The sequence below is a fragment of the Microbacterium sp. NPDC019599 genome, from assembly GCF_040632175.1.
In the GTDB taxonomy this organism is placed as follows: domain Bacteria; phylum Actinomycetota; class Actinomycetes; order Actinomycetales; family Microbacteriaceae; genus Microbacterium.
Window position 1 is genome coordinate 172406 of record NZ_JBEYBL010000007.1, and the last position, 57671, is coordinate 230076.

The window sequence follows — 57671 nt, forward strand, 5'->3', positions numbered from 1 at the left end:
GGCCACGCCGCCCAGCAGCGCGCCCCCGAGTGTCACGACGGCGGCGCCGACAGCGGTCAGGATGCCGGTCGTCGTCGCGGTCTCGGACGTCACGGGGATGCGCGGGAAGCTGTCGAGGGCCGCGAGGATGTCCCACTGGCTGCCCGCGATCGCCGTGATGACGGCGACGAGGATCGCGATGACGACCGCCCACAGCCAGACCGCCAGGCCCTGCTTGAGTCCGCTGAAGCGCGCCATGCGCCCCGCGACGTAGCCGCCGGCGAAGTACGAGATGAACAGGACGAGCCCGAGCGCGACCGCGCCGATGATCGTGGCCACGCCCATGTTCTGGGCCGCGGCGTTCGCGGCATCCTCTGCGGTCTGCGGCGCCGAGAGCCCGATCGCACCGCCGATGGCGGCGATGAGGGCGGTGAGCAGGACGGCGAGGCCCGTGGCGGTGAGCCATCCGAAGAATGCGGAGCCGAACTTGATGCCGCCGAAGCGCTCCTCTTCGCGCGCGAGCACCTCGTCCCGGATCTTCGTGCTGGCCGTCGTCGCCGCCACAGGGCGGGTCACGTCGGCGTCGACCGGGCGAGCGGTGTTGTACGGGGTCTCGGCGTCGTACGGGCGCGCCGCCTCGCTGCGGAAGGCGGGGTCGAAGGGGCGTGCGGACCTGTCTGCATCCATGCCCGAACGGTACGAGTCGAGGCCGATCATCAGCACAGGGGTTGTCGAGCCGAGGTCGCAGTCGTAACATGCCGGGCTCGACTGCCGGACGCCTGGTGCGCGCGGCGCCTCAGTCCAGTGCCGCGAAGGCGCGGGCGGGGTCGGCGCGAAGCACTCGGCGGATGCCGAGCGACCCCGCGAGCATTCCCACGACGACCGCCAGCCCGAGCAGCACCACCGCCTGGGTCGGGCTCACCGCGACGTCGATCGGGAACAGGGGCACCAGCACGATCCCGAGCACGAGCCCGACGCCGGCGCCGAGCACCGCCGTGACGACTCCCTCCGCCAGCACGATCACGACCAGGCGGCCGCTCGATACGCCCAGAGCCTTGAAGACCGTCACATCCCGCTGCCGATCGAGGCTCGACAGATAGGCCAGCAGGCCCACGATCGCAGCGGCCACGATCCACAGCACGAGTTCGAGCACGCCGAGGGCGCCCGTGACGACTGCGAGGGGTCGTCGCAGGTCGTCCCCGATCTGGTCGGGATCCTGCGCGATGAGACCGTCCGGCAGGTCGTCCGGGGATCCGGCGACGACGACCGCGCTCGCGAGTGCCTCGCCCCCGTAGGCGGTGCGCTGGGCATCTTCGAGCGTGAGCAGGATGCCGGGAGTCCCCCCGTACATCGTGAAGCCCTGCATGATCCCGACCACTGTGAACACGTCGCCCGCGAGTGTGATCCGATCGCCCATCCGCGCACCCGTGCGCTCGTCGACAGCGGTCTCGCCCGTCGCGGCCGGTGCCCGCCCCTCCTGCAGGACGGGCTCGACGACACCGCCGGGCTCGTAGGCGATGACGCTCACATCGGTGAACCCGTCGCCGATGCCCTCGACCGCATGGCGGAAGATCGCCACCGGGGTCGCGTCGTCCACGTCGTCGTGTGCGCGGAGGTCGTCGGCGACGGACGCAGCGATCGGCGAGTTCGAGGTGAAGGGACCCGCGGTGTCGCCCGGAACGACCCACACGTCCCCGCCGAAGAAGGCGATCGTGCGCTCGGTCTCCGCGAGGAAGCTCTCACGCAGCGCACCCAGCAGCAGGGTCACGGCGAGGACGAGCGCCGTCGCGATCACGCCCGCGACGAGGCGCCGCCAGCGCCACTGCATGTCGCGCGCGAGGAGCAGGAGCATCAGGGTTCGGCCTGCTCGACCGGGATATCGGCCGGCTCGGGGCGTCCCCGACGGCGCGTCACGACGGCGAACGCCAGTGGAGCGACGACGACGCACCCGAGGATCGTCAGGCTGGCGGGGATCCGCACATCGATGAGTCCGACGATTCCGGCGACGGCGATCGCGAGCCCTGCGGCCTCGGCCATCAGTCCGACGCCGCGACTGCGCGGGTAGCGGATGCCGCTCACCATGAGCCACGCGACGAGGGTGACCCCCACCGCGGTGAACCAGGCAGGCAGCGCCAGCAGCCCGAGGCTCAGGGCCGTGACCGCCGCCAGGGGCGACGGCATCCCGAGGAAGGACGGCTCGCGGTTGCGACCCGCGTCGAAGTCGGCGAGGCGCACGAGCATCGCGGTGACGTAGGCGAGCACCGAGACGCCGAGGGCGGCCGCCTCCCAGCCGGACGAGTGGCGCGCCGCGAGTCCGCCGACGGCAAGCGCGGTCGCCACGCCGAAGGTGGCGACGTCGGCGAGCGAGTCGAGGTGCTGTCCGAGCGGTGTTCCGCCGCGCGCGCGGGCGACGGCGCCGTCGCACACGTCGAGCACGACGCCGGTCAGCACGAGCAGCGCGACGATGCGAAGCGTGGCAGTCTCGCCTGCGGCATCCGGCGCCCAGGGCGTGAGGATGACGACGCCGATCGCTGCGGCGCCGCACAGGGCGTTGCCGATCGTGACGGCGTCCGCCAGGCCGGGCCGCGGCATCCCGAACAGCTTCATGATCGTGGAACCGCGGCGATCGCGGTGCTCCCGGCGCGCACTCTGACGCCGACGGTGACGAGGGGGACGACTCCCGCCGGGAGGGTGACGTCGACGCGTGACCCGAAGCGGATCAACCCGATGCGGGCGCCCCGCTCCACCCGGGCCCCGGCTCTCTTGTAGGGGACGATCCGGCGCGCGACGGCGCCGGAGTACTGGACGAGATCGAGTGCCCCATGCTCGGTCTCGAGGCGCCACGCGAGGCGCTCGTTTCGATGCGCCTCGCTTCCGAACGCTGCGCGATGCGCGCCGCGCCGGTAATCCTGCGCGAGGATGTCGGCATCGACAGGAGAGCGCGTGACGTGGACGTCGCGCAGGCTCAGGTACGTCGAGACGAGCCAGCGCCCGTCGTCCTGCTGCGCGACGTCGCGGATGAGGCCGTCGGCCGCCGCGAGGAAGCCGGCTCCCTCGGGCTCGCGCTCGGGGTCGCGGAAGAAGGAGAGCGCCGCGGCCGCGGCGATCGCCGCGACGAGCCGAAGCCAGACTGCGGGCATGACGAGCGGGATGATCCACAGTGCGAGCACCCAAGCGGGGGTGCCTCGGGCCGGCAGGACCGACATCAGGCGGCCCGGGCGGACGAGGGGTCCACGAGGCGGTCGGCGACCTCGAGGAACCGGTCGTCGTGCGTCGCGACGACGACGACCCGACCGGGGCGCACGAACTCCCGCAGCAGCTTCACGGCAGTACGGGCGTTCGGCGCGTCCAGGTGTGCGGTGGGCTCGTCCGCCAGCAGCAGCGCAGGCTCGCGGACGAGGGCGCGGGCGAACGCGACTCGCTGCTGCTGGCCGCCGGAGAGGCGCCCCGGACGGAACGACGCGCGATCGTCGAGCCCGACCTGACCGAGTGCCGCCAGCGCACGCGATCGAGCCGTTCGGGCAGGCGTCCCGGTGAGCACGAGCGGCGCCGAGACGTTCTCGACTGCGGACAGGCTCGCGATGAGGTTGAACGACTGGAACACCATGCCCGCCGTGCGACGGCGATGCTCGAGCAGATCACGGCCGGACAGCCCGGTGATGATCGTCGAACCGAAAGAGACCGAGCCCTTCGTGGGCGAGAGGAGTCCGGCGAGCACGCAGAGCAGAGTCGTCTTCCCGCCGCCGCTCGGCGCCTTCACGACGACGAGCTCGCCATCGCGGGCGGAGAACGTCAGGCCGTCGAGCGGTCGCACGGGCTGACCGGCATCGTGATATTCCACGGTCAGGTCGTCCACGACGAGTTCGGCCATCGGCTTCACGCCCCCCAGTAGGCGATTCCCCCAGCAGGCCCGGGCACCTACTCTGGTGCCAGTCAAGCTAGCACCGCGCTATGGCGCCGACAATGGGCGAGGGGGCGGCGGATGACAGGCGGATCCTCAACGCTGTCGAAGGCCTTCCGAGCCGCTCACCGGACGGTTCTCGGATGGGCGATGCGCCTCACGCGCGGTCCGGGCGCGGACTCGCTTCTCGACCGGCTCCCGCCTGCCTCGCGCGTACCGCTCCTCCGCGACGACCTCGACCCCGTCGCCGAGCTGGGCGAGCTGCGCGAGCGATCGCCGATCAGCCCGCTCGCTCTGCCTCTCGGTCTGCGCGGCTGGCTCGTGACGGGGTATCGCGAGGCGCGTGCCGTGCTCGCCGACGCGGACTCCTTCAGCAGCGACTTCCGCAATCTCGTCGGTCGTGGCGGCCTGCGCGCCGACCAGGATCCCGGCGGGCTCGGAATGCTCGATCCCCCGGATCACACCCGCTTGCGGCACCTCGTCGGACCCGAGTTCACCGTGCGTCGGCTCGCCCGGCTGACGGCGTTCGTCGAGCAGATCACCGGGGAGCGCCTCGACGCGATGGATGCCGCTGCACAGGGGGCGACAGCATCCATCGATCTCGTCTCCACCTTCGCCGTGCCGATTCCCGCCCTCACGATCAGCGCCCTGCTCGGAATCGCGCCCGAGGACCGCGACGAGTTCATGGCCCACTGCGGTGTGCGCTTCGACATCACGGGCGGGGTCGGCGAGTCGCTCGGCGCCGTCACGGCATCGCTCGACTACCTGCGCGGGATCGTGGCGGCCCAGCGCCGGTCGCCGGGCGACGGCCTGCTGGGGCGCATCATCGCTGAGCACGGTGACGAGGTGACGGATGCCGAGCTCGCCGGACTCGCCGACGGTGTGCTCACCGGAGGGTTCGAGTCCACGGCGAGCACACTCGCGCTGAGCGCCATCGTCCTGTCGCGCGACGAGGCCGCTCGCCGTGTCATCCGAGAAGGGGATGCTGTCGCCGTCGACGATCTCGTCGACGAGCTTCTGCGCCACCTCTCCGTCGTCCAGGTCGCGTTCCCACGGTTCGCCCGCACGCAAGTGGAACTGGGGGGAGTCACGATCGAGAAGGGAGACGTCGTGGTGTGCTCCCTGAGCGGCGCGAACCGCGACCCCCTGCTCGGATCCGGGCTGGACAGGCTGCGGCTCACGAAGGCCGAAGCGACCCACCTCGCGTTCGGCCACGGCGTCCACCGCTGCGTCGGCGCCGAGCTCGCCCGGCTCGAGTTGCGGGTCGCCCTGCCGGCGCTGTTCCGTCGATTCCCGGACCTCGAGGTGGCGACGGCGGAGCCCGCGTTCCGCGAGCTGTCGATCGTGTTCGGCGTCGACGAGCTCCCCGTGACGCTGAGGCCGACCGCGTGAGTCCGGCCGCACTCGGTCCGGCGATCGGCGCGGCCTTCGGCATCGCGATCAGCCCCGTGTCGATCGCGACGGTCATCCTGCTCCTCCTGTCGCCGCGGGCTGGGCGGGCGAGCCTGGGGTTCGTGGTCGGGTGGGCCTCCGGCATCGCGGCGGCCGCCACGGTCGGCGCGCTTCTGTCCGGGGTGGAGGCGGCGGGTCGGCGGCACGTCGTGTTGGGTGTCTTCGAGGTCGTCGTCGGGTTCCTGCTACTGGTCTCTGCGTGCGTCGCCTGGCTGCGCGGACGGCGGGCGGCGGGCCGGCGACCGGCGTTGCTCCGGCTCATCGATCGGTCGACGTTTCCCGCCGCGTTCGTCGTGGGGATCGTCATGGCGATCAACCCGCCGAACCTCCTGCTTGCGCTCGCGGGAGGCGGTGCGATCGGCAGCGGCGGCCTCACCATGGCCGTGATCGTCCTGGCGATAGCCGTGTTCACGGTGGTCGCGGCATCCACGGTCCTCATCCCGGTGCTCGCCTACTTCGTCGCGGCCGAGAGGATGCGGCAGCCGCTCGATGCGCTTCGCGGTTGGCTGGCGCGGCACGATTCGGTGATCGTCACGACGGTGCTGCTCGTGTTCGGGATGCTGTTGACCGCTCATGGAGTCGCCACGCTGTGGGCGGGGTGATGGGTGGCCGACGGGCCCTGCGTCCGGGAACCTCCGGGCGGACGCGCGTCAGGAGTGGGTTCGCATCCAGGTTATGATTGCTGGGTGTGTCCGTCGCTTCGGTGTCGGACGCCTGGAGACGTCGCATAGTCAGGCCTAGTGCACCACCCTGCTAAGGTGGAGTCCCCTTACGGGGACCGAGGGTTCAAATCCCTCCGTCTCCGCTGAAAAACCCCCGGTAAAGCGGGGGTTTTCACTTTCTGGACGCGCTGCTCGAGGCGGCCGGATTCATGCAGTTTCGCCGCCAGGTGTCCCCCAGGTGTCCCCCGCCTGATTTCCGGCCTCTGCTTCAGCGTTCGCGAGACGTGTGACGTGGGCCCGGCGCTGCCCTTCGCCGAGGATGTGGCTATAGATCGTCAAGACAGTCCGGGGGTCGTCGCCCAGGTACTCCGCGACTTCGTGCACGGGCGTCCCGAGGCGCAGCCAGGTTGAGGCGGCATAGTGGCGCAGAGCGTGCCGGTGGAATCCGAGCGGGAACTTGCGGACCACGCCGGCCTTGAGCTGGTGACCGTACTTGTTTGTGAAGACGTAGTCATCTCGATCCTTGTCAGCCGCGTGCTGAGTGAAGATCGCGACTGCTCGCGGCGATAGCGGTGGCGACCGCGGCTCCGCGGGCCTTCAGTCCGTCTGTGTCGTTGATGAACCGGTTGCCCCAGCTCGTCAGCGATGAGGCGCTGAAGCCGTTGACCATGTCGAGGTATTCCACGCCACTCCCGTTTCCGGACCACGACCAGCCGAGCATGCCGACGCCTGTGGAGCGTGTGTAGCTGAGGATCGTGTCCTCGTCGGGGTCGCCGTCGGAGTGGTGGTCGCCGAACTCTCCGACCATAAGGGCGAGGCCGCGGCTGCGGAACGAGTCGATGTAGGAGCGCACTTCGGCCCCTGTGTCGAAGACTCCGTACATGTGGACGCTGAACACGACATTACTGTCGGCCGCGGCGACGGCCGACGCATTGTCGCGCATGGTGAACGACCAGTCCTGGCCCCAGTTGGGAGCGTCCACCACGAGCGTGTGGGTGAGGCCCGCGTTCCGAAGCGTCTGGATAGCCGCGATGGTGTCGTTCTTCCAGTTCTGGTAGCCGGTATTGCCGAACGGCTCGTTGCCGATGTTGATCATGACGTACTTCTCCTGGCCTATGAGGGCCGAGGAAATGCTGGTCCAGTACGCCGCCGCCGAAGCGAGCGAACGGGCGCTGCCGTCTTCGCCGTAGCCCGTCGTGTCGTGATTCTCGAGGATGCAGACCAGGCTGTTCTGCTTGCAAAGCGCGATGATGTTCGCAACCTCGGACGCCGTGTTGGTGGTGTAGCGTCCTCCACTCAACACGACGCGCACGGTATTCGCCCCGGCCGCTCGGATTGCGGGGATGGATGACGTCTGAGATGGGTACCACGCATGCGCGTGGTTGATGCCTTGGGGTACGAACTCGTTTCCGTTCGCATCGAGGATGCGCCCTCCGCTGACAGTGAACCCTGAAGTCGCAGCATTGGCCGCTGTGGGGATGGACAGCGCGGCCATGAAAGCCACGATCAGAATTGCGAGCAGTCGTCTCATCGGTTCCTCTCGTGCGGGCACGACGTCATCGCCGTCGCCCGTCGCCGCGGGACAACGTCGTCGCCCTGGCTGAGCCGAGGCGGGAATCGCTTGGTGGATTCCCCCGCACGATCACTCAAGCTAAAGCGCTTAAGTGTAGAATTCACCGTAATGGCTCCCCTACCGGAACGGAAGGGGGCGCCCGGACCTCGGGCGCTCGATTGCTAAAGCCCGCTCCACCTTCAGGCAGCTAGCGGAAGTGAGTCGGCGTGGACGCTGCCCTTGTCGAGCGGTTGGACCGTGCGCGACGCACCTGTGATGAGTCGTCAAGAGGTCTCGCGAACCACCAGATGTGCATCGGTCTCCGGTCCGATCGTTGGGGGAGCTGAGGCCCTCGCGGCGCTGAGCGCGAGGTCGGCGAGGTAACGCCCCAATCCAGCGCTGTCTATTCGCACGCTGGAGAGGGAGGGCACGAGGAGCTGGGCCAGTGGCGTGTCATCGTGGCCGACGATCGCGAGGTCCTCGGGCACGCGGACGCCCGCGCGCAATGCCGCGCCGAGAACGAGAGCTGCGATGTCGTCGTTATATGCGACGACGCCGTCGACCCCGGCGGCGAGCCATTCCGACACCTTGGCCGTCGCGTTCGACACGCTCACAGCGTCCTCGGCCCGAAGAGCGGCATGGGGCCGGTTCCGGAGCGTCTCCACGGTCAGTCGGCGACGCTGGGCAACGAGGTCCGCAATACGCGGATCTGGCGAACTCGCAAACGCGAGCCGTGCGCGCCCGCGTTCGAGGAGGTGCTCGACCTGCAGACGCGGGCCCTCGGTGAAGCCAAGTTCGTCCGCTGAGCTGGCCGCGCCGGCCGGGGTGGGTGGAATGACGTGCTGCACGCCGCTCGCGCGGATCTCCTCGAGCCGCCGCGCATCGAACGGGGTCATGCCGAGAACCACGTCGGGCCGTAGCGTCTCCCACAGCGGTCGCGCCTGTCCACCGGGATGAGGCGTCATCGTCACTAGCGAATAGCCGGCCTCGTCCAGGGCCAGTGACAGCTCGTCGAGGTGACTGCGCATGCTGTACTCGAGAGGCCAGTCGGGGAGCACCAGCAGGATGATTCGGCTCCGACCGCTCGCCAGCGCTTGGGCTGCTGAATTGGCGCGGTAGCCGAGCCGCTTGGCCTCGGCCAGAACTCGTTCGCGCGTGGCTTCGGGGATCGTCTGTCCCGGCGTGTCATTGAGTACGAATCCGACCGTCGCACGGGAGAGACCGAGTGAGCGTGCGACGTCGGCTGCCGTGACCCGCTTCACTGTCGTTCCCGCCATCCGATCCCCCCCCTTCGCACTTGCGCGCGCTAGTAACCATACCGTAGCATCCTGTTCGATTGCTAGCACGCGCTAGCTCGTAGACGATGGAGTCCCACATGACACCCAGCAACGACGAACCGCTCGTCACTCCGCTGCCCGCTTCCATCCCAGCGCCGCCTGTGGACGCTGTGTTGGTCGACGAACTCGCCGCGCCTCCCTCTGACCTGCCCAAGGTGACCTCTCGCTACATCTGGTTCATGGTGTTGGCGCAGTTCGGCGTCTTCATGGCCTTCATCACTCCTTTGGCGATCTCGCTCACCATCCGTGTCAACGCTCTCGCGGCGGGCCACCCGGAGTACCTCGGATACATCACCGGCGCAGGAGCCCTGTTCGTGATGCTCTCCTCGCCCTTCATGGGCATCTGGAGCGACCGCACACGCACTCGCATGGGCCGCCGCCGACCGTTCATGATCGGCGGGATGCTCGTCGGTGTCGTCTCGCTGATCGTGATGGCTCTCGCCCCGAACGTGCTCATCCTCGGTTTCGGGTGGATCCTCGCGCAGTGGGGCTGGGGCACCACGCTCAGCAACCTGCAGATCTCGACCGCCGACCGCCTGCCGGAGTCGCAGCGCGGGAAGGTTGCCGGCCTGACCAGTTTCGCGACCCAGATCGCGCCCGTCTTCGGAGTGATCATGGCGCAGTTCTTCACCGGCGACCCGCTTCTGCTGTTCCTCCTTCCCGGCGCCGTCGGGGTTCTGTTCGTCCTGCTCTTCGTGACTCTGGTTCACGAGGACGACAGCCGAAGCCTTCCGAAGGATCCGATCACGGTGGGTCAACTCCTCGCGAAGTACGTATACAACCCGCGGAAGCAGCCGGACTTCTCGTGGAACTGGCTCGGCAGGTTCCTCTTCTACACCGGCATCACCCTCAACACGACCTATACCGCCTTCTTCTTCGCCGACCGGCTGGGCATCAGCGTGGAATCCGTCGCAGGGATCATCGCTTCAGTCAGCCTTGGGGGCATTCTCGCTGTCACGCTGGGCGCGATCGGCGGCGGGTTCATGTCCGACCGGCTCCACCGGCGTCGCGTCTTCGTGCTCCTCGGCGGTCTGATCATGGCGGTCGGGATGCTGCTTCAGGCGTTCGCCCCGGACCTCACCCTCCTGATCACGGGCTCGCTCGTGACGTCCCTCGGGCTCGGGCTGTTCGCCGCCGTCGACCAGGCTCTTCTGCTCGACGTACTCCCGGAGCGCGAGACCGACGCCGGTCGCTACATGGGCATCACCGGGTTCGCGACGTCCATCCCGCAGTCGCTCGCGCCGCTGGCCGCTTCGGGAATCCTCCTCATCGGGGTGACCGGTGATGAGCGGAACTACACGCTGCTCTTCATCGTCGCCGCCGTCTCGGTGGTGCTCGCCGGACTCGCCGTGCTCCGCATCCGCGCCGTCCGCTGACCATCCCGCCCCCGTCACCCGCCGTCTCCCACACACTCGAAGGACCTCAATGAGCATCACTGTGACCGCGATTCGGTTCGAACATCACCACACCGCTCTCGGCATCGGCGAATCTTCGCCTCGAATGAGCTGGGTGACGGAAGCGGCGCACCGCGAGTGGCGTCAGACCGGGTTCGAGATCGAGGAGCGGAGTGGGGATCGCATCTCGGTCGACAGTGCCGAGTCGGTGCTGGTGAGCTGGCCGTTCGCGCCGCTGCGCTCTCGGGAACGGCGTGAGCTGCGTGTACGCGTGCAGGGCGCGGACGGTGTGTTCAGCGACTGGAGCGAATGGGCGGTCGTGGAAGCAGGGCTGCTCGAGGCCGCGGACTGGCAGGGGCGCATGGTGGGCACGGCGGAGACGGAGGGAGGCTTGCCGCGTGTGCGGGGACGCTTCGCTCTCCGCGACATCGCGATCTCCCGCGCTCGCGTATACGCCACCGGGCACGGTCTCTTCCAGCTCGAGGTGAACGGTGCCCGCGTCGGCGACGACGAGCTCGCTCCAGGATGGACGGCATACCAGTCCCGCCTGCGATACAACACCTATGACGTGACTCGCATGCTCGTGTCCGGGGACAACGCGGTGGGTGCGTGGCTGGGTGATGGATGGTGGCGCGGCTATCTCGGCTGGGACGGTGAGAGTCGGGCGTTGTACGGGAACGACCTGGGCGTGCTGGTGCAGCTGGAGATCGACTATGCCGACGGGACGCGGCAGATCGTGACGTCAGGGGAGGAGTGGAAGACAGCTCCGGGGCCGATTCGGGCGGCCGACCTGTACATGGGTGAGGACTTCGACGCTCGAGAGCACGACGCCGCGTGGTCCACGGCGACGTTCGACGACAGCGGATGGACGCCCGTCGGCGTCATCGATCAGGACACTTCGGTGCTGGTAGCGCCTGACGGTCCCCCGGTGCGGCACATCGAGACGCTCACCGCCCAGAACGTGTCGACCTCGCCCTCCGGAACCACGATCCTCGACTTCGGCCAGAACATGGTGGGCCGTTTGCGGATCACCGTCGCCGGCGAGGCGGGTACCGTCGTGACGCTCCGTCACGCGGAGGTGCTGCAGGGCGGAGAGCTCGCCACCGAGCCGCTGCGCTCTGCGCGCGCGACCGACACCTACACGCTCGCTGGGACCGGCGAGGAGACCTGGGCGCCGCGGTTCACGACGCACGGCTTCCGGTACGCGGAGGTCACCGGCTGGCCGGGAGAGTTCGATCCCTCGAAGGTGGTCGCGGAGGTGCTGCACTCCGACATGCAGCGCACCGGGTACTTCTCGTCATCCGACCCGCTCGTCGACCGCCTGCACGAGAACGTCGTGTGGGGCATGCGAGGCAATTTCGTCGACATCCCGACCGATTGCCCGCAGCGCGACGAGCGGCTGGGGTGGACGGGGGACATCCAGGTGTTCGCTCCCACCGCGGAGTACCTGTACGACAGCGCCGGATTCCTGGTCTCCTGGCTGAAGGACCTCCAGGCGGAGCAGACCCGCCTGGGCGGCATGCCGCTCGTCGTGCCGTCGGTGACCGTCGGCTACAGCGGCGCGATGGCCGGATGGGCGGATGCCGCGACCGTGCTGCCGTGGACCATCTACCAGGCCTACGGCGACACGGCCGTGCTGGAGCGCCAGTACGACAGCATGACCGGCTGGCTCAACGAGATCATCGCCGCCGCGGGCGAGAACCGGATCTGGAGCGCCGGCTTCCAGTTCGGCGACTGGCTCGACCCGACGGCCCCGGCCGGTCGGCCCGAACAGGCCCAGACCTACCCCGAGATCGTCGCGACCGCATATTTCGCCCGCTCGGCGAGGATCGTCGCCGACACTGCGGCGCTCCTCGGCAAGGAAGAGGATGCCGCCCGGTACCGGATGCTCGCCGACGAGGTGCGCACGGCGTTCCACCGCGAATACGTCTCCCGTTCCGGCCGCCTGCTCTCCGACTCCGCCACCGCGTACGCGCTGGCGCTGCAGTTCGACCTGATCGAGGACCCCGTCGAGCGGCAGCTCGCCGCCGACCGTCTCGCCTCGGTCGTGCGCGACAACGGGTACCGCATCGCCACCGGGTTCCTCGGAACGCCCGTGATCTGTGACGCGCTCAGCGCGAACGGCCACGCGGATGCCGCCTACCGGCTGCTCATGCAGACCGAGAGCCCGTCGTGGCTGTATGCCGTGAAGAACGGTGCCACGACGATCTGGGAGCGCTGGGACTCGCTGCTGCCCGACGGGACCGTGAACCCGAGCGGGATGACCTCCTTCAACCACTACGCGCTCGGCTCCGTCGCCGACTGGATGCATCGCGTCGTCGCCGGTCTCGCCCCCGCCGCGCCCGGCTACCGCCGCCTGCGGATCGCTCCGCAGCCGCCCCGCCGCGGCCTGACCGCCGCGTCAGCGCGGCTGCGCACGCCCTACGGACTGGCATCCGCGGGCTGGACGATCGCCGACGAAGTCCTCACCGTCACCGCTGACGTCCCGACCGGCGTCGTCGCCGAGGTCCTGCTGCCCTCGGGTCGGCGCGCGGAGGTCGCTTCCGGCCGCCACGAGTGGAGCGAGCCCTTCGAGACCGATCCGGAGCAGCTGCCCGAGGTGACGATCGACACTCCTCTGGGCGAGATCATCGACAGCCCGGCCGCGATGGCCGTGCTGATCGGCGTGGTCACGAAGTACGTCCCCGAAGCGGGCGAGCACATGGGCACGAGCCTGCGAGGGCAGGAAGGCATCACGCCGCGCCAGATCGCCGGGATGCTGCCGCACACCGATTCGGTCGTGGCGGACATGACGCGCGGGTTCGCGGCCGTCTCGGCCGGCGAGGAAGTGCCGGCCGACGTCCTCGCCGCGCCCGAGCCCACCGCGGAGGATGACGCCGCACTCGTGGCCGCCGCGCGCCTGCTGACCGGTGCGAGCTTCTGGAGCACGACCGAAGGCGACAGCATCCGCTCCCTCGTGCTCGTCGACGGACCGCACGGCGTCCGCCTGCAGACCGCGGGCGAAGACCACCTCGGAATCAACGACAGCCAGCTGGCGACCTGCTTCCCGACCGCGGCCGCGCTCGGCTCGAGCTGGGACCCCGAGCTCGTCCGCGAGGTCGGCGAGGCCCTCGGACACGAGGCCCGCTTCCTTGGTGTGGACGTGCTGCTCGGACCGGGCATCAACATCAAACGGTCGCCTCTCGGAGGCCGCACGTTCGAGTACTTCTCCGAAGACCCCCGCCTGACCGGGGAGCTCGGCACCGCATGGGTGCAGGGCCTGCAGAGCACCGGGGTCGGTGCGTCGCTCAAGCACTTCGCGGTGAACAACCAGGAGCACGAGCGCATGCAGGTCAGCGCCGAGGTGGACGAGCGCACGCTGCGGGAGATCTACCTCCCCGCGTTCGAACGTGTCGTCACGACCGCGCAGCCTGCCACGGTCATGAGCGCGTACAACGCGATCAACGGGGTCTTCTGCTCCGAAAACCGATGGCTGCTCACCGATCTGCTCCGCGGAGAGTGGGGCTTCGAAGGCCTGGTGGTGTCGGACTGGGGCGCAATCAAAGACCGGGTCGAAGCGCTGCGCGCGGGACTGGACCTCGAGATGCCCGGCACAGGTGAAGCCGGAACCAGCGCGATCGTCTCCGCCGTCCGCGACGGGCGGCTCAGCGAGACGTTCGTCACCGACAGCGTCGCCCGCCTCGCGCGACTTGCGGAGAGGACCGCGCCGGTCGGGCCCTCCGCACCGGTCGACGCCGATGCTCAGCACGCGCTCGCGCGCCGAGCCGGGGCGGCATCCGTCGTCCTCCTCCGCAACGAGGCACAGACCCTGCCACTGCGGTCGGAGAGCCGTGTGGCCGTGATCGGCGACCTCGCCGTGAACCCGCAGTTCCAGGGCGGCGGCAGCTCGCACGTCAACGCCACCCGCGTCGACCAGCCCCTCAGCGAGCTGCGGGCTCTGCTCGGTGAGGAGAAAGTCAGCTTCGCCGCCGGCTATCCGCAGCACGCATCGGGCGATCCCGCGCCGCTGCTGGAGGAGGCGGTCGCCGTCGCCGCAGACTCCGACGTCGCCGTCGTGTTCGCGGGACTCTACGAGGCCAGCCAGTCCGAAGGCTTCGATCGCGAGCACCTCGACCTGCCGCCGGCGCAGGTCGCGCTCATCCGGGCCGTCGCGAAGGCTGCCCCGCGCACCGTGGTCGTGCTGCAGAACGGCGGCGTGGTCTCGCTCGAGCCCTGGCACGACGAGGTCGACGCGATCGTCGAGGGCTGGTCGCTCGGCCAGGCCGTCGGCGGCGCGCTCGCCGATGTGCTCACCGGTGCGACCAACCCGTCGGGTCGGCTCGCCGAGACCATTCCGCTGCGGCTGACCGACACGCCCGCGTACCTCACCTTCCCCGGCGAGAACCGGGTCTCCCGGTACGGAGAGGGCGTGTTCGTCGGCTACCGTCACTACACCTCGACGAACCGAGAGGTGCGCTACCCCTTCGGCCACGGCCTGAGCTACACGACGTTCTCCTACGAGAATCTGAGTGTCGAGGCAACCGGTGCCGACACCGCGGTCGTACGTCTGACCGTCCGCAACACGGGCTCGGCCGCCGGTTCGGACGTGATGCAGGTCTACGTCGCACCGGATGCGGCGCCCGTGCGCCGGCCGGTGCGCGAGCTGGGCGCATTCACGAAGGTGCACCTGGAGGCGGGCGAATCGACCACGGTGGAGTTGCCGCTGGAGCGCCGAGCGTTCGCGTACTGGGATGTTTCGGGTCACCGCTGGTGGGTGCAGCCGGGATCCTATGAGGTCCAGATAGGCCGTTCCGCCGACGACATCGTCGCTATGGGCGCGCTGCAGCTGGATGGCGACGTCGATCGGCCGCAGCCCCTCGGACTGGACTCCACCGTGGGCGAGTGGTTCGGGCACCCGATCGTCGGACCGGCCATGATGCAGGCGATGATGGCGAACGCGACCCCGGAGCAGCTGGAAGCCGCCGAGGAGAACGCCCAGATGCTCAAGATGGTCGAATCGATGCCGATGAGCCAGTTCGCACGCTTCCCGGGGGTGGAGATTCCCGACGAAGCCCTCGAGCAGCTGATTTCGCTCAGCCACTCGGCCGCTGACGCATGAGCACCGCGGGCACATCGACACCGTCGACCGGCCAGCGCACCGTGCTGCTGACCGGCGCGGCCGGCAATTGGGGAAGGGCGACGCTTCGCGAGTTCCTTAACCGGCCCGAGTTCTGGGTGCGCGCGTTCGCTCTGCCGGGCGCGGCCGACCGCGCGGTGTTCGACGAGTTCGCGGATGCGGAGAACATCGAGCCGTTCTACGGCGACCTGACGAATCCGGCGGACGTCGCGCGAGCGGTGCATGGCGTTGACGTCGTGCTGCACGTCGGCGCGGTCGTCTCGCCGATCGCGGACGAGAATCCGGCGCTGGCACGCCGGGTGAACATCGGGAGCATGCAGAACATCATCGCTGCGGTCATGGCGCTGCCTGACCCCGGTGCTGTGGCGGTGGTAGGGATTGGGTCGGTGGCCGAGACCGGCGACCGGCAGGAGCCGCGCCACTGGGGACGGGTCGGTGATCCGTTGCGCGTCTCGCAGTTCGACGAATACGGCCAGACCAAGATCGTCGCCGAGAAGCTGCTCGTCGAATCGGGTCTGCCCCGCTGGGCGTGGCTGCGCCAGACAGGGATCTTCCACCCCGGGATGCTGGAGATCCGGGATCCGATCATGACCCACTCCCCGTTTACCGGAGTCATGGAGTGGGTCTCGGTCGAGGACTCGGCGCGGTTGCTCGCCGGTGTCAGCGCCGTGGACGTGCCCGAGGAGTTCTGGGGCGGGATCTACAACATCGGCGGTGGTGATGACTGGCGATTGACGAACTGGGAACTTCAGCTCGCGATCAGCGCAGGGATGGGCGTGGCCGATGTGCGCCGCTGGTACGACCGGAACTGGTTCGCCACCGGCAACTTCCACGGCCACTGGTATTCCGACAGCGACGCGCTGGAGCGCCTCGTCCCGTTCCGTCGAGATTCGTTCGCCGCGACGCTGGCCCGGGCGATCGCCTCGCTGCCGCCGGCCGTGCGCAACGCGGGCCGCGTGCCGCCGTGGATCGTGAAGAACTTCGTGATGCGGCCCCTGACCCGAAGGCCGCGCGGCACGATGCACGCCATTCGGGCAGGCCGCACTGACGAGATCGCCGCCCATTTCGGCTCGCGCGCGGAGTGGGAGTCGATCGGGGACTGGTCGACGTTCGTGGCCCCGACGCCCTCGCGCGAGGTGACCCTGCTCGATCACGGCTACGACGAGTCGCTGCCCAGAGAGGCGTGGGATGCCGACGTGATGAGGGGCGCCGCGCGGTTCCGCGGCGGCTGGCTGGTCTCGCCCGACGTGCGCACCGGCGATGTGGCCACTCCGCTGGTGTGGCGGTGCGCGCTCGGGCATGTCTTCGCCGGCAGCCCCCGCCTGGTGCTCACAGGCGGGCACTGGTGTCCCTCGTGCGTGCGCGACAGCGCCGACTACGCGCGTCAGGCCGAGCACAACGCCTTCCTCCGTCAACTCGAGGCGTACTCACCTCGGCGGGAACGGGTCAGCGCGTGACCGACGACACGACCCACCTCCGGCTCACCGCCGACGCCGCCACCGCGACGAAGGCCGTCAGCCCCACGCTGTTCGGGCTGTTCTACGAAGACCTGAACCGGTCGCTCGACGGCGGGCTGAACGCGAACATGGTGGCCAATCACAGCTTCGAGGGCATCTACCTGAATCGCCGTCTGCACAACGAACTGATCCGATGGCCCTCAAGCGCCACCCGCGTCGCGTGCTCGACCAGACCCGCCACTGGTACCTCCGCGCGGGCGAGCTCGAGGCGCGCACCGAAAGCGCCCTGCGCGACGGCGGCACATATGCGCGACTGACCACGACGCGCTCGCACGCGCAGGTCGAGAACTACGGATACCAGCCGGACGGACCGGGGCCGGTCCCGGCGATAACGGCGCGATCGGAAACCGCGGCGATCTTCTCCGCGTGGGTGAGAGCGGAGGCGTTCGACGGGATGCTGCAGGTCGGCCTCGTCGCTGACGGCGAGGTGATCGAGGCCGTCGAGGTCGCGCTGCCGAGCGACGAGGGGTGGCATCGGGTCGAGGCACTGATCGGGCCGACCCGGGACGCGCGTGCGCTGCTTCGGCTCGACCTGTCGGGCGCCGGATACGTCGACATCGACGAAGTCTCGCTCGTTCACGCCGATCACTGGGGCGCCGGCGATCCGAAGTGGTCGCAGGGCCGGTTCCGCCGGGACCTGGTCGAGGCACTCCGGGACCTGAACCCCACCTTCATGCGCTTCCCGGGCGGCTGCGTGGTCGAAGGCATCGGCGACGGAAACGCGTACGACTGGAAGAAGACCGTCGGGCCGCTGCACACGCGCGTGCCGGACTTCAACCTCTGGGCGCTGCGCACTCCCGACGGCGACTACAGCCAGTCGCATCAGATCGGGTTCTACGAGTACTTCCTGCTGTGCGAGGACCTCGGCATCGCCGCGATGCCGGTCGTCTCCGCGGGGATCAGCTGCCAGTTCCGCAGCAAGCAGAGTCTCGATACCACCGGTGCCGAGTTCGCTCAGCTCCGCCAGGACATCCAGGACTTGATCGATTGGGCCACCGGCGATCCCGCGACCAACGCGTGGGCTGCGCTGCGCGCGGAAGCCGGACACCCCGAGCCGTTCGAGCTGCGATACATCGGACTCGGCAACGAGAACCACGGCGACGACTATCTCGAGAAGTTCCGCATCCTCCACGAGGACGTGAGCGAGCGCCACCCCGGGATCCGCGTGGTCCTCTCGGCGGGCCCGTTCGCCCGCGGCGCAGCGTTCGACCAGGCTCACGGAGGCGGGCGAGAGATTCTTGCCGCATGCTCGCAAGGTCGCGGGCGACTATGCAGCGGCGGTGGACTCGGTCTCCGGAATCCGCGATCGCGAGGAGGGCACGGTGTCCTTCGGCATGTTCAACAGCGGCCCGTTCGTGCTCTCCGGCCTTATCCCCGCATTCCGGACCTTGCACCCGAACATCCATGTTCGCGTGATCGGGTCCAACTCAGCCCAGATTGCGGACGCTGTGCGAACCGGCAAGCTCGAGGCAGGCGTCGTCGCTCTGCCGATCGACGCGCGCGGTCTCACGATCGGCGACGCGCTCTGGTCCTGCGAAGCCGCGTATTTCCACGTCGATCCGGCCGCCACGGCGCGTCCCGTCACCGTTCAGGGCTTGCTCGAACGTCCGCTCGTGCTACCCGACTCGGGCTGGGCGCAGACGGATCCCACGCGCCGGCAGCTCAGCAGTCGCGCCCAACGAGCGGGAAGCAGCCTGGTCCCCGACATCGAGGTGGAAACAGGCGTCGCCGCGCTTCAGATAGCGGCCAGTGGAGTCGCTGGCGCTGTCGTCTCAGTGCCCGTGGCAGAGGCGCTTGGCTACACCAAGAGACTCCACTGGGTCAGCCTCGATCCGCCCCTCGTCGAGACCTTCGCGGTCATCACGCGCGACCCCGACAGCCTCTCACCCGGAACCCAAGCCATGATCGAACTGCTGAGTCAGCACATGCGCATGCTGCACGACCAGTACGACCCCAGGTCTATTCGTTAGCAGCGATCCCATCGTGGTCGGCGATCGAGTGGCGGCTTCATCCGGTTGATTCTCGCGCGCGCAGTAGAGGCCCAAAGTGACGCAGTTCGGGCGCTCGAGGGCCGTCTCAGTGGCGGGCGTCGGAGTTTGCGCTCGTTACCGCGAGCCAGAGCAGGCCGGAACCATGCACCGTCAGCGGGGACTCATCTGGGGAGATGAAGCCAGCCCCACCGCGGGGGAGGGTGAGCGAGGTGTCTGGCGACTCCAGGGTCACGTCCGCTCCCTCGATGAGCGCGAGTGCGGGTCCCGCGAGCGGGATCTGCAGGTCGGGCTGGGCTGAGTCTGCGGCCCATAGGGCGAAGGGCGCTGGAGGTTCGTACGCGACGAGGCCGGGGGCTACGCGTCGGGCTTCGAGCAGCTCGGGAGGCTGCTGCTCGAAGGAGAGCAATCGAAGCAACTCGAGGGTGTCGATGTGTTTAGGGGTCAAGCCGCCCCGTACCACGTTGTCGCTTGCGATCATGAGCTCCACGCCGACGCCGCTGAGATACGCGTGAAGTATCCCGGCAGGAGCGAAGAGCGCCTGTCCGCGGCGGAGCGACACACGGTTCATGAGCAGCGCTACGACGATTCCGGGATCGCCCGGGTAGTGAGCCGCGATCTCGCGGACAGTGGCCCACGACGGAGCCGACGGCGAGGTCGCAGCTACCTCTTTCTGCGCGAACGACTCGACGGAGACCGCACATTCAGCTGCCTCAGGAGCGCCGGAGAGCAACCAGGCCAAGGCGTCGCCGATACGCGTCGGGTCGGCGAGGATCTCTCGCAGAGCGCCAGTGGCCGGCACATCGTGCTCCTCGATTTCGGCCATGATCGCAGAAACCTCGTCCGCTGGCCGGAACCCGCAGAGCGCGTCGAAGCGCCGGCTCACGGCGACGATGATCTCGGGCTTCGGGAACGGATCCTTATAGTTGCGCGCGGGATCACCGATCGGGATGCCGCGCGCGTTCTCCTCGTCGAATCCGGCGCGCGCCTGCTGGGGCGTGGGGTGCACCTGGAGCGAGAGCGGGGAGTCGGCGGAGAGGAGCTTGAGCAGGATCGGGAGACCTGCGGCCGCGGCATCCGCTCCCGCCAGATGAGGGTGCGCGTGCAACCAGTCCGACAGCGTCGGATGGCGTTCTTCGCGGTCGGGTGCGACGCGCACCGCGCGAGCCGGCGACCCCGCATGAGTGCCGAGCCACAGCTCGGCCTGGGGGCGCCCATCGGGCTCGATGCCGAGGAACTCCGGGATGCCGGTGGTCGATCCCCACGAATAGTCGCGCGGCGTGTTGGCCAATTCGATGATCATGGATTCCTCTCGAGGTGCGCGGCGACCATCATACATAAAGCGCTTTAGCGCTTTACGTGCGCGAGCGACGGTAGGGTTCACTACGTGGTCTCCGAGCCAGGGACGCCGGGTTCACGCGTCACGATCAGCGATATCGCTGCGCGCGCGGGGGTGTCGATCGGCGCCGTCTCGTTCGCGCTCAACGGTCGTAAGGGCGTCTCCGAGGCGACGCGGAAGCGCGTGCTGGAAGTCGCCGACGAGCTGGGCTGGGCTCCGGCCAGCGCCGCGCGGTCGCTCGCCGGAGCGCGAACGGACACGTTCGGCATGGTGCTCGCCCGGGATCCGCAGAATCTCGGGGTCGAGTCGTTCTACATGAAGTTCCTCGCTGGGCTCGAGTCTGAGCTCGCGCAGCGTGGCTTCGGGTTGTTGCTACAGGTGGTGCCCGGCGCCGAGCAGGAGCGGGCGACGCACGAGGCGTGGCGGCGCGGTCGCCGGGTCGACGGCGTGATCCTCGTCGACCTCCAGGTGGACGACCCGCGAGTCCGCGCCTTCCAAATGCCGGCGGCCCTGCCCGTCGTGATCGTCGGCGATCCGAGCCTCGCCGGCGGACTGACCAGCGTGTGGACAGATGACGCGGCATCGATGCGCGAGGCTGTGCGCGAACTCGCGGACCGAGGTCATCGTCGGATCGCACGCGTCGCCGGTCTGGAGCATCTCGCGCACACGCGCATCAGGGACGACGCCTTCGTGGACGAGGTGAGTTCTCTCGGCCTTCAGGGGGTGTTGCTTCGCACGGACTACACGCCCGACGAGGGGGCGCGGGCCACGCGCGCGGCGCTCGACGGCGATGCCCCGCCGACCGGATTCATCTACGACAATGACGTCATGGCTGTGGCAGGGCTCACTGTTGCGCTCGAGCGCGACCTGCGGGTTCCAGACGACCTCTCGATCATCGCGTGGGATGACTCCGTGCTGTGCGAGCACACATACCCGGCGCTCAGCGCGCTGAGCCACGATATCGTCGCGTTCGGGGCACATGTGGCGAGGCGATTGTTCGACGTCGTCGACGGTGCCCAGCCGGGGGCCTTCCTCGACTCGACTCCGCGACTGCGTGCCCGCGCGTCGATCGGTCCGGCACCATCCACTCGGTGAAGCGGATCCTCAAGGCTGGTGGTGCCCTCGCGAGCCTCACGAAGCCGGCGGACGCTCTCCGCTCCCGCGCACGAGAAGACGCGTAGGCAGCTCAATGCGGGTCGTGAAACCCGCAGGATCGGCCATCCGCTCGATCGCGAGCTGCGCCGCGCGCCGCCCGAGCTCGACCGGATCGTGGGTCACAACCGTCACCCCGAGGATGTCCGCCGTGTCGAAGTCATCGAAACCGATGAGCGCGGGAGTCGCCCCGACATCGCGCATCGCGCGCAGGGCGCCGACGCACATACGGTTATTGCCTGCGAAGATCGCGGTCGGGGGGTCCTCCCGCTCGAGCAGCTGGCGCACGACGACGTCTGGCGGCACCGACGTGTCGTCGAGGAGAATCTCCAGCCGCGCATCAGTGAGCCCCGACTCGGCCATGGCCTCGCGATAGCCGCGGCAGCGCTCCGTCTGCGTGTAGACCGATGCGGGATTGCACACGTAGGCGATGCGGCGATGGCCGTGCCCCAGCAGGTGGCGCGTCGCCTCGTACGCGCCGGCGCGATTGTCGAGCACGACTGCGTCCGCAACGAGGTTCCGCGCCGGGCGGTCGATCGCGATGACCGGTGTGCCAAGCTGGCGCTCACCTTCCAGGTAGGACTGGTCCTCGCCGACCGGCACGAGCATCAGCGCGCCGACCCGTTGGGCGAGGAGCGTGTCGGCGACGCGTTCCTCGCCCTCCTCCGAGTCGTCCGTCGTCGCGACGACGAGCGTGTAGCCGGCGCCGGCGAGCTCCTTCTCGATGCCCGCCGCGATGGTGTAGTAGAAGGGATTGCGCAGCTCTCCCATGATGAACCCGACGGTCGACGAGGCACCTCCTCGGCGCAGCGTACGCGCGATGGTGTTGGGTCGGAAGCGAAGCCGCTTGCCGGCGCTCAGCACCCGCTCGACAGTCTGTGGGGCGACCTTGTCCCGGTGCGAATAGACGCGCGAAACGGTCTTCGCGCTCACGCCTGCGAGCCGCGCGACGTCGTCCAGGGTGGCGCGCTGCTGCACGGTCATGAGTCCTCCTCGTTGGGGTCGACGATCCGATGATATCGCCGATGACGACGTAGGACATTTCACCGACATCCGATCCCCGGTGTGCTCACGGAGTGCGCCCAACAGCCGCGGATCGTCGGGCAGCACCGAGGTTCGGGGCCACCGGACATTTCGGGACATAGCAAACTAAAGCGCTTTACATCACGTTCGACTTGTCCTACGCTGACATCCCGAACCCCGAGGCGCGGAACGTCCCGCGCCGAGCACCGGGGACACATACAAGGGAGTAATCACATGGCACCTCGCAAGGCAGTGTTCGGCCTTGTCGCTCTGGCCGCGGTCTCGACGTTCGCGCTGACATCGTGCTCGGGCACAGGATCCAGCGACTCGGACTCGGGCGAGCCCAGCGGCGACATCACGTTCCTCACGAACCGCACGGACCTCGAGACGGACGGCACCTGGGAGACGTACGTCGCGGAGTTCAACAAGGAGTTCCCCGACGTCAACGTCAAGGTCGAGGCGATCACGAGCTACGCCGACGACGTCAAGACCCGCATGAGCAGCCCGAACGGGTACGGCGACGTCCTGATGATCCCGCCGAGCGTCTCGGCCGACCAGTTCCCCGACTTCTTCGAGTCGCTGGGCACCGTGGACGAGCTGGCCGAGACATACCGATTCCAGGCTCCCGCGAGCTACGACGGCGAGCAGTACGGCATTGCTCTCGGCGGCAACGCGAATGGCGTCCTGTACAACACGGCCGTCTGGGAGGACGCCGGCATCACCGAGCTGCCGAAGTCGGCCGATGAGTTCCTCGCCGACCTCGAGCTCATCGCCGACAACACCGACGCGACACCCCTCTACACGAACTATAAGGACGGCTGGCCTCTGGGTGGGCAGTGGTTCTCGAACGTCGGCGCCGTCTCCGGGAACGCCGAGGCGCAGAACGAGATGGCTCACGACGAGTCGCCGTGGACGGAGGGCAACGACGTCTACGCCATCGACGGGCTTCTGTACGACATCGTGCACGAAGGCCTGAGCGAAGAGGACCCGCTGACGACCAACTGGGAGCAGTCGAAGGGCGACTTCGCGACCGGGAAGATCGCGACCATGGTGCTCGGCTCGTGGGCGATCTCGCAGTTCCAGGCTGCGGCCGAGGACGCGGGCGTCGACCCCAGCGCGGTGGGCTTCATGGCGTGGCCGGCCACGGCGGACGACGGTACGCAGTACGCCACGATCGGCGGCGATTACAACATCGCGATCAACAAGAACTCGTCCAACAAGGCGGCGGCCGAGGCGTGGATGAACTGGCTGCTCGAGGACTCGGGCTTCACCGAGTCGCAGGGCATGATCTCGGCACTCCGTTCGGCGTCGCTTCCCGCCAACCTCGGGTCCCTCTCGGAGAACAGCGTCGAGCTTATCGAGGCCGCTCCTGCTCCTGAGGGTGAGGAGGGTCTGCTCAACAACATTGCCGACCAGTCGCAGGTCGACGTGTGGGGCAACATCTACCGCCAGAAGATCGTCGACATCGCCCGCGGTCAGGCCGACGGCGATAAGGACTCGTTCTTCGCCCAGCTCAACGAGCAGTGGGGCGCGGCCGTGAGCGAGCTCGCCGGCTGATCCCCTGCCCGCGTACGGCGCGGGTCCATCGAATCACCATGACCCCTGAGGGGGTCGGAGTCCCATCAGAGGAGAAGTCCATGTCCGTCTCGACGAACGCACCACTTCGTGCGGGAATCTCCGGCCCCCTCAGCGAGTCGATCGACGCCGGGGCGCGCAAGCGCCGCAAGAAGGGCGGGCGCGCCAGCGCCGGCGGGTCGGGTCCCGCTGGCCGCGGCCGGTTCGCCCGAGTCACGCCCTACCTGTTCATCGCAGCCGCCGTCGGGCTGCTCCTGCTGCTGACGTATGTGCCCGCTGTCAACATGATGTGGTACTCGGTCCACGAGTGGCGGGGCCTCGGCCCCATGGGCGACTTCGTGGGCCTGGACAACTACATCGAGGTCTTCACCAACCCGCGCATCTTCGCGGTGTTCGGCGTCAGCCTGTACTACTTCGTCGGGTCCTTCGTCCAGATGGCGATCGCGCTGTACTTCGCAACCCTCCTCAGCTTCAGCACGCGCTTCTCGAACTTCTTCCGTGGCGTCATCTTCTTCCCCTACCTCATCAACGGCGTCGCGATCGGATTCGTATTCCTCTACTTCTTCCAGCCGGGAGGCACGCTCGACACGCTCCTGTCGTGGGTCGGCGTGACCGATCCGCCGCAGTGGCTCGGCGACGCGTCGATCGCGAACTTCTCCCTCGCCGGCACGTCGGTGTGGCGCTACACCGGCCTCAACTTCGTGCTCTTCCTGGGTGCGATCCAGTCGATCCCCGCCGAGCTGTACGAAGCGGCGCAGATCGACGGCGCGAGCCGCTGGCAGCAGTTCGTCAACATCATCTTCCCCGGGATCCGCCGCATCATCGGTCTGTCGTTCATCCTCGCGGTCGCGGGAAGCCTCTCCGTGTTCGAGATCCCCTACATCATGACGACCGGCGCCAACGGCACGGCGACCTTCGTCATCCAGACGATGCAGACCGCATTCAACTTCCGCCAAGTGGGTCTCGCCTCGGCGATGGCCGTCGTGCTGCTCGTGATCGTGCTGCTCGTCACCTGGATCCAGCGGAAGGCATTCCCCGACGAGAAGGTCGACCTGTCATGAAACGCACACTGCCCGGAATCGGGAAGTACGCCTCGCTCATCCTCGCGACGATCGTCGTGCTGCTCCCACTCTCGGTGCTCCTGTTCGCGAGCTTCAAGACCAAGCAGGAGTATGCGACGACCGGCCCCCTGACGCTCCCGCAGAGCTGGTTCAACTTCGACAACTTCGTCACGGCGTTCCAGCAGGGCGACATGCTCTCCGGCTTCGTCAACACGACAATCGTCCTCGTGATCTCGCTCGTCGGCACGATCCTCATCGGGTCGATGGCGGCATACGCGATCGACCGGTTCCATTTCCGGGGCAAGGCGCTCGTAATGGCGCTCTTCCTCATTGCGACGCTCATCCCGAGCGTCACCAGCCAGGTCGCGACCTTCCAGATCATCAACGGTCTTGGCCTTTTCAACACGAAGGCCGCGCTCATCCTGCTCTTCATGGGCACCGACATCATCGCGATCTACATCTTCATCCAGTTCATGCAGTCCATTCCCGTCTCGCTCGACGAAGCCGCCATGCTCGACGGCGCCAATCGCTGGACGATCTACTGGCGCGTCATCCTCCCGCTGCTCAAGCCCGCTATCGCGACCGTCGTCATCATCAAGGGCATCGCGATCTACAACGAGTTCTACTTGCCCTTCCTATACCTGCAGTCGGAGAGTCTGATCTCGACGGCGCTCTTCCGCTTCAAGGGCCCGTTCGGCGCCCAATGGGAGGTCATCGCCGCCGCGACCATCCTCGTCATCGTCCCCACCGTCATCGCATTCGTCTTCCTTCAGCGCTGGATCTACAAGGGCCTCGTGGCCGGAGCCGTCAAATGACCCTCATCACAACCGACAACCCGACCCCTCTCGTTGCGCGCGACCTGACCGCGGGGTGGACCGTGACGGCCGCCGCGGGCCCGGTGCCCGATTCGATCGCCGGCACCGTCGTGACGGCATCCGTTCCCGGCACCGTGCACACCGACCTGCTCTCCGCGGGCCTGATCCCCGACCCCTACCTCGACGAGAATGAGGCGGCCCTCTCCTGGATCGGGCTCGTCGACTGGACGTACGAGACCACCTTCGATCTGACGGATGCCGAGATCGCCGCCGCCGAGCGCCACGACCTCGTCTTCGACGGCCTCGACACCGTTGCGACGGTGACGCTCAACGGCAGCGTGCTCGGCGACGTCGCGGATCAGCATCGCGTCCACCGCTTCGACGTCGCACCGCTGCTGCACGCCGGGGCGAACCGGCTCGTCGTCGCGTTCCGCAGCCCCGTGCGGTATGCGAACGAGCAGAGCCTTGTGCTCGGCGCACGCGAGCGTCCCTACGCCCTGCCGTACGAGGCGATCCGCAAATCCGCGTGCAGCTTCGGCTGGGACTGGGGGATCGCAACCTACACGAGCGGCATCTGGAAGCCCGTGCGGCTCGAGTCATGGTCCGGCGCGCGGCTCGCGCGGGTCCTCGTGCACGCCGAGCCGGCGCACGGCGGCGGAGTCCTCACCGCTCGCGCGCTCGTCGAGCGCGCGAGCGCGGGAGAAGTCGAAATCGAAGTCGACGTTGCCGGCGTCACTGCGCGCACGACTCTCGCGGCCGACGAGGAAGAAGCAGTCGTACGGGTCGACGTCGATGACGTCGAACTCTGGTGGCCCATCGGCTACGGGGCGCAGCCGCTGTACGACGTTGCGGTGCGGCTCTCCGCCGCCGAGCAGGCCGTGCACTCGGCGGTGCGCCGTGTGGGCTTCCGGACCGCGCGATGGGACACCGAGAAGGATGCCGCCGGTCGGCCCTTCCAGTTGCTGGTCAACGAGGTACCGGTGTGGGTCAAGGGCGTCAACTGGATCCCTGACGACGCGCTCTTCACGCGTGTCGACCGGGTCCGCTACGAGCGTCGCCTTCGGCAGGCGGCACGCGCGAACATCAACCTCGTGCGGGTCTGGGGCGGCGGCATCTACGAATCCGACGACTTCTACGACCTGTGCGACGAGCTCGGCCTGCTCACGTGGCAGGACTTCCTCTTCGCGTGCGCGGCCTACCCCGAGGAGGAGCCGCTGCGCTCGGAGATCGAGGCCGAGGCCCGCGACAACGTTACGCGCCTTGCACACCACGCGTCGCTCGTGCTCTTCACGGGGAACAACGAGAACCTGTGGGGATATGAGGACTGGGGCTGGAAGGAACGGCTCGACGGCAAGACCTGGGGCGCTCACTACTACTACGACCTGCTCCCGGGGATCGTCGCCGAACTGTCGCCGCACGTGACCTACGCTCCCGGGAGCCCCTTCAGCCCCGGCGACGAGGGCGTGCACCCCAACGCCGAGACGCACGGGACCAACCACCTGTGGGAGCAGTGGAACCGCAAGGACTGGGCGACGTATCGCGAGCACACGCCGCGGTTCGTCGCCGAGTTCGGCTGGCAGGGGCCGCCGAACTGGTCGACCCTCGAGCGCGCGCTCCACGACGACCCGCTTACACCGGAATCGCCCGGCATGATTGCGCATCAGAAGGCCATCGACGGCAACGTCAAGCTCACGGGTGGGCTCGTGCGGCACCACCGCGTGCCGAGCGACATGGCGACGTGGCACTGGGCGATGCAGCTCAACCAGGCCAATGCCGTCGGCTTCGCACTCGACCACTTCCGCTCGCACGCCCCGCACACGTCGGGTGCGATCGTGTGGCAGCTCAACGACTGCTGGCCTGTCACTTCCTGGGCGGCGATCGACGGCGATGGGCGCGAGAAGCCGCTGTACTTCGCGCTGCGCAACGCGTTCGCGTCGCGGGTCGTCACCATCCAGCCTCGCGACGACCGCGATGCCGTCATCGTCGGGAACGACACCGACGATCCGTGGACGGGCGAGCTCGTCGTCACGAGACGGCGATACGACGGCGGCATCCTCGACGTGTTCCGGACGGATGTCGCCATCCTGGCGCGCTCGTCGCTGACAATCGCCATCCCGGCCGAGATCGCGACGGCGATCGATCCGGCGGACGAGCTGCTCGTCGCCGAAGTCGGCAGCGTGCGGGGTTTCTCGTTCTTCTCCGAGGCGCGTGACAGCGCCCTCGCGGCACCGCGACTGTCGGTCGCCGTGACGCGAGACGGCGACGAGCAGGTCGTGACGGTGACGAGCGAGGGCCTCACGCGCGACCTCGTGCTGAACGTCGATCGACTCGACCCTGACGCGACGGTCGACGAGGGCCTCGTGACGCTCCTGCCGGGGGAGTCGACGACGTTCCGCGTCCGCGGACTCGACAGCCTCGACGCCGACCAGGCGGCCGATCCTCTCGTCTTCCGCTCGGCCAACCAGCTGGTGGCCTCGTGACGGCCGCGGACGCGCTCGCGGAACCCGTCCTCGGCATGACGTGGGGCTGGGTCGGCACGCGCGGCACGTGGACGACCCCCGAAGCCGACGAGTCCATGCGCCTCATGGCCGAGCACGGCGTCACCTGGACGGCGCTCGCGTACGCCGCCGAGCAGGAGCACATCTTCTCAACCGACATCCCCTTCGAGGATGGCCCCGCGGTCGGCGACGACGAGATCGTTCATGCTGTCCGCCGTGCCCACGCGTTGGGGCTCAAGGTGTGCCTCAAGCCCGTCGTCAACGTCTCGGACGGCACGTGGCGCGCCTACATCGGGTTCTTCGACCAGGACGTTCCGAACGAGCCGACCTGGACCGAATGGTTCGCTTCGTACCGGAGGTTCATCCTGCACGCCGCCCGGATCGCGCAGGCGGAAGGGTGCGAAATGCTCTGCATCGGCTGCGAGATGGTGCGCGCCGACGGGCAGGAGGCGCTGTGGCGGGCCCTCATCGCGGACGTCCGCGGGGTTTACGACGGCCTCATCACGTACAACTGCGACAAGTACCAGGAAGACCGGCTCACATGGTGGGATGCCGTTGACGTCATGTCGTCGAGCGGTTACTACCCCGTCGACGACTGGGACGACCAGCTCGACCGCGTCGGCCGAGCCGTCGAGCGGGAAGGCAAGCCCTTCTTCTTCATGGAGGCCGGATGCCCCTCGCGCGTCGGGTCACCTGACCTTCCGAACGACTGGAACCTCGCCGGTGCCCCGTCCGGTGCCGAGCAGCTGCGCTACTACGAGGAGATGTTCCGCGCGTGCCGCGCCCGGCCGTGGCTCCGTGGGCTCATGCTGTGGGACTGGCCCGCGACGCTCTATTCACGCGAGGAGGCGCATCTGAACGACGACTACTGCCCCTACGGAAAGCCCGCGGGCTCATACATCGCAGAGGCATTCCGGGCATGGGAGCACGCAGCATGACGGGACGCCTGACGCTCGCGGTCGACGCGGGCCAGACCGGCACCAAGGTGCGCTCGGGCGGCATCGGCGAGCCCGTAGAGTTCGTCCTGCCGGGCGTGCGCACACACGAACCGCTCCTGCCACAGCTCGCAGAGTCTGTCCGGCACGTTGCGCGAGAGCTCGGCGGCCCGGTGTCGGTCGTCTCGACCGGCACCAGCGGCCTCACCGCCCCGGACGCAGACGCTTCGCTCCTGCGCGCGCTGCTCGACGACGTCGCCCCCGAACGTGTGCTCCTGGCCCACGACTCCGTGACGTCATTCCTCGGCACGCTAGGGGATCGCCGCGGCGCCGTCGTCGCGGCGGGCACGGGCGTCGTCACACTCGCCGTCGGCGCGAGCACCGTCGCGCGTGTCGACGGGTGGGGCAACATCATGGGCGATGCAGGCAGCGCGTACTGGATCGGCCGAGCCGGGCTGGATGCCGCGATGCGCGGCTACGACGGCCGCGGGCCTGCGACCCCCCTGACCGACCGGCTCCGTGAGCGCTGGACCGACATCGAGGACGCATACATGGCATTGCAGGGCGACGCCGACCGCGTGCGGATCGTCGCGTCGTTCTCCGAGACGGTCTCCGAGCTCGCCGGCGACGACGCAACGGCAGCGGACATCTGCCGCGCGGCAGCGGCGGAACTCGCCCTCTCGGTGACCACGGCCCTGCGACGCGTCGGCATCGAATCGACTGAGCGGCCCGCCGTGAGCGCGATCGGTGGAGTGTTCCGCTCGCCTCTCGTCCGCGACCGCTTCGAACAGATCATCAGCGCGTCGCACCCCGACACGATCTTCGAGGCGGCACACGGCACGGGACTCGACGGCGCGGCGGCGCTCGCAGCACTCGACGCCGCGCATCCGCTGATGGCGCACGTCTCGGAGGCGCGCTCGCATTGACCAGGGTCGCGGTCGGGCCACCGCGACTCGACCCCGGACGTCCGCACGGGCGCGCCGGCCCCAGCTCGCGGCATCCGTCGCGGGCTCCTGCATCAAGGAGATCGAAGATGACTCCCTCACGGAGTAGAGGCACCACACGCATCACCGCGGCGCTCATGGCCCTGGGCGTCGCAACAGCAGCACTCGTCGGCGTCGCCACGCCTGCGAGTGCGGCGCCCGCGTCGCAGTTCATCAAGGCGAAAGGCTCTCAGCTGCAGCTCGCCGGCAAGACCTACGAGTTCGCGGGCACCAACAACTACTACCTCGGCTACAAGTCCCCTGCGATGGTCGACGCCGTGCTCGACGACGCCAAGGCCGCCGGCTTCGACGCCATCCGCACCTGGGGGTCGCAGGACTACCAGAACCCCGACGGCACGGGCTCCGTGCACCAGAACTTCGAGGGCGTCTGGTACCAGGCGTGGGATGCCGCGGCAGGCAAGCCCGTTGTCAACACCGGTGCCGACGGGCTCCAGAAGCTCGACTACGCGATCGCCGAGGCAGGCGAGCGCGGGCTCAAGCTCGTCATCCCGTTCACAAACAACTGGAACGCGTTCGGCGGCATGGACCAGTACGTCCGGTGGGCCGGACTCGACGAGCACGCCGACTTCTACACCGACCCGACGATCAAGTCGTGGTTCAAGAGCTGGATCGAGACGCTGCTCAACCGCACCAACTCGATCACAGGGGTCATGTACAAGGACGACCCGACGATCCTCTCGTGGGAGTTGGCGAACGAGCCCCGCTGCACGAGCGCGGGCGTCTACCCGAACGGGACCTGCGACACGTCCACCATCACCGGGTGGGCGAATGAGATGAGCACGTATGTGAAGTCCATCGACAAGAACCACCTTCTCTCCGCCGGTGACGAGGGCTTCTTCTGCCGGCCCGACTCGCAATGGACGCTCACGCAGAAGTACGGCGCATCAGGTTACGGGCCGGGCTTCGGCGAGAACTGCGCGGACGGCGTCGACACCATCGCGCTCGCCTCGCTGAAGAACATCGACTGGATGTCGATGCACCTGTACCCCGACCACTGGAAGACGACGGTCGACTGGGGCACGGGCTGGATCACCGAACACGCACGCGCCGCCGCGAAGATCGGCAAGCCGGTGTACCTCGGCGAGTTCGGCGTCATGGACAAGGCCACCCGTATGCCCACGTACAAGAAGTGGCTCGAGACGATCCGTCTCACGGGAGTCGACGGCACCCTCTACTGGATGCTGGCATCACGTCAGGATGACGGCACGCTGTACTCCGACTACGACGGATTCACCGTGTACTGTCCCAGCCCTGTCTGCACGCTCATGTCTGCGCAGGCCAAACTCGTCCCGCTCAGCGTGAGCGGAGCCAAGACGCTGCTCCAGACGATCGCCGACGACGACGCGGTGACGATCCAGCGCGATACCACGGCGACTGTCGACATCCTCGCGAACGACGTGTCGCTGTCGATCCCGATCAGGAAGTCCACGCTCGACCTCGACCCCGCGGCGTCGGGACGCCAGACCTCGGCAACCGTCGCCGGTGGCTCGTTGGAGGTGAACGCGGACAGCACCGTTCTCTTCACCCCGACCCCCGGCTACACAGGCAAGGCGGCGTTCCCCTATGCCGTCGGCAACGGCGTGACGACCTCGACGGCGACGCTCACGATCACGGTGCGCCCCGCGCCCGGCGACCCCGTCGTGGTCGCGTCGTGGGAGTCGGGGGTCGAGGGCTGGGCGCCGGCGAACTGGCAGTCCGACCCTGGTGCGCTCTCCACAGGGCCCGCGGGCGCGACCGACGGCGAGTCCGCTCTGCAGGTGACCTCGAACGGCGCGTGGTTCGGCTCACCCGCCGACAACCCGACGCTGGATCTGTCTACCCGCGCGTCGATCGAGTTCGACATCACGACGGCATCCGCCGGGACCTCAGTTGCCGTGGCCGTCCGCTCCGGCGAGAGCTGGTCGTGGTGCCAGTCCGGGTGGACGTGGATTCCCGAGAACACGAGCCAGATCGTCGCGGTCCCGCTCGACACGTTCGGCTGCGACGCGTCGACGCTTACGAGCGTTCACGACGTCCTGGTCTATTTCAACGCCGGCACGTTCTCGATCGATCGGCTCACCGTCAAGTGATTGGCTGAGTTCACCGACCGGCGGGTGGGTGCGGAAGGCCCGTTCCGCACCCACCCGTCTCTGCGCGCGACGGCTCCGCCCCGAGCGCCGAACAAGCCCTACAGAGAGGCACCCCGTGGCACAGCACACCCCCTCCACCAGTGCATCGATCATCGGCAGGCCCGACGGTCCCTTCGTCCTGGAAAGGGACGGTGTCGCGGTCGTCATGGCGCCCACTCCCACGGGGCTCCCGTCGGTGTTGCACTGGGGCCATGCGCTTGGAGCCCTCACCATCGACGACCTGGCGGCGATCCCCGCAGGCGTCGGGCGCCAGACGCCCGGTGCGACCCTCGACGCGGCATGGGAGCTATCGATCGCACCGCAGGAAGGCGACGGCTGGTCGGGTCGCCCAGCGATGCAGCTGCGCAGGGACGGAGTCCTGCATCACATGCGCTGGCGCGAAGTCGAGCTCGACCGCGGAGATGACGCCGTCACCGTCACAGCCCTCGATCAGAGCTCGAGCCTGCGGCTCACGATTCGGATCGGGATCGAGGCGGGGGGTGTCGTCGCGGTCGACGCGGCGCTGCGCCACGAAGGCGCCGCCGATGCCGCTCCCGTCGAGATCGATTGGCTCGAGGCGACACTCCCCGTGCCGACGACCACCGACACTCTCACCACTTTCGACGGCCGCTGGACGCGTGAGAAGCGTCCCGTCACGATGGCCATGCCGCCCGGCTCGACTCTCAGACAGTCCCGGCGCGGACGGCCCGGGCACGACGCGCCCACGATGCTCATTGCATCCGAGCGTCCGCCCCTATGGCAGAGCGGCCGCGCGTGGGCGGCTCACGTGGCCTGGTCGTCCGATGCCACGTATCGCATCGATCGCGTCACGGACGCCGTGACGCTCATCGGCGGCGGGGAACTTCTGCGACCCGGCGAGGTCGTGCTCGCACCGGGCGAGGAGTACTCCGCTCCGCGTGTGCTGTTCATGCAAACCGAGGAGGGTCTCGACGGCCTCGCCGCTCGTACCCACACCTGGCTGAGAGCGCGGGAGCAGCATCCGTCGTCTCCTCGCCCCCTAGTCCTCAACACGTGGGAGGCGGTCTACTTCGATCACGACGAGGCTCGCCTGCTTGCACTCGCAGAGAGGGCCGCAGACGTCGGCGTCGAGCGATTCGTCCTCGACGACGGATGGTTCCAGGGGCGCCGCGACGACTCGACGAGCCTGGGCGACTGGGTCATCGACGCCGACGTCTGGCCAGACGGGCTCGCTCCGCTCGCCGATCGCGTGCACGAACTCGGCATGCAGTTCGGGCTGTGGTTCGAGCCCGAGATGATCTCGCTCGACTCCGACGTGGCACGCGCCCACCCGGACTGGCTGCTCCACGACCCCGGTCACCTCGACCACGGGCCCGATCTCTCCTGGCGCACGCAGTACGTGCTCGATCTCGCGAATCCCGACGCCTACGCGCACGTGCTCAATCAGATCGACGCCGTCGTGCGCGAGGTCGGCGTCGACTTCATCAAATGGGACCACAACCGCGACCTCGTCGAGTCCACCCACAGCGGTCGGCCCGGTGGGCGCGAGCACACGCTCGCGGTGTACCGCCTGATCCACGAACTCAAGGAACGGCATCCGTCGCTCGAGATCGAGTCGTGCTCGAGCGGGGGAGCGCGCACCGATCTCGGCATCCTCGACCTCTGCGACCGGGTCTGGGCCAGCGACTCGAACGACCCAGTGGAACGGCAGGACATCCAGCGATGGACGGGTCTGCTCCTGCCCCCCGAGCTGGTCGGCGCACACGTAGGCCCCACGACGTCGCACAGTTCAGGGCGCACGACCGCACTTTCGTACCGCGCGGCGACGAGCCTCATGGGCTCAGCGGGGTTCGAGTGGAACATCCTCGAGTGCGACGAGGCCGAGACCGCCGCGATCCGGCGCTTCGCGGCGCTCTACAAAGAGCTGCGCGCCGTGATCCACACGGGCCGGGTCGTGCACGCCGACCTTCGCGACCCCGCGTGGCGCGTCACCGGCTTCGCGACGGAGGACGCCTCGGTCGTCATCGTCGCGACCGTGGCAAGTCTCGAGGATGCGCGGGCAGAACGGCTCCGGATGCCGTGGCTCGATCCCGACCGGCGATACATCGTGCGAGTGCGCCGCGAGATCGGCGATGCCGAGTACGGCTGGATCGCACCGGAATGGTTCACCGCCGGCGAAATCGAATTGGCGGGGCGGGTTCTCGCGGAGGTGGGCCTGCAGCTGCCGACGCTGTGGCCGGTCCAGGCGTTCGTTCTGCACCTGGTTCCCGCTGGCTGAACGCTCTGAGCGGGGTGGCTCGCGTGCGGCGAGAACTCGGCGGTGGTGTCGCATGACGGGGCCGCTGCTCGTCATCGGCGGCTCCATGATCGGCAAGGGCATCGGGAGCTTCTGGACCCCGTGACCGGCGTTACATTGCGGCCACGGCTACATCGTTGATTGCACAATGACTTCTACATCAGGTGTCCCCCAAGTGTCCCCGAGCATCCCGAGGGCACCGATTCTGGGCAACTCTAGAGTGCATAGAGTGTGAGGCGTGCGGTCGGCCGAAGCGCGGGAATCGCCTGGTGACGCTTGGAATCCGCGTGATTCCGCGGCAGAGCGGCTTACGCGGCGGGCAGGCCGCGGATCGCCGGATCTACCCTGCTAAGGTGGAGTCCCCTCACGGGGACCGAGGGTTCAAATCCCTCCGTCTCCGCAGAAAAACCCCCGGTAGAGCGGGGGTTTTCTCCTTGACGGGTCGTGTCTGTTCATTGGCGAACTGTGCGGGGAGTGCACGGTGTGTACTGTGTGGGACCCACCGGTACACGCTCGGTACACAGAAGCGTCCTGGCCTCAGTGATCGGCCCGGATTTCCGCGATTCTTGGGGGATAGGACATCACCTTTTCGGAGTGGTGCACCGGCTTTGATGCACTCTCGTCCAGCTGCCGTGCACCGCGACGCGACCCGGATCGTCCCCGCCCGCAGCGCCCACGTTGCGCAAAACGGGCCGCCTTCGTTGCCCCTCATCTGGGCGTCGCCGTAGCGTCGTCCGCTGTCGCCGTGTGCTGAGAACACCGCACGCCGCGGTCTGCCAACGCAATGGACGCGCGGCAGCCATCGAGGACGCTGGAGGATATCCGTGAACAGATCCACCTTCGCTCGCCGCACACCCGTCGCGTTGGGTGCGGCGATCGCCGTGGCCGTAGCTCTGCTGCCGGCCACGCCTGCAATGGCCGCGCCCGCACTGTGCGTCGACCCTGGCTTCGGAAAGCCGATACAGGTGAGCGCTGACTGCATCGACCCGACATACGCCAATCCGGTCATCGACGTTGAGAGCGACGAGACCTTGCCGGTGCCGCATCACCGCGTGTCGGGTCACTTCGAGGGGACGAACATCCAGTTCACGATCTATCTCCATGCGGAGGCTGACAAGGCGAAGTGGGACGGCCGGTTCTTCCAGTACACCTATCCGACGAGTTTCACCGGCGCGAATCTCGCGGAGGCGACGGATCGCGCGGTCGGCTTCGCCCTGGCCAGCGGCGGGTATGCCGTGCAGGCCGGCAACACGTCTCTGTCGCTCGGATACCGTCACGCCGCCGCGGCAGCGAAGTTCGCCGAGACCGTGGCAGCGGAGTACTACGGCAGCGACCGCGAGATCTTCGGCTATCTGTACGGCCCGAGCGGGGGGTCTTTCCAGACCATCGGTGCGGCGGAGAACACCGACGGCGTCTGGGAGGGCTTCGTGCCGATGGTGCAGGCGGTCCCGACGCCGAACAGCTACAACTTCAACGGGCGCGCCGCGGCGGAGCTCATCCTCGCCGACAAGGCCGACGCGATCCGCGACGCCCTGATGCCCGGAGGCAGCGGGGACCCGTACGGGGTCCTCGACGATGCCGAGGATGCCCTGTTCGCCGAGGTGTCGAAGCTCGGCATCCCTGACAAGGCGTGGCAGAACCCCGACTACCTCCTCGGCTACGACGAGCAGTTCTATGGCACTGCCGGACTGAGCAACGACCAGCCCCTGGCCTACGACCCGACCTACGTCGACGACTTCTGGTCCGCCCCCGGCTACCTGGGCACCGAGGACACGCCGCTCGGCGCACGCGTGCGCGCCGAACTCGCCGAGATGGGCGACACCGTCGGACACCGGTGGAACATCGCCAGGCGGTTCGCCTACCGCTACCAGCTCCCGCCGGACGGCACAGGCTGGATCGCGCTCGACCAGTTCCGCAATGCCGACGGCACACCCATCTACCCGCAGCGCCCCGTGGGCGAGCCCGGCTTCTCGGGCTTCGTCTCCGGCTTCGCGGCTTTCGACGGCTCGGTCAACGGCAAGGTGATCGCGGTGTCCAACCTCTACGACAGCGACGCGCTGCCCATCCACACCGATTGGTACCGCAAGCAGATCGAGGCGAGCCTCGGTGCAACGGTGTCCGACAACCACCGTGTCTACTTCACCGACCACGCCGATCATCAGGATGCCGTGCCCGCAGGCGAACGCGCGACCCATCTGGTCGACTGGTATGGCATGGTCGAACAGGCGCTGCGGGATGTCGCCGCGTGGGTCGAGGACGGCGTGCCAGCCCCGGCATCCACGCAGTACACGATCGAGGACTCGCAGATCGTCATCCCCGCCAAGGCGCAGAAGCGCGACGGGCTTCAGCCGTCCGTCGACATCACCTCAGGCGGGGGACAAGTCATCACAGCGAAGGCGGGACAAGCCGTGCCGATCGTCGCGACCGCGCGCACTCCGCAGGGCGGCGGCCAGGTCATCGCGGCGGAGTGGGACTTCGAGGGCGACGGCTCGTACATCGCCGGTGACTTCGTGACTCCCAAGAAGAACGCGACGCTCTCGACGAAGCATGCCTTCTCCGAACCAGGGACATACTTCGTGAGTGTTCGCGTCACCGCGGAGCGCAACGGCGACGTCGACGCCGAGTACGCGCTCCTTCAGAACATCGACCGCGTCCGGGTGGTCGTCTCGAAGTAGGCACCGGACGAGAGAATGCCCCGGCCATCGCGATGGTCGGGGCATCCTCTCGTCCGGTGCCGATTTGCAGCGGCGCCCGTGTCAGGCCCGACGAAGACGGATCGCCATGTAAGGCCGCGCCGGAAGCTGGACACGGACGACGCCGTCGTGGACACCGGGCAGCTGCTCGACCGTCATACTCCACGTATCGATCAGCTCGATCGTGGCCGTCATGCCTTCCGGGACCGTGACGTCCCGGAAGCGCGGCTGCTTGGCGCCGAAGTAGAGGATCGCGTACTGGCCGGCGACGCCTCCCCACGGCACGTCCCAATCGGAGGGCAGGGGCTCGAGGCGACCCGTCGGCGACTCCGCCACGATCCGGCGGAGGAAGTCGATCCGGGCGGGGCTCGCTCCGATGAGCGTTCCGCCCTTCGACCAGAAGATCTCCTCGTCATCGCGGTAGAAGGTCTCGCCGTGCGTGACGTAACCGCCGCGCACCGTCGCGCTCCAGAACCGCTCGACGACCTCCTCGGCGGTCAGGTTCCCCCATCCCTGGTCGAGGTCGCCTTCATAGCCGAGTTCGTCGACGATGACGGGCTTGCCCCACGTGAAGCGCCATTCGTCGATCTTCTGGCCGAGCTCGCGGTCGCCGCGCTGGATGCTGGCGTGCGTCGCCCACGGGGCGCTGTAGTCGAACAGCTCGGACCAGTTGTGGATCGAGAGGAGGTGGCCGACATGGTCTTCGCGGACCACGACCCGCCCCAGGTGGTGCCAGTCCTCCGGCCGCTTCGTGGTCAGCAGCTCGTACTCGTTGGCGAGCGACCACCACACATTCGGGAACCCGGAGAGCCGCCGCACCACGTAGGTCAGGTAGCGCTCATCCGCGACGCGGCCCAGTCGGCCGAAACCCCAGCGGTCGTAGGGGTGGAAGAGGATGACATCGGCTTGGATGCCGAGCTCGTCGAGCTGGCCGATACGCTCCTCGAGGCGACGGAAGAACGCCACATCGAACCGCTCGGTGTCCCACGTACCGTCGTCGGCGCGCGGGAACGCGAAGTCGTCGGGCTCATTCGCGTTGTACAGGAAGCTCTTGGGGAAGACGCACATGCGCAGCTTGTTGAACGGGGCGGCCGCGAGGGTGTCCAGCGTACGGGCCTGAAGCTCCTCAGGCTGGTGAAGCCAGGCATAGGCGGTCGTGCCGACGGGTGTGAAGACGTCCCCGTTCGCGTGGGCGAAGGCGAACCGGTCGTGGACGCGCACCGGCCCAGGGTGCGCCGATTCCTCGACCGCGACCTGCCCGGTGATCCCGTCGAGCGACCGTGCGTTGGAGCGGGTCACCCACTGCCACATGCCCGCCTTGGCCGGGAGGAAGCGCACGACGTAGCGGCCGTCGCCGTCGTAGAAGCCGCCTACGTCGATCGAGTCAGCATCCAAGGTGAACTCGGCGACGAGGTCGACATCGACGAAAGGGTTGCCGTGCGCAGGCCCGGAGAAGGACAGCTCCACCGGACGGTTGACCTCCGCACCCTCGACGACATGAACCGCAGCGCTGCTCGGGGGCACCGAGTCCGCCTCATAGTCGGGGCGCGGGATGATTGCGGGCGACTCCTCCAACGGAGGGGTCGTGTTCTCGATGTCGCCGAGCGCCGTGATGACCGCGGTCGCTCTCGCCCGGTCGGCGCCGAGCGCGAATTCCAGGAACGGTCCGAGCGGAAAGTCGCGCAGCTGCGCCGCGAGGGAGGAATGGACCACCTCGGGCACGAGTTCCTCGAGGACCGCGCCGGCCGAGGGGTTGTCCAGCGCGGCGCCGAACGTGTCGTATCTGTCGAAAGGCCGAGGCATCGGCGTCCTCCATGGCTCTGCCGCGCAATTCGCCGGCGCGGATCCGCCGAGCCTAGCCACGGCCCGAACGCCCGGCGAGGGGGGAAACTCGTTTTGCGCAACCGGTAGCCGTCAGCCCGGCGTGACCCGTGTGGAACCGCGGATGATGAGCTCGCTCGGCAGCTCGACGCGCTCGAAGGTGTCATCCTCGTGGCGACGCAGCTCAGCCACGATCTCGACGGCGCGGGCGGCCATCGCACGAAGCGGCTGCCGGACCGAGGTCAGCGGTGGGGCGGCGTGGGCCGCGCGGGGCTCGTCGTTGAAGCCGATCACGCCGATGTCGTCAGGGATGCTGCGCCCGAGCTGCGCGGCTGCGCGGTAGACGGTGAAGGCCATCTCGTCGTTGCAGGCGAACACCCCGACCGGGGATCGGTCCGCGGCGATCGCTCGAAGCATCTCCTCCGTGAGTGGGGCGTCCGTCCATTCGGAGTTGACCCGGGTCACGCTCAGCCCAGTGGCGTCGGTGATCGCTTGGCGGAAGCCTTCCTCGCGAGCCCGTCCGAAGCGGTAGCGGGGCTCGCCGGTGACGATGACGTACCGCGAGTATCCGCCTGCAGCCAGATGCGTCCCCGCGTCGTAGCCGCCCTGCCAGTCGGTCGTTCCGACGCTCGCCAGGGCCCCTTCCGGATCGGAGCGGGGTTCGAGGAGGACGATCGGGATGCGAAGGCCGCGCAGCTCGTCCAGTTGGCGCGCGGTCGGCCGGATGATCCCGATGACGACGCCGGACGGGCGCCGCGTCGCCACCCGCGTCGGCCAGTCATCGGTCGGCTCGGGCCGCTCCAGCGTCAGGACGAGATCGAAGCCGAGCCGGAACGCCGCCTCGCGGGCACCGACGGTCATCGCGTCGGTCCAGGCGTCATCGAAGCTGCCCAGCACAAATTCGATGAGCCGCGGATCGAGAGTCGTGGGGCGACCCCGTGTGACGGTGCCGCGGTCGTAGCCGAGCTCCCGCGCGGCATCCGCGACCTTCTCGCGCGTGCGTCGGGACAGGTCTCCGCGCCCGGTCAGGGCACGGGACGCCGTGGCGATCGACACGCCCGCGGCGTCAGCCACCGCGCGCAGGGTGACGGATGCTGTCGACTCACCGTCCATCGCGGCCTCCCGGATTTGCGCAAAGGGATCCACCCCGAAGATTAGCCATTCCCAGGGGTACCCCGCCGAATCGTTTGCGCAATAGTCGGCCGATTCGTTGCCGGGGTGGCGCGCCGTGTCTAGCGTCACCTGCGGACGACCCGACGTCATGGTCTTCCGTCCCACGGGCAGCACCGCCCGAGCCAAGACAACCAACAAAGGAGTTGCAATGCGATTCACACGACGCCGCGTGGCCGCAGCGATCGCGGTTCCCGCACTCGCCGCCGGCCTGGCGCTCACCGCCTGCGCCCCCGGTGGCGGAGGATCCGCCACGAGCGACGGCGGGAAGGACACCCTCACGCTCGGCATGACTGCGGACATCCCGGGCCTCAGCGTCGGCATCCAGCCCAGCTACCAGGGCTGGTTCGCCGATGCCGCGTGGGACACGCTGCTCATCTGCGACGAGTTCGGCAAGCCCTCCCCGCAGATCGCCGAGGAGTGGGAGTACAACGACGACAAGAGCGCCGTGACCCTCAAGCTCCGCGAGGGCATCACCTTCTCCGACGGCAGCGACCTGACCGCCGAAGATGTGCAGGCCGCGTACGAATTCGCCGGCGAGAACAACGCCCGCTTCGCGGATCTCACCTTCGACGTCGCCGACGACTACAACATGACCATCACCTGGCCGCAGCCGACCCCGACGCTCGACCTCGTGCTGTGCGAGGCGCAGATCTCCTCCGCCGAGTACTACGCCGGCGACGCGCAGGACACCACGGTGGTCGGCAGCGGCCCCTACATCTATGACGCGGGCAAGAGCACGCAGGGCTCCAGCTACACGCTGACGAAGAACGCCGACTACTGGGACAGCGACACCTACCCCTACGAGACGCTCGTTCTGAAGGTGTTCACGGACCCGACCGCCGGCCTGAATGCGCTGAAGACCGGCCAGATCGATGGCATCCTCGGCAGTGCGGCGACCATCGACGAGGCCAAGAAGTCCGGCCTCGAGACGGTCACGCTCCGGGGCACTACGACGCGCCTGCTCATCACGGACCACAATGGCGAGACCATCCCTGCACTGGGCGACCTGCGCGTGCGTCAGGCGATGAACATGGTCTTCGACCGCGATGCCGTCGCCGACGAGCTCTACCGCGGGTATGCCGATCCGGCGTACCAGATCTTCCGGCCGGGCAGCAGCGCGTACCTCGAGGACCTGACCGAAGACCCGTACCCGTACGACGTCGAAGCCGCGAAGGCGCTCATGAAGGAAGCGGGCTACGAGGACGGCTTCACACTTCAGATCCCGTTCTTCGAGGGGCAGAACCACGAACTGCTGTTCCCCTACGTCACCGAACAGCTCGCGCAGCTGAACATCACCGTCGAGCAGGTCAACCTCACCGGCCCCGACGCGATCACGGAGCTGCTGAGCGGCAAGTACCCGGTTCCGCTCTGGCAGCTCGGCAACTACGGGGAGTCGCTGCAGGACATCAAGGACTACATCCTCGTCGACGGCATCTGGAACGTCTCGCACCAGCCGGACGCGACGATCGACGAGCTCTGGCAGAAGATACTCACGGGTACGGATGACGAGCGTGTCGCCGCGCAGCAGGAGATCAACCAGTACGTCATCGACCAGGCCTGGTTCGTGCCGATGGCGTACCCGGACGGGTTCTACCTGTACAGCGACGCGATCAGCATCCCGACGATGTCGGACTTCTCGGCGCTGCACCCGCTGCTGCGGGACTTCCAGCAGAAGTAGGACCGGAGAGCCCCAGCCATGTTCCGCTACATCGCGATCCACCTCGTGCGCGCCGTCGGCCTCTTCCTGATCGTGACCTTCGTCACCTTCGCGGTCATGTTCACGGACGGCCTCGGAATCGCTCGATCCGTCCTGGGTCTGAGCGCCTCGGAGGAGCAGGTCGCCGCGAAGGCGGAAGAGCTGGGGCTCACCCGGCCGCTGATCGTCCAGTACGTCGACTATCTGGCTGGCGTGGTGAGGGGCGACCTGAGCGCGTCGTTCCTCACCGGCCAGCCGGTCACCGAAGCACTCGCCACGCGTGTGCCCGTCACCCTGTCGCTCATCATCATCACGATGATATTCACGACGGTGTTCGCCATCGTGCTGGGCGCCACGGCCGCGCTCTACGGCGGCTGGGTCGACCGGGTTCTGCAGTTCGTCACGGTGCTCGGAGCCGCCGTGCCCGGATTCATCATCGCGATGGGGCTGATCTTCGCGTTCGCCATCGCCGTTCCGCTCTACCCGGCGACGGGGTACATCCGGCTCACCGACAGCGCTCAGGGCTGGCTGTGGTCGCTCACCCTCCCGGTGATATCCCTGCTGATCGGCACCATCGCCGCTTCGGCCGCGCAGTTCAGGGGCTCGGTCGCCGATACCCTCTCGCAGGACTACGTGCGGACGCTGCGATCCCGCGGCATCCCTTCCGCACCCCTGCTGTTCCGGCACGTGCTGCGCAACGCTGCAGGGCCCGGACTGATCGTGCTGAGCCTCACGATGCTGGGACTGCTGGGCGCCGCCCTGTTCATCGAGCAGATCTTCGCGCTGCCCGGCATCGGGCAGCTCATCATCTCCGCCGCCTACTCGGGCGACGTGCCCATGGTGATGGGCACCGTGATCTTCACGATGCTCCTCGTCCTGATCGTCAATCTCGTCGCCGACCTTCTCGTCGGCATCCTGAACCCGAAGTCGAGGATCCGATGACCGTCGACCAGCACGACCTCGACCCCGCGGTCGACGGCACCGCGGCGCTCGCCCGCAAGAGCGTCCGGCGCAACACCTTCGGGACGCTGCTGAATAACCCTCTCGCGATCTTCAGCTTGCTGGTGGTGGCGTTCCTCGTCTTCGTCGCCGTGACCGCCCCCTGGCTCGCGCCGTATCCACCCAACGCGACGGACCTGGCCAGCGCGAACGTTCCGCCGTTCAGCCCCGGACACCTCCTCGGAGCGGACCAGTCGGGCCGCGACATCCTGTCCCGCCTGATGTGGGGCACGCAGCAGACTCTCCTCGCCTGCGTCCTCGTGCTCGGCGTCTCGCTCATCCTCGGACTGATCTTCGGACTGCTCGCCGGCTTCTATCGCGGCAAGATCGAAGCGATCGCGAACTTCGTCTCGGACCTGGTGATGTCGCTGCCCGGCATCGCGATCATCATCGCGATCTTCACGCTCACAGGCCCGAACATCCCGGTCTCGATGACGGCGTTCGGTGTCATCGTCGCACCGTCGTTCTACCGCCTGGTCCGGTCGGTCGTCATCGCGGTGCGCTCGGAACTCTACATCGACGCGGCCAAGGTCGTCGGCCTCTCCGACACCCGCATCGTGGGACGCCACGTGCTGTCCGCCGTGCGTGCGCCCGTCATCGTGCAGAGCGCGTTCGTCTTGGCGACCGCGGTCGCCATTCTCGCCGGCGTCGACTTCCTCGGGCTGGGCAGTCCGCGAGAGCCCTCCTGGGGCCGGGTCCTCGCCGAGGCGTTCGAGAACATCTATCTCGTCCCCGCCAACCTTCTGGCCCCCGCGATCCTCATCAGCGTGACGATCCTCGCGTACGTGCTCCTCGGAAATGCGCTGCGAGACACTTTGCAGACCTCCAACCGCAGCGCGGCGCTCAAGCCATCGCGACGGCGAGCCTTGACGCGAGCCGCGCAGGACGAGCGTGTCGCCGGAACGCACGACTTCGGCGCCCCGGACGACATCGTGCTCGCCGTCCGCGGGCTGCGGGTCGGCTACCCGACGGCCGGAGAGGAGGTGCGCGAGGTCGTGCACGGTGTCGACCTGGATGTCCGGCGAGGCGAGATCCATGGACTCGTCGGCGAATCAGGCTCGGGCAAGTCCCAGATCGCGTTCTCGATCCTCGGCCTCCTTCCGCGCGAGGCGGTGGTCCCCGGCGGCAGCGTCTTCTTCAAGGGCAAGGACCTCCTCGCCGACCCGGCTCGCATGCGCCGAGCGCGCGGACGGCAGATCGCCTACGTCCCGCAGGAGCCGATGTCGAACCTCGACCCGTCCTTCACTGTCGGCGCGCAGCTGATCTACGGCTTGCGCGCCGCCACCGGGACCTCGAAGTCGGAGGCGCGCACACAGCTCGTGGCCGTGCTCGCGCGGGTCGGCATCGACGACCCGGAACGCGTGATGCGCCTGTATCCACACGAGATCTCGGGGGGCATGGCCCAGCGCGTGCTCATCTGCGGCGCCGTCGCCTCCAACCCCGAGCTCATCGTCGCCGACGAGCCCACGACGGCCCTCGACGTCACCGTCCAGGCCGAGGTGCTCGAGCTGCTTCGGGAGCTGAGCCTCGAGCGAGGCTTGGCGATGATCATCGTGACCCACAATCTCGGCGTCGTCGCCGACCTCTGCGACCGCGTGAGCGTCATGAAGGACGGACGCATCGTCGAATCGGACGACGTCGACACCCTGTTCGCGTCGCCGAGCGATCCGTATACGAAGGACCTGCTCACCTCCTCGCGAAAGGTCGAGATCATGGAGGTGCTCAGCGGTGACTGACCAGCTGCTCGAGATCAAGAACCTCGTCGTCCGCTACGGCGGCCGCCGTGGCGGCAAGACCGTCATCCAGGACGTCTCGCTCGGACTCAAACCAGGCGAGACCGTCAGCCTCGTCGGTGAGTCCGGATCGGGGAAGACGACGATCGGCCGCGCCATCCTCGGCCTCGCCCCGGTCACCGCGGGGACGATCGAGTTCCGCGGGCAGGAGATCAGCAACATCTCCCGAGCCCGGCGTCGGCAGGTCGCCCGCGACATCCAGGTGATCTTCCAGGACCCCTACTCATCGTTGAACCCCTCGATGACGGTGGAGAGCATCCTCGTCGAGCCGCTCCGCGCCGCGGGCGTCGCCGAAGGAAGGGCCCGGGTGCGGGAGTTGCTGGATGCTGTCGGCCTGCCCGCCGACGCGGGCTCGCGGTATCCGCGCGAGTTCTCCGGCGGCCAGCGCCAGCGGATCGCCATCGCCCGCGCCCTCGCCCTCGAGCCGTCAGTGATCGTGTGCGACGAGCCGACCAGTGCGCTCGACGTCACGACGCAGGCGCGTGTGCTCACGCTCCTCGACGACCTGCAGAAGGCGACCGGCGTCGCGTACCTGTTCATCAGCCACGACCTCGGAGTCGTCCAGGCCATCAGCGACCGGATCGCCGTCCTCAAGGGCGGCCAGATCGTCGAGATCGGCGACGCGCATCAGGTCGCGACCAATCCTCAGCACCCGTACACGCAGCGACTTCAGATGTCGGCGCCGATCGCGGATCCGCCGCGGCAGCGCGCCCGCCGGGCGGCTCGGCTGAAGCGCTTCGGCGCGGAGCCGATCGCGGATGTCGCCGACGCCTCGACCGCACCAGCCTGAGCCGGCCCGTTCCGCTTCTTCCTACCGTCAGGACTCTCATGACCTTGATCTCGCCACCGACCGCGCCCCGATTCGAGCACCGCACCGACCCCGGGCCAGCCCTCGGCCTGACGACGCCCCGGCCGCGGCTGAGCTGGACGGTCGCGCGAGCAGACGCGGATTATGAGCAGACGGCGTATGAGATCGAGGTCGTGCGAGGCGACGACGACCGGGAACGATGGGTCGTCGAGTCGGCAGACCAGGTGCTCGTCCCCTGGCCGTCGGCGCCGCTCGAAGCGCGCGAGTCGGTCCACGTCCGGGTGCGCGTCAGGGGCGAGGACTGGAGCCCTTGGAGCGAGCCCGCTGAGGCCGAGGCCGGACTCTTCTCGAGCGAGGACTGGCAGGCGCGATTCATCAGCCCGGTCGGCATCGGCGGACTCCGGCAGGCGGCGCCCGAGCTGCGCGGCACGATCGACGTGCCCGGTCGGGTGGTGAGTGCGCGGCTGTTCGCAACCGCACACGGAGTCTTCTCCGCCCGCGTGAATGGCCGGCCGGTTGACGACACCGTGCTCGCCCCGGGCTGGACGTCCTACGAGCACCGCCTCCGCTACCGGTCCTACGACGTCACCTCACTGATCCGGCAGGGCGAGAATCAGGTCACCGTGACTCTCGGGAATGGCTGGTGGCGCGGACGCTTCGGGTTCCTGGGCGAGCGCGCCCACTACGGCGACCGGCTCGCGTTCCTGGGCCAGCTCGAGGTCACGACCGAGGATGGCGCGGTCCACGTGCTCGCCTCGGACGCCTCATGGCGCGCCCGCGCGTCCGGAATCCTCGTGGACGAGATCTACGACGGGCAGACCACCGACCTCAGAATCCCAGCCGACGCACCGTTCGATCACGCGGTGCAGGCGATCGAGGCGGATCTCGGCATCCTCGTCGGCGAGGACGGGCCGCCGATGCGCGTCACCGACCGGATCGCTGCGCGCAGCATCCAGCGGTCGCCGAGCGGGAAGCTCCTCGTGGACTTCGGCCAGAACCTCGTCGGCTGGGTGCGGCTGAGGGCTCGCTCAGCGGGGCCCGGCCAGGAGGTCGTCGTCCGGCACGCGGAGGTGCTCGATGACGGCGAACTCGGCATCGGGCCGCTGCGCAGCGCGAAAGCGACCGACACCTACTATCTGACCGGCTCGGGGGATGAGGTTCTCGAGCCGTGCTTCACCTTTCACGGGTTCCGCTTCGCCGAGATCTCCGGGGTCGACGAGGTAGAACGGGACGACGTCGAAGCGGTCGTGATCGGCAGCGACTTTCCCAGGACGGGGTGGTTCGACTCGAGCGACGAGCTCCTCGACCAGCTGCACAGCAATGTCGTCTGGGGGATGCGCGGCAACTTCCTCGATGTGCCGACCGACTGCCCGCAGCGGGACGAGCGACTCGGCTGGACGGGAGACATCCAGGTCTTCTCGCCGACCGCGAGCTACCTGTTCGACAGCTCCGGGTTCCTCACGTCCTGGCTCGCGGACCTCGCCGCCGAGCAGGATCCGGCGGGAAGGGTGCCGCACGTCGTGCCCGACATCCTGCGCACCGAGCTCACGTCGATCGCCACCGCCGCGTGGGGAGACGCGGCGACGGTCGTCCCGTGGGTGCTGTGGCAGCGCACCGGCGACCGCGGCATCTTGGAACGGCAGCTGCCGAGCATGCGCGCGTGGGTCGATCACGTCGCCTCCGTCGCAGGCGCCGACCTCATCTGGCGCGGCGGCATCCAGTACGGTGACTGGCTCGACCCCACCGCTCCGGCCGACGACCCGTTCAACGCGAAGTCCGATCCCGATGTCGTCGCCACGGCGCACTTCGCCCGTTCGGCGGAGATCGTCGCGGAAGCGGCCGAGGTCCTGGGCGACGATGCGACCGCGATCCGCTACGCGGATCTTGCGCAGCGAGTCCGCGCCGCATTCAACAGAGAGTTCGTGGCCCCGTCCGGCCGCATCGCCTCCGACGCGCAAACCGTCTACGCGATGGCACTGGAGTGGGACCTCCTGCCCGACGCGCACCAGCGGACGATGGCAGGTGCACGCCTGGCCGACCTCGTGCGCGCCAGCGCGTTCCATATCTCCACGGGATTCGTGGGCACGCCCCTCATCTGCGACGCCCTCACGGACGCGGGCTATCCGGACCTCGCGATGCGGCTGCTCCTGCAGACCGAGGCCCCGTCGTGGCTGTACCCGATCACCGTAGGAGCGACCACGATCTGGGAACGCTGGGACAGCCTGCTCCCCGACGGCACGATCAACTCCAACGGCATGACCTCCTTCAACCACTACGCGCTCGGGAGCGTCGCGGACTGGATGCACCGGCGCGTCGCCGGACTCGCAGCCGGGGACGCCGGGTACCGCACCCTCGCCATCGCACCGATCGTCCCCGCACAGCTCACCCACTGCTCGACACGCCACACGACACCCTACGGAGACGCGTCCGTGTCGTGGCGACGCGCAGACGGTGTGCTCACGCTCGACGCCGAGATTCCCGTCGGGGCCCGAGCCGAAGTGACGCTGCCCTGGGACTCCGGCGTCGTGACCGTCGGGCACGGCCGTCACCGCTGGCAGATCGGCGAACCGGCCGAGCAGCCGAAACCCGTCCACACCGTCCGCGACCTCGTCGACGACTCACGAGCCTGGGAAATCCTCGCCGACTTCTGCGTGGACAACCGGCTCGCGGAGTCCGAGACCCGGCTGGCACAGCTGCTCGCCCCCTTCTTCGACAGGCCCGTCGAAGAGATCGCCGACGCCGTCTGGACCAGGATCTGGCCGGCCGAGTCCGTGAAGCGCGAACTCGCGAGCATCATCTCCGCCGCGATCGGCTCGACCTCCCACCCCGGCCAGGGCGAGGCTGTCCGCGATCGGATCGGAGCCGGACATGTCTGAGTCCACCGCGGTCTCGACCACGGGGATCAGCGGGCGCAACGGAGAGTTCCAGCCGATCCTCCCCGGCTTCCATCCCGACCCCACCATCTGCCGAGTCGGCGACGACTACTACCTCGCCAATTCGAGCTTCGAGTACTTTCCGGGGGCGCCCATCCTCCACAGCCGAGACCTGGTCACCTGGACCCAGCTCGGCAACATCCTCACCCGGCGCAGCCAGTTCCGCCGCGGCACGACGGGACCCTCGACCGGCATCTACGGTTCGACGCTGCGGCACCGGGACGGGCGATTCTGGTTCATCACGACGAACGTGAGCGACTTCGAGTCCGGGCAGCTCATCGTCCACGCCGAAGACCCGAGCGGTCCGTGGAGCGAGCCGGTCTTCGTGCCGGAGGCGATCGGCATCGACCCCGACCTCTGCTGGGACGACGACGGCACCTGCTACCTCACCTGGCACCTGCTCGACTTCACGGTCGGAGGCCAGGCGATCCGCCAGGCCCCGATCGATCTGGTGACCGGCCAGCTCCTCGAGCCGCACTACCCGGTGTGGCAGGGCAGCGGGATGCCGGCGGCCGAAGGCCCGCACCTCTACAAGATCGGCGACTACTGGTACATTCTGCTCGCCGAAGGCGGGACGGAACGTGGCCACTGCGTGACGGCGGCGCGCAGCAGGAGCCCGCGAGGACCGTTCGAGCCGTGCCCGTGGAATCCGGTGCTCACCCACCGCAGCACCGTCCATCCGGTACAGAGTGTCGGGCACGCCGACCTCGTTCAGGCGCCGGATGACACGTGGGCGATGGTCTACCTCGGGTCTCGTCCTCGCGGCTCAACACCGGGCTTCCACGTGCTCGGCCGGGAGACGTTCCTCGCGGGCGTGGACTGGATCGACGGGTGGCCCGTTGTCGACGAAGGCCGATTCGAGGTTCCGGAGTCCTCGACCGGATTCAACGACGACTTCACGACACCGGAACTCGACCCACGATGGGTCGTTCCAGGTGCGGAGCCGGACGTCATCATCACGCGGCATCCCCTTGGCGGTCTGTCCTTCGCCGGAGCGGGCGCATCCTCCGACCTCCTGTGCACGCGTGTGCGAGACTTCGCCTGGACCGCCGACGCCGAGTTCGAGAAGTCGGGGGAGATTCGACTTCGTCTGGACGACCGCCATTGGTGCGCCGTGATCGCGGAGCAGGGTCGAGTACGCGTCGTGGTCCAGATCGGCGATGTCTGTCAGGAGGTCGGCTCCATGCCCCTCGAGGCGGGCCGATTCACCCTCCGTCTCGAAGCCAAGAGCCCGCAGTCCGCACCCGTGCCCTTCGGGTACGCCGGGCCCGATGACATTGCGCTCTCGGTCGGCGCCGATGACGGCTCCGTCGAGCTCGCGCGCCTCGATGGGCGATACTTCTCCACCGAAGTCGCGGCGGGATTCACCGGCCGGATGCTGGCTGTCGCGTGCCCCACGCTCGACGGGCGGATCATCTCGCTGTCCTACCTGCCCAGGCCGTCGTGAGGCCTCGCCGATGTTGCGCAATAGCCGCCGCCGGCCGAGCGGAGTGGCGCATGCACGCTTAGCCTGGGACTCCCCACCGTTCGCGGCGTCGATGCGCCCGGGAGTCCCGGCAGCGCGCAAGGGTATGAGAAGGCGCCACGCGATGATTCGCCACGCCCCGATCCCTCCTCTTATCCGCCGTGCCCGCCCATCACGCGGGCGGCACCATTCGCCCAGCCGCCCCGACGGACGGGTCCCGCGCACCGGACTCGTCATCCTCGCCTCGGCCATCTTCGTGTCGATGACCACCGAGTTCCTGCCGGGCGGGCTGATTCCCGACATCTCGTCGACGTTCGACCGCCCTGTTGCCGAGGTCGGCCAGCTGATCACTGTGTTCGCCGCCGCAGTGATCGTCGCGACGGCCCCCCTCGCCGCCGCAACTCGCCGCGTCGCGCGCAAGACTCTCGCAGTCGTCGCTCTCGCGATCATCTGCATCGCGGGGTGCTTGGCCGCGCTTGCCCCGACGTTCGAGGTGCTGGTCGCGTCGCGCGTGCTCGGCGGAGCGGCGCACGGCCTCTTCTGGGCCGTCGCAGCTGCCTATGCCGCCGATCTCGTCCCGCCCACTCAGCTCGGCCGCGCCATGGCGATCACCGCGACGGGCGGATCGCTCGCGAGCATCCTCGGCATCCCGATCGGCAACGCCCTCGGACAAGCATTCGGCTGGCGGACCGCGTTCGCAGCCATCGCCGCGGTCGGGCTCGTCGTCGTCGCCCTCGTCGTGGTCTTGCTCCCACCGGTTCACTCGACCGCGCACTTCGCACCAGGCCCCCGTGCCCATCGGCTGGTCGGAGGCGATGGGCGAGCCCCGGCGTCCTCGACGTCGGCAATCGTCCTGGTGTGCGTGATCATCCTGCTGGTGGTCATCGGGCAGACGACCGTGGGGACCTACTCGGTCGTCTGGCTCACAGAGATCGCGACGCTTCCCGAGCCCGCGGTCCCCCTCTACCTGCTCGCAACCGGAGTCGCCGCGCTCGTCGCCGTCACACTGGTCGGACGGCTCGCGGACGCCTTCCCGAACGGAACCCTGGTGGTTTCGACCACGGCCGTCGCGTTCCTCATGGCGTGCTTTCCCTTCGCCGCACGAGCGGGACTGGGCGCGCTGGTTCCCGTCGCCGTCGCGCAGGCCATGTGTTTCGCCGTGGTGCCGATGCTGCTCCAGACGCGCATGATGCGCGTGGCAGCCCCGCATCAGCGTGTGACGGCGGCGGCGATGCAGACAACGGCCTTCAACATCGCGATCGGAGGCGGAGCCGTCATCGGCGGCCTCGTCGTCAGCGGCCTGGGGCTTCCCGCGCTGCCCTGGATCGCCGCCGCCCTCACCGCCGCCGGGCTGTGCGCCCTTCTCCTCTCACCACCGACTCCCTCAACACGACAGAAGATCCACGATGTCCACTGAGACCCGACACCTCGACCAGAACCTCGACCCCGCCGAGCGCGCCGACCTCCTCCTCGCACAGATGACCCTGCGGGAGAAGGCCCACCAACTCGTCTCGGTGCCGCCGTGGTACCTCGTCCTCGCCGACGGCAGCGCGCCGACGGAGCGTGCTGAGTGGCTCGCCAAAGGCCCTGGCCACATCTGCAACTTCGGGGTCGACGACCCCGTGACGATGGCACGCATCGTGGGAGACCTGCAGCGCACAGCGATCGAAGGCACCCGTCTGGGCATCCCGCTTCTGGTGCACATCGAGGCGCTGAACGGGGTGCTCGCCGGCGGGCACATGGTATTCCCGACACCGATCGGACTCGCGGCGGCCTGGAGTCCCGACCTCGTACGGGACATGGCTGACACCATCCGTCAGCAGCTGAAGCGGGTCGGCGTCCGCCAGGCGCTGTCACCCAACATGGATGTCGCCCTCGACCCACGGTGGGGCCGAGTCCACGAGACCTACGGTGAGGATCCCTACCTCGCAGCCGCGCTCAGCGTCGCCTACACTCGCGGCCTGCAAGGCGATGACCTCCGCGAGGGCGCCATCGCGACCGCCAAGCACTTCGTCGGCTACAGCCTGCCCACCGGCGGTATGAACCTCTCGTCGTACGAGGGCGGCCCCCGACGCACGCGAGACCTGTTCGCCTACCCGTTCGAAGCGGCTATCCACCTCGCCGGCCTGCAATCCGTGATGAACTCGTACAGCGACGTCGATGCCGTACCCGCCGCCGCGAACCCCGACATCCTCACTACCCTCCTGCGTGACACGATCGGCTTCGACGGGTTCGTCTCAAGCGACTACATGACGCTCGAGCACATCGTCACCCGCCAGCGCGCAGCCGCCACCCCGGGAGATGCCGCCCGCCTCACAATCGCTGCAGGCCTCGACACGGAGTTCCCGATCCCGTACGGCTACGGTGAGGCGCTCGTCGAGGAGGTCCAGGCCGGGCGTGCTGACATCTCACATGTCGACCGGTCGGTTCGCCGCATCCTGACCGCGAAGTTCCGGCTCGGGCTGTTCGAGAACCCGTACCCCGCCGAGCGGATCGACCTCGACGAGGTCGCGGCTGAGGGGCGGGGACTGTCCCGCCAGCTCGCCGAGCGGTCGGTCGTGCTGGTGAAGAACGACGGAGTGCTCCCACTTGGATCGGACACGACGCGGGTTGCTGTCATCGGCCCGCACGCCGACGCGGTGAAGCTCCAGTTCCCCACGTACAGCTATCCCGCCTTCCGGGACATGACGACATTCATGTCCGGCGGGGGCATGGGGAACATGGTCGGGATCGACCCGGGCATGGCGGCGTGGAACAACAGCCTCTTTGCATCGATGCCCATCGAGGATTTCGTCCGTGACCGCCTCGACGCGAGCTCCCTCGTCGACGCGATCGGCCGGCATGCCGTGCACGTCCGTGTCGCGCAGGGGAGCGCCCTGACCCGTGATCTCGGTGAAGATGCGATCGCCGACGCAGTCGCCGCCGCCGAGGAGTCGGATGTCGTCGTGCTCGCCCTGGGCGGCGCCAGCCTCTGGTTCAATGGCGAGCGCACTGAGGGCGAGGCGAGCGACTCCGTCGACATCTCGCTGCCTGCGGCACAGACGCGGGTGGCCGAGGCTGTTGCGGCGACGGGAAAGCCGCTCGTGGTCGTGCTCGTGCAGGGGCGCGCCTACGCGCTTCCACAGGTGGTTCAGGATGCTGCGGCGATCGTGGTCTCCGCGTACGGCGGACCGTTCGGACCGGCGGCCGTCGCCGACGTGCTGTTCGGAGAAGTGAACCCCAGCGGAAGGCTGCCGTACAGCATCCCTCGCCACTCCGGCCAGATCCCCGTCTACCATCACCAGCGCTACGGCACCGGATACCGCAACCCACTCCCGCCCGACGTCGACCGCCACTACCTCGACATGCCGGCGACGCCCCTGTACTCGTTCGGCCACGGCCTGAGCTACACATCCTTTGCTCTGTCCGGCTTGACGGCGGATGCCGATATGACCACGGACGGGCAAGTGCGTGTCGCGGCGACGGTCACCAATTCGGGTGAACGCGCGGGCGCCACCGTCGCGCAGCTCTACGTCAGGGTCAACACCGCCGGAGCGACTCGCCCCGCCCAGCAGCTCGCCGGCTTTGCGCGGATCGAGCTCGCCCCCGGAGAATCGCAGCAGGTGACGTTCACGTTGGCGGCTGCGCAACTGGGCTATACGGACATCGGAGGCGAGTTCGTCGTCGAGCCCTCGACCGTCGACGCCTGGGTTGGCTTCGACGCTGAGACCCGCCCCAGCGAGACGACATTCCGGGTGACGGGGCCCCGCCGTGTTCTCGAGAGCTCGAAGCGGGAGTTCCTGTCGCACAGCGCGACGAAGCAGGTTTGAGGAAGAGATCCACGTGGTTGCCACGAAGTTCAACTGGTGGGTGAGGCTCTCGATGAGAGCGGGGCGGAGATCGTGGTCGCATCGGAACGATTGAGGACCGTCCACATCGCCCTGTGACGAGCGTGGTTCAGAAGCCGCGGCCGGCGTCCCCGATCGCGCGACGAAGCTCCATCCAGTTCTCACCGCTGAGCCTGCGGATCGCGTCAGTGAGCAGTCGACCGCTGTCGGCGCCGAGGTCGCCGGCGAACAGGAGCTCTAGGCCCTCCCACAGCGCGATCACCTGGCGAGCGAGGTCCCCGGCGTCCACATCGGGATGTGCGAGCCCATCCCGTTTGCGCTGCTCGAACATCCGGGTGAAGATCTCGATCTGCCGGTGGGTGCGGCGATGCACGTACTCAGCAGCACTCGTCCCGGGAGTCGCGGCAAGCCCACGGACCAGCTGACTGAGTCGGAACCGCGGGTCCTCCGATGACGGCGACCTGTAGGAACGGGCGAACTCTTCCAGATCCAGGCGAATCTCCGGATCATCGACGTGGGCATTGGCCGCTCCCAGCTCGTCCGCCAACTCGAGAGCGGCGACAAGCATGTCGTCCTTCGTCGGGTAGTGGTACAGCACTGTCGTCTCCGGCGTACCGGACTTCTCGGCGACCTGGATCGTCGTCACCGACTCGGGACCGACCTCGTCGACGAGGTCCAGGACGGCGGCCGCGATGTGTCGGCGCCGCTTGAGCGTCGGTGCGTACGGGCCGCGCTTTCGGCCTTTGAGCCCGGCATCCGTCATCGCAGTTCTCCCGCCACCGAAAAGTGAATCTTGCGCCGGACCCAGCTTACTGGGATGCCTGTCTGCCAGGTGTGGTCGATTGGGACTGGACAAGGCATGAAAGTTGGGGTTTACTCGAGATTGACCCCGATTGGGACGACGATGTCGTCGCACCAGCTCAGAGAAGAGAGAACGATGGTGTCTGTCAACGAAGCACCGCCCGGCGAGGAGACCGTGAAGCAGGATCGTGCGCTCGCGAAGGCGGGAAAGCGCACGGATCGCGTGTCGATCTGGCGCATGATCCCGTGGTCGACGCACGCGTTCTCGATGAACGCGCTCATCGTCCTGATCGGCTATTTCACGATTTACGCGACCGACACGCTGCGGCTGAACCCGGCCCTCGTCGGAGGACTTCTCGTCGCAGCCAAGATCATCGACGCGATCGGCGCGCTGTTCGCCGGGTACGTGATCGACCGCGCGCCCGAGACGAAGCTCGGCAAGGCAAGGCCGTTCGACCTCGTCATCATCCTCTGCTGGGCGGCGACCGCGTGCATGTTCTCGGTGCCGGGAGGCCTCGGCGATGTGGCGAAGTACGCGTGGATCTTCACGTCGTACGTGCTGCTGACGGCCCTTTTCATGCCCCTCTACAACGCCAACAACCCGCTCTACACGGCGCGGGTGTTCCCCAAGCGAGCCCACTACAGCGACGTCGCCGCCAAGACGGGCATCGTCACGGTCCTCGCCGCGATCGTGATCACGGTCGGGATGCCGATCGCGATCGGCGCCGCCGGCAAGGACCCGGCCGCATGGTCCTTCGTGGCGATCTGCGTCGCGATCCCGTTCACCCTGATCGGCCTCGTGAGGTTCTGGACCTTCCGCGAGTCGTCGGATGCCGCAGAGATCCACGCCGAGCGGGTCCGACTTCGCGACATCCTGCTGGTGCTGCGCACGAACCCGTACATCTGGGTGCTGTCCAGCATGTCGGTCGTCGTCGGCATCTACGCGACCTTCACGGCGGGTGCCTACTACTTCCGCTACATCGTCGGCGATCTCGCCCTGCAGGGCGTCGTCTCAGTCTCGTTCGTCGCACTGATCCCGCTCATGTTCTTCTTCCCGGCGCTCATCCGGCGGTTCTCGGTCTCGCGGATGATCGCCGTCTCGAGCTTCATCGGCGCTGCCGGATTCCTCGTCATGATGGTCGCGGGCGACAACATCCCGCTGATCATGGTGTCCTCGGTGCTGACAGCGCTGGCATCGCTGCCCGTGAACTTCCTGTCGCCGATCCTGGTGATCGACAACGCCACCTACAACGAATGGAAGGGGCACCGGCGCCTGGAGAGCGTCGGCGGCGCCCTGTTCTCGTTCTCGAGCACCGTCGGCGCCGCGATTGCCGCCGGACTGACGGGGGTCGTGCTGGCGACGACGGGCTACGACGGCGGCGCCGACACGCAGAGCCCGGGTGCGATCGGCGGCATCGTCGCCGTCAACAGCTGGATCCCCGCCATCTTCGCCGTCGTGGTTGGCTTCATCGCGCTCTACTACCACCGGCTCGAGCACCGCATCAAGGCGATCAGCGCAGAGGTACTCGCGCGACGGGAAATCGCCGCGGAAGCCGAGATCATCCCCGGCGCGCCCCACAGCGGCACGGAAGCCGTCCGGATCGTCCGCGAGGAGAGCGGTGCGCCGCTGCTGCCCCGCGACCCCCACCACGGCGACGACGAACTCTGACCGCTTCGGCATCCCTCACGAAAGACAGCTGAATGACGAACACCTCCACCGCGCTCGAGTGCGCGACCGCTTTCACGACCGATGACGAGCTCTACGCTCGCCCCTACATCGACGCCGACGAGGAGCGCGCCACGCCGCTACCCCACCGCTACATCCATGGAGGGTTCGAAGGGACCGAGAACCGGTTCTCCTTCTACCTTCCCGCTGACGGCTACGAGGGCCGGTTCTTCCAGCACATCACCCCCGTCCCGGAGAGCGAGCACCTGGCGCCCGGGCTGACGGGCGCGGAGGACAAGATCGGCTTCGCGTTCTCGTCCGGCGCCTTCTTCGTCGAGACCAACGGCGGCGGGGCGATCGACCTCTCGAAGCCGCAGTTCGGCGTCGATCCGACGATCGGCGCCTATCGAGCCAACGCCGCGTCGGCTGCGTTCGCGAAGGTCGTCGCGCAGGCGGTCTACGGGCCGCACCGCACATACGGCTACGCATACGGCGGCTCGGGCGGCGGGTTCCGCACGATCGCATGCGCCGAGAACACACGCGGCGTCTGGGACGGATTCGTGCCGCATGTCATCGGCAGCCCCGTCGCCATCCCGAACGTCTTCACCGTCCGCATGCACGCCATGCGCGTGCTCCGCGACGTGCTGGACGACATCGTCGACCAGGTCGAGCCGGGGTCTGAGCGCGAAGTGGGCGAAGGGCTGAGCGCCGAGCAGTTTGCTGCGCTTCAGGAAGTGACCCGGATGGGATTCCCGCCCCCCGCATGGGTCGGGCATCGCACGATGGGGACGCAGGCGTTCGGCGTGCTGTACACCTCCCTCAAGGCGATAGACCCGACCTACTTCGACGACTTCTGGACGATGCTCGGCTACCTCGGAGCCGACCCCGCATCCTCTGTCCACCGCGATCGCGTACGGCACGCGACGACGGTCGTCGAGGTCGTGAGGCGACGGGATGCTGTCGCCTCCGGTCTGATCGACGCTCCGGTCGGTCCCGCCGGGGGAGTGGACGAAGCATTCAAGGGGCCAGAGCAGGGCGGCGATGTCGTCGTCGCACTGCGCCTGTCCGTGCCCCCGACGGTCGAGCCGATGAATGCCGAGCTGCGCATCGCGTCGGGTGAGGCCGAGGGGTCCATCGCCCTGATCCAGAACGTGATTGGAGACGTCGCGCTCGTGGACTTCCCCGAGCTCAGCCCGTTCCTGCAACACGTCGGTGCGGGAGATCGGGTTGAGATCGACAACAGCAACTTTCTCGCGGCACAGACCTACCATCGCCACCAGGTGCCCGATCCCGAGTTCTCGGTGTGGGACCAG

At 68.2% G+C, this 57671-nt stretch carries 39 protein-coding genes and 1 tRNA gene (2 of these 40 running past the window's edge); 27 read left to right on the plus strand and 13 right to left on the minus strand.

Annotation, left to right across the window (positions count from 1 at the left end; all coding sequences use genetic code 11):
* The 5 genes from ABZ477_RS13570 to ABZ477_RS13590 form a co-directional block, all read right to left on the minus strand.
* Positions 1 to 666 carry the 5' portion of a hypothetical protein gene (locus tag ABZ477_RS13570; RefSeq protein ID WP_360133814.1) on the minus strand. Its footprint begins 48 nt before the window's first position, so 666 of the gene's 714 nt are visible here — the first part of the coding sequence; the start codon lies at positions 664 to 666; the stop codon falls past the left edge of the window.
* 109 nt (positions 667 to 775) lie between these two features.
* Positions 776 to 1831 (minus strand): FtsX-like permease family protein, encoded by a 1056-nt coding sequence (locus ABZ477_RS13575; RefSeq protein WP_360133817.1) that lies wholly within the window; start codon positions 1829 to 1831, stop codon positions 776 to 778.
* A complete protein-coding gene (locus tag ABZ477_RS13580) occupies positions 1831 to 2586 on the minus strand; it encodes a CDP-alcohol phosphatidyltransferase family protein (protein WP_360133821.1) in 756 nt (251 codons plus the stop codon). The genes ABZ477_RS13575 and ABZ477_RS13580 overlap by 1 nt, the downstream gene beginning before the upstream one ends.
* Entirely contained in the window at positions 2583 to 3149 is a 567-nt protein-coding gene (locus ABZ477_RS13585) for a phosphatidylserine decarboxylase (protein ID WP_360133824.1), read from the minus strand. The genes ABZ477_RS13580 and ABZ477_RS13585 overlap by 4 nt, the downstream gene beginning before the upstream one ends.
* Positions 3150 to 3184: 35 nt before the next feature.
* Positions 3185 to 3850, minus strand: a complete 666-nt coding sequence (locus ABZ477_RS13590) for an ABC transporter ATP-binding protein (RefSeq protein ID WP_360133953.1) — start codon at positions 3848 to 3850, stop codon at positions 3185 to 3187.
* A gap of 180 nt (positions 3851 to 4030) precedes the next feature.
* Here ABZ477_RS13590 and ABZ477_RS13595 point away from each other — a divergent pair, with 180 nt between their 5' ends.
* From ABZ477_RS13595 to ABZ477_RS13605, 3 genes are all read left to right on the plus strand, one after another.
* Entirely contained in the window at positions 4031 to 5272 is a 1242-nt protein-coding gene (locus ABZ477_RS13595) for a cytochrome P450 (protein ID WP_360133827.1), read from the plus strand.
* On the plus strand, positions 5269 to 5934 hold the full coding sequence (locus tag ABZ477_RS13600; protein ID WP_360133830.1) for a GAP family protein: 666 nt from the start codon (positions 5269 to 5271) through the stop codon (positions 5932 to 5934). The genes ABZ477_RS13595 and ABZ477_RS13600 overlap by 4 nt, the downstream gene beginning before the upstream one ends.
* Positions 5935 to 6048: 114 nt before the next feature.
* Positions 6049 to 6137: transfer RNA gene (locus ABZ477_RS13605), tRNA-Ser, on the plus strand.
* A gap of 383 nt (positions 6138 to 6520) precedes the next feature.
* Here ABZ477_RS13605 and ABZ477_RS13610 read toward each other — a convergent pair.
* On the minus strand, positions 6521 to 7525 hold the full coding sequence (locus ABZ477_RS13610; RefSeq protein ID WP_360133833.1) for a glycoside hydrolase family 5 protein: 1005 nt from the start codon (positions 7523 to 7525) through the stop codon (positions 6521 to 6523).
* Positions 7526 to 7830: 305 nt separating this feature from the next.
* A complete protein-coding gene (locus tag ABZ477_RS13615) occupies positions 7831 to 8823 on the minus strand; it encodes a LacI family DNA-binding transcriptional regulator (protein WP_360133836.1) in 993 nt (330 codons plus the stop codon).
* Between the two features lie 98 nt (positions 8824 to 8921).
* Here ABZ477_RS13615 and ABZ477_RS13620 point away from each other — a divergent pair, with 98 nt between their 5' ends.
* The 3 genes from ABZ477_RS13620 to ABZ477_RS13630 all read left to right on the plus strand — a co-directional run bounded on the left by ABZ477_RS13620 (position 8922) and on the right by ABZ477_RS13630 (position 16850).
* On the plus strand, positions 8922 to 10259 hold the full coding sequence (locus ABZ477_RS13620) for an MFS transporter (protein ID WP_360133839.1): 1338 nt from the start codon (positions 8922 to 8924) through the stop codon (positions 10257 to 10259).
* 133 nt (positions 10260 to 10392) lie between these two features.
* Positions 10393 to 15375 carry a family 78 glycoside hydrolase catalytic domain gene (locus ABZ477_RS13625; protein WP_360133842.1) on the plus strand — a complete coding sequence of 1661 codons (4983 nt, stop codon included), beginning with the start codon at positions 10393 to 10395 and terminating at the stop codon, positions 15373 to 15375.
* On the plus strand, positions 15372 to 16850 hold the full coding sequence (locus ABZ477_RS13630; RefSeq protein ID WP_360133845.1) for an NAD(P)-dependent oxidoreductase: 1479 nt from the start codon (positions 15372 to 15374) through the stop codon (positions 16848 to 16850). Before ABZ477_RS13625 ends, ABZ477_RS13630 begins: the two co-directional genes overlap by 4 nt.
* A gap of 157 nt (positions 16851 to 17007) precedes the next feature.
* On the opposite strand, the gene ABZ477_RS13635 is transcribed toward ABZ477_RS13630, so the two are convergent.
* The gene (locus ABZ477_RS13635) at positions 17008 to 18063 is read right to left on the minus strand and encodes a hypothetical protein (protein ID WP_360133848.1); all 1056 of its coding nucleotides are present in this window, start codon (positions 18061 to 18063) and stop codon (positions 17008 to 17010) included.
* Positions 18064 to 18190: 127 nt separating this feature from the next.
* Here ABZ477_RS13635 and ABZ477_RS13640 point away from each other — a divergent pair, with 127 nt between their 5' ends.
* Positions 18191 to 18880, plus strand: a complete 690-nt coding sequence (locus ABZ477_RS13640) for a LysR family transcriptional regulator substrate-binding protein (protein WP_360133851.1) — start codon at positions 18191 to 18193, stop codon at positions 18878 to 18880.
* A gap of 106 nt (positions 18881 to 18986) precedes the next feature.
* Here ABZ477_RS13640 and manA read toward each other — a convergent pair whose 3' ends face one another.
* Entirely contained in the window at positions 18987 to 20282 is a 1296-nt protein-coding gene (gene manA, locus ABZ477_RS13645) for a mannose-6-phosphate isomerase, class I (RefSeq protein ID WP_360133854.1), read from the minus strand.
* Positions 20283 to 20285: 3 nt separating this feature from the next.
* Here manA and ABZ477_RS13650 point away from each other — a divergent pair, with 3 nt between their 5' ends.
* The gene (locus ABZ477_RS13650; RefSeq protein ID WP_360133857.1) at positions 20286 to 21332 is read left to right on the plus strand and encodes a LacI family DNA-binding transcriptional regulator; all 1047 of its coding nucleotides are present in this window, start codon (positions 20286 to 20288) and stop codon (positions 21330 to 21332) included.
* Positions 21333 to 21368: 36 nt separating this feature from the next.
* Here the strand turns inward: ABZ477_RS13650 and ABZ477_RS13655 are convergent, their stop codons facing one another.
* Positions 21369 to 22373 carry a LacI family DNA-binding transcriptional regulator gene (locus ABZ477_RS13655; protein WP_360133860.1) on the minus strand — a complete coding sequence of 335 codons (1005 nt, stop codon included), beginning with the start codon at positions 22371 to 22373 and terminating at the stop codon, positions 21369 to 21371.
* Positions 22374 to 22646: 273 nt separating this feature from the next.
* On the opposite strand from ABZ477_RS13655, the gene ABZ477_RS13660 reads away from it, so the two are divergent.
* The 9 genes from ABZ477_RS13660 (at position 22647) to ABZ477_RS13700 (ending at position 37358) form a co-directional block, all read left to right on the plus strand.
* Positions 22647 to 23969: an extracellular solute-binding protein gene (locus tag ABZ477_RS13660; RefSeq protein WP_360133863.1), complete on the plus strand. Its 1323-nt coding sequence runs from the start codon at positions 22647 to 22649 to the stop codon at positions 23967 to 23969.
* A gap of 80 nt (positions 23970 to 24049) precedes the next feature.
* A complete protein-coding gene (locus tag ABZ477_RS13665; RefSeq protein WP_360133867.1) occupies positions 24050 to 25048 on the plus strand; it encodes a sugar ABC transporter permease in 999 nt (332 codons plus the stop codon).
* Positions 25045 to 25863 carry a carbohydrate ABC transporter permease gene (locus tag ABZ477_RS13670; RefSeq protein WP_165127350.1) on the plus strand — a complete coding sequence of 273 codons (819 nt, stop codon included), beginning with the start codon at positions 25045 to 25047 and terminating at the stop codon, positions 25861 to 25863. Before ABZ477_RS13665 ends, ABZ477_RS13670 begins: the two co-directional genes overlap by 4 nt.
* Positions 25860 to 28343 carry a glycoside hydrolase family 2 protein gene (locus ABZ477_RS13675; RefSeq protein ID WP_360133872.1) on the plus strand — a complete coding sequence of 828 codons (2484 nt, stop codon included), beginning with the start codon at positions 25860 to 25862 and terminating at the stop codon, positions 28341 to 28343. The genes ABZ477_RS13670 and ABZ477_RS13675 overlap by 4 nt, the downstream gene beginning before the upstream one ends.
* Positions 28344 to 28378: 35 nt before the next feature.
* Positions 28379 to 29299 carry a 1,4-beta-xylanase gene (locus tag ABZ477_RS13680; protein WP_360133956.1) on the plus strand — a complete coding sequence of 307 codons (921 nt, stop codon included), beginning with the start codon at positions 28379 to 28381 and terminating at the stop codon, positions 29297 to 29299.
* Positions 29296 to 30222 carry a BadF/BadG/BcrA/BcrD ATPase family protein gene (locus ABZ477_RS13685; protein WP_165127354.1) on the plus strand — a complete coding sequence of 309 codons (927 nt, stop codon included), beginning with the start codon at positions 29296 to 29298 and terminating at the stop codon, positions 30220 to 30222. The genes ABZ477_RS13680 and ABZ477_RS13685 overlap by 4 nt, the downstream gene beginning before the upstream one ends.
* A 107-nt stretch (positions 30223 to 30329) precedes the next feature.
* Positions 30330 to 32369: a cellulase family glycosylhydrolase gene (locus tag ABZ477_RS13690; protein WP_360133876.1), complete on the plus strand. Its 2040-nt coding sequence runs from the start codon at positions 30330 to 30332 to the stop codon at positions 32367 to 32369.
* A 115-nt stretch (positions 32370 to 32484) separates the two neighbouring features.
* Positions 32485 to 34665, plus strand: coding sequence for an alpha-galactosidase (locus ABZ477_RS13695; protein WP_360133879.1), 2181 nt, complete (start codon positions 32485 to 32487; stop codon positions 34663 to 34665).
* A gap of 842 nt (positions 34666 to 35507) precedes the next feature.
* Positions 35508 to 37358: a PKD domain-containing protein gene (locus ABZ477_RS13700; RefSeq protein ID WP_360133882.1), complete on the plus strand. Its 1851-nt coding sequence runs from the start codon at positions 35508 to 35510 to the stop codon at positions 37356 to 37358.
* A gap of 81 nt (positions 37359 to 37439) precedes the next feature.
* On the opposite strand, the gene ABZ477_RS13705 is transcribed toward ABZ477_RS13700, so the two are convergent.
* Together ABZ477_RS13705 and ABZ477_RS13710 are read right to left on the minus strand one after the other, a co-directional pair.
* Positions 37440 to 39179, minus strand: coding sequence for a DUF5605 domain-containing protein (locus ABZ477_RS13705; protein ID WP_360133885.1), 1740 nt, complete (start codon positions 39177 to 39179; stop codon positions 37440 to 37442).
* 111 nt (positions 39180 to 39290) lie between these two features.
* Positions 39291 to 40310, minus strand: coding sequence for a LacI family DNA-binding transcriptional regulator (locus tag ABZ477_RS13710; RefSeq protein ID WP_360133888.1), 1020 nt, complete (start codon positions 40308 to 40310; stop codon positions 39291 to 39293).
* A 208-nt stretch (positions 40311 to 40518) separates the two neighbouring features.
* Here ABZ477_RS13710 and ABZ477_RS13715 point away from each other — a divergent pair, with 208 nt between their 5' ends.
* The 8 genes from ABZ477_RS13715 (at position 40519) to ABZ477_RS13750 (ending at position 53873) form a co-directional block, all read left to right on the plus strand.
* Positions 40519 to 42048, plus strand: coding sequence for an ABC transporter substrate-binding protein (locus ABZ477_RS13715; RefSeq protein ID WP_360133891.1), 1530 nt, complete (start codon positions 40519 to 40521; stop codon positions 42046 to 42048).
* A gap of 18 nt (positions 42049 to 42066) precedes the next feature.
* Positions 42067 to 43008 (plus strand): ABC transporter permease, encoded by a 942-nt coding sequence (locus ABZ477_RS13720; protein ID WP_360133894.1) that lies wholly within the window; start codon positions 42067 to 42069, stop codon positions 43006 to 43008.
* Positions 43005 to 44801 (plus strand): dipeptide/oligopeptide/nickel ABC transporter permease/ATP-binding protein, encoded by a 1797-nt coding sequence (locus ABZ477_RS13725; RefSeq protein WP_360133897.1) that lies wholly within the window; start codon positions 43005 to 43007, stop codon positions 44799 to 44801. Before ABZ477_RS13720 ends, ABZ477_RS13725 begins: the two co-directional genes overlap by 4 nt.
* On the plus strand, positions 44794 to 45648 hold the full coding sequence (locus tag ABZ477_RS13730; protein ID WP_360133900.1) for an ATP-binding cassette domain-containing protein: 855 nt from the start codon (positions 44794 to 44796) through the stop codon (positions 45646 to 45648). The genes ABZ477_RS13725 and ABZ477_RS13730 overlap by 8 nt, the downstream gene beginning before the upstream one ends.
* Before the next feature lie 38 nt (positions 45649 to 45686).
* A complete protein-coding gene (locus tag ABZ477_RS13735) occupies positions 45687 to 48542 on the plus strand; it encodes a family 78 glycoside hydrolase catalytic domain (RefSeq protein ID WP_360133903.1) in 2856 nt (951 codons plus the stop codon).
* A complete protein-coding gene (locus ABZ477_RS13740) occupies positions 48535 to 50046 on the plus strand; it encodes a family 43 glycosylhydrolase (protein WP_360133906.1) in 1512 nt (503 codons plus the stop codon). Before ABZ477_RS13735 ends, ABZ477_RS13740 begins: the two co-directional genes overlap by 8 nt.
* A gap of 142 nt (positions 50047 to 50188) precedes the next feature.
* Positions 50189 to 51481 carry an MFS transporter gene (locus ABZ477_RS13745; protein ID WP_360133909.1) on the plus strand — a complete coding sequence of 431 codons (1293 nt, stop codon included), beginning with the start codon at positions 50189 to 50191 and terminating at the stop codon, positions 51479 to 51481.
* On the plus strand, positions 51471 to 53873 hold the full coding sequence (locus ABZ477_RS13750; RefSeq protein ID WP_360133912.1) for a glycoside hydrolase family 3 N-terminal domain-containing protein: 2403 nt from the start codon (positions 51471 to 51473) through the stop codon (positions 53871 to 53873). Before ABZ477_RS13745 ends, ABZ477_RS13750 begins: the two co-directional genes overlap by 11 nt.
* A 127-nt stretch (positions 53874 to 54000) precedes the next feature.
* Here ABZ477_RS13750 and ABZ477_RS13755 read toward each other — a convergent pair whose 3' ends face one another.
* A complete protein-coding gene (locus ABZ477_RS13755) occupies positions 54001 to 54747 on the minus strand; it encodes a TetR/AcrR family transcriptional regulator (protein WP_360133915.1) in 747 nt (248 codons plus the stop codon).
* Between the two features lie 81 nt (positions 54748 to 54828).
* Here ABZ477_RS13755 and ABZ477_RS13760 point away from each other — a divergent pair, with 81 nt between their 5' ends.
* Both ABZ477_RS13760 and ABZ477_RS13765 read left to right on the plus strand, forming a co-directional pair.
* Positions 54829 to 56361 (plus strand): MFS transporter, encoded by a 1533-nt coding sequence (locus ABZ477_RS13760; protein WP_360133918.1) that lies wholly within the window; start codon positions 54829 to 54831, stop codon positions 56359 to 56361.
* 32 nt (positions 56362 to 56393) lie between these two features.
* Positions 56394 to 57671, plus strand: partial view of a hypothetical protein gene (locus ABZ477_RS13765; RefSeq protein WP_360133921.1) — the 5' portion only. Its footprint extends 756 nt past the window's final position; only the first 1278 of its 2034 coding nucleotides appear in the window; it begins with the start codon at positions 56394 to 56396; its stop codon lies off the right edge, out of view.

Coding starts and splice junctions, on each gene's coding strand:
- ABZ477_RS13575 (WP_360133817.1), bottom strand. CDS start 1,831: ATGCTCCTGCTCCTCGCGCGCGACATGCAGTGGCGCTGGCGGCGCCTC.
- ABZ477_RS13580 (WP_360133821.1), bottom strand. CDS start 2,586: ATGAAGCTGTTCGGGATGCCGCGGCCCGGCCTGGCGGACGCCGTCACG.
- ABZ477_RS13590 (WP_360133953.1), bottom strand. CDS start 3,850: ATGGCCGAACTCGTCGTGGACGACCTGACCGTGGAATATCACGATGCC.
- ABZ477_RS13595 (WP_360133827.1), top strand. CDS start 4,031: ATGCGCCTCACGCGCGGTCCGGGCGCGGACTCGCTTCTCGACCGGCTC.
- ABZ477_RS13610 (WP_360133833.1), bottom strand. CDS start 7,525: ATGAGACGACTGCTCGCAATTCTGATCGTGGCTTTCATGGCCGCGCTG.
- ABZ477_RS13615 (WP_360133836.1), bottom strand. CDS start 8,823: ATGGCGGGAACGACAGTGAAGCGGGTCACGGCAGCCGACGTCGCACGC.
- ABZ477_RS13620 (WP_360133839.1), top strand. CDS start 8,922: ATGACACCCAGCAACGACGAACCGCTCGTCACTCCGCTGCCCGCTTCC.
- ABZ477_RS13630 (WP_360133845.1), top strand. CDS start 15,372: ATGAGCACCGCGGGCACATCGACACCGTCGACCGGCCAGCGCACCGTG.
- ABZ477_RS13655 (WP_360133860.1), bottom strand. CDS start 22,373: ATGACCGTGCAGCAGCGCGCCACCCTGGACGACGTCGCGCGGCTCGCA.
- ABZ477_RS13660 (WP_360133863.1), top strand. CDS start 22,647: ATGGCACCTCGCAAGGCAGTGTTCGGCCTTGTCGCTCTGGCCGCGGTC.
- ABZ477_RS13665 (WP_360133867.1), top strand. CDS start 24,050: ATGTCCGTCTCGACGAACGCACCACTTCGTGCGGGAATCTCCGGCCCC.
- ABZ477_RS13670 (WP_165127350.1), top strand. CDS start 25,045: ATGAAACGCACACTGCCCGGAATCGGGAAGTACGCCTCGCTCATCCTC.
- ABZ477_RS13675 (WP_360133872.1), top strand. CDS start 25,860: ATGACCCTCATCACAACCGACAACCCGACCCCTCTCGTTGCGCGCGAC.
- ABZ477_RS13680 (WP_360133956.1), top strand. CDS start 28,379: ATGACGTGGGGCTGGGTCGGCACGCGCGGCACGTGGACGACCCCCGAA.
- ABZ477_RS13685 (WP_165127354.1), top strand. CDS start 29,296: ATGACGGGACGCCTGACGCTCGCGGTCGACGCGGGCCAGACCGGCACC.
- ABZ477_RS13690 (WP_360133876.1), top strand. CDS start 30,330: ATGACTCCCTCACGGAGTAGAGGCACCACACGCATCACCGCGGCGCTC.
- ABZ477_RS13705 (WP_360133885.1), bottom strand. CDS start 39,179: ATGCCTCGGCCTTTCGACAGATACGACACGTTCGGCGCCGCGCTGGAC.
- ABZ477_RS13710 (WP_360133888.1), bottom strand. CDS start 40,310: ATGGACGGTGAGTCGACAGCATCCGTCACCCTGCGCGCGGTGGCTGAC.
- ABZ477_RS13715 (WP_360133891.1), top strand. CDS start 40,519: ATGCGATTCACACGACGCCGCGTGGCCGCAGCGATCGCGGTTCCCGCA.
- ABZ477_RS13720 (WP_360133894.1), top strand. CDS start 42,067: ATGTTCCGCTACATCGCGATCCACCTCGTGCGCGCCGTCGGCCTCTTC.
- ABZ477_RS13725 (WP_360133897.1), top strand. CDS start 43,005: ATGACCGTCGACCAGCACGACCTCGACCCCGCGGTCGACGGCACCGCG.
- ABZ477_RS13735 (WP_360133903.1), top strand. CDS start 45,687: ATGACCTTGATCTCGCCACCGACCGCGCCCCGATTCGAGCACCGCACC.
- ABZ477_RS13740 (WP_360133906.1), top strand. CDS start 48,535: ATGTCTGAGTCCACCGCGGTCTCGACCACGGGGATCAGCGGGCGCAAC.
- ABZ477_RS13745 (WP_360133909.1), top strand. CDS start 50,189: ATGATTCGCCACGCCCCGATCCCTCCTCTTATCCGCCGTGCCCGCCCA.
- ABZ477_RS13750 (WP_360133912.1), top strand. CDS start 51,471: ATGTCCACTGAGACCCGACACCTCGACCAGAACCTCGACCCCGCCGAG.
- ABZ477_RS13760 (WP_360133918.1), top strand. CDS start 54,829: ATGGTGTCTGTCAACGAAGCACCGCCCGGCGAGGAGACCGTGAAGCAG.